Source organism: Sphingomonas caseinilytica (assembly GCF_023516455.1).
Classification (GTDB): domain Bacteria; phylum Pseudomonadota; class Alphaproteobacteria; order Sphingomonadales; family Sphingomonadaceae; genus Sphingomicrobium; species Sphingomicrobium caseinilyticum.
In genome coordinates, this window is record NZ_JAMGBA010000001.1 from 450,649 (window position 1) to 505,854 (window position 55,206).

Consider the following 55,206-nt stretch of genomic DNA (forward strand, 5'->3'; position numbering starts at 1 on the left):
TTCTGGAAAGTGATCGAGGCGAGAGTCTGGTTCTCCGGCTCGATCTGGACGCCTTCCTTGGCTTCCACCGCCTGGTGGAGGCCGTCCGACCAGCGGCGGCCATCCATCATTCGGCCGGTGAACTCATCGATGATGATGACCTTGTCGTCCTTGACGATGTAATCGATGTCCCGCTTGAACATCTTGTTGGCCTTGAGGGCCTGGTTCAGGTGGTGGACCACCTGGGTATTGGCGATGTCGTAGAGGTTCTGCCCTTCGATCAGGCCTGCCGTTTCCAGCATGCGCTCGGCCTTTTCAGTACCCTCTTCGGTAAGGACGATGCTCCGCTGCTTCTCGTCCTTCTCATAGTCGGCTTCGACGAACTGCTTCACGATGGCGTCGACGCCCATGTAGAGCTCCGACTTGTCATCGGTCGGACCCGAGATGATCAGCGGAGTCCGCGCCTCGTCGATCAGGATCGAGTCCACTTCGTCGACGATCGCGAAATTGAACGGCCGCTGCACCATCTGGGCGCGGGTGTATTTCATATTGTCGCGAAGATAGTCGAAGCCGAGCTCGTTGTTCGTCGCGTAGGTAATGTCGCTGTTATAAGCGTCGCGCCGCTCATGATCCGAAAGATTGGGGACGATGACGCCGACCGTCATTCCAAGGAAGGTGTAGACCTGCCCCATCCATTCCGCGTCGCGCTTGGCGAGGTAATCGTTGACGGTGACGACGTGCACGCCCTTGCCGGGCAAGGCATTGAGATAGGTTGCGAGCGTCGCGACCAGCGTCTTTCCTTCGCCGGTCCGCATTTCGGCGATTTCACCGCGATGAAGGGCAATGCCGCCGATCATCTGCACATCGTAGTGCCGCTGCCCGAGCGTCCGCTTGGCGGCCTCACGGACCGTAGCGAAGGCTTCGGGGATCAGGTCGTCGAGCTTGGTCCCGTCGCCCAGGCGTTGCCGAAATCGCTCGGTCTGCCCGCGCAGCTCATCATCGCTCATCGCGGAAATGGTCGGTTCGTGGCTGTTGATCGTTTCGACGATCTTGCCGAGCTTGGCGACGTAACGGTCGTTGGCCGATCCGAAGATACTCTTGGCCAGGGAGGCAAGCATGAGGCGGTCTATTCCTTAAAGACGACTGCGCGGAGCAGGAAAATTGGGCCGCCCGCGCGCGCGAAGCGACAATCGCGCGCGATGTAGGAGCCGCCCCGCATTCCGTCAAATCGAAACGGGGGCGGCTAGTCAGAGGTCAGAGCTGGCCTTCCAGCCACTGCTGTATCTGGCTGCGCGGTGCGGCGCCGACTTTCTGCGCCACTGCTTCGCCATTCTTGAACAGCAGCATCGTCGGGATGCCGCGAACGCCATACTTGCCGGGCGTATCGGGATTCTCGTCGATGTTGATCTTGGCGATCGTCACCTTGTCACCGAGGTCGGCGGCAATTTCCTCCAGTGCCGGAGCGATCATTCGACAAGGGCCGCACCATTCCGCCCAGAAATCGACGAGGACGGGCTTGTCGGAGCCCAGCACGTCGGCCTGGAAGCTCTGGTCGGTTACGCTCTTGGTATTCTGGCCCATGTAGGACTCCTTCGTATCTGCTTTGGCCGTCATATGGTGTTTCGTTTCAAATGCTCAACCGGTCAGGTCGATCAGCATCGGACCGGCGGTATAGAGAAGCGAGGCTTCGATCCTCCGTCCCGGGAAGATCACCTTCAAGGCCTCCGTATAAGCTTCCATTTGAACGCGATGAGCGCGCGGTACGTCGGCGATGCCGGACGGTACATGTCGGCCGGTCTTGAAATCGATCACCCGGACGCGCTCTTCGCCAACGCAGAGGCGATCGACCGTTCCGGCGATCACGCGTCCGTCAGGCAGGGCCGCTGCGATTGGAGCTTCCGCCAACGCTTCAGGAGAAAAGAGCTCGGCATAAGCCGGATCGGCGATCACCGAGCAGGCCGATGTCGCAATCTCTTCGGCCGTCGAACCTTCGACGCCTGACCGTTGCAGCCATTTGAGGGCCAGCGACATGCGCTCAGACGGATCAACCCCCGGCAATCGTTCGAACAGGGCATGGAGAAGCGATCCGCGCCGGGCGGCCTCGCGCATTTCCGGCGATGGCGGCGGTGCCGTGTCGCTGTCCTCGACGATTTGTGAAGGCGCCAACGGTCGTGGCGGCCGCGCCTCGATTGGCGCTGGCTGTCGGAGAAAATCGGGAATGGCGATCGGCTGCAATTCGGCCTTTCGCTTACCGGCGGATGGCCGCGACGTGCCGCTGCCCTCCCAAACCAGGCCCGGTCCCCAACCGTCGATTTCTACGGATGCGGCACCGATAGCCTGCATCGCCTGGCCCGCGGCGGCGTGCCAGCTTAGCTGCGGCACGTCCCGCTTGGGCTTCTTCACCCCGGCGATGACCAGCCGCTCTGCCGCACGGGTCAGGCCGACATAGGCCAGGCGCCAATGCTCCTCCTGACCGGAAGCGCGGCCAAGGTCGATCAGGGCGCGGAAGATGGGGGCGCACTCGTCCTTGCGAGGACGGATGAAGGGGATTTTGCCGATCCCGGGCAGTGGCACTTCCAGAACCGACGACGTACCGCCGACCTTGTCCGGGTCGTGGGCCGCATCGGCAAGGATCACCAGCGGGGCTTCGAGCCCTTTAGCCCCATGGACGGTCATCACCCGAACCGCGTTGGTGGGCGCGCCCGGATCGCGTTTGACCTCGACTTCTCCCTGACCGAACCAGGCAAGGAAGCGATCGAGCGATGCAATTTCTTCCCGTTCGAAGGCCAATGCCGTCGCAACCAGTTCCTCGATCGGATCCCGCGCCGCTTCGCCCAGTCTGCTTAGAAGCTTCTGCCTGCCGCCCAAGGGCCCGGAGAGGATCGTTTCGAGGAAGCGGGCCGGCGTGACATAGTCGGCCATGGCCAGCCATCCGGAGAGGATGTCATGGGCCTCGGCCCAGTGTGGGTAACTCTCTCGCCGCGTTGCCAGTTCGGTCCACAATCGGCCGCCGCGATCGAATGCCAGTTCGTAAAGCTGTTCCTGGGTCCAGCCGATCAGCGGCGACACCAGCAATGCGGCGAGGTTCAGGTCGTCGAGCGGCTGTACGGCGAAAGTGATGGCCGACAGCAGGTCCTTGACCGCCAAAGGCTTGTGCAAATGTAGGCGGTCGATCCCGGCTACCGGTACTCCCTGCGCATAGAGGCGGGCGACGATCAGCGAGGCAAGCTCGGTCCGGCTTCGGACCAGGATCAATATGTCGCCCGGCGACAGCGGTCGGCCGGTGCTTGCCATGACGGGTGCCTGTGCCAACCAGCGCCTAACCTGCCGGGCAAGCGCATCCGCATAGAGTCGAGCTGGCTCGTCAATCCACGCTTCCTCGCCTTCGTCAGCGTCGGTGTCGGCCGCAGCCTCAAAGGCGGGCCAAAGTTCGACGCGCCCTGGCCGGCTGGAATGATGCGGCCGGTGAGGATTAGGAGGCTCGCCCAGGCCCATCTTGTCAAAGCCGACAACGTCGATCACCGCGTCGACCACTTCCAATACCGGCGGCGAGGAACGAAAGCTGGCATCGATCGAAAGCTGCCGGAATTCCCGAGCATCGCCATCCGCTTCGGCGGCGGATTTCACCAGGGCTTCAGCGCGAGCCGATATGCTGGCACGAAACGCCTCGAACTCCTTGGGATCGGTGCCCTGGAAGCTGTAAATCGCCTGCTTGTAATCGCCGACCATGAACAGGGTGCGCCACCTATTCTCTGCCTCGGGATTTCCGGTGAAAAATTCGCCGGCTAGTGCGTCTACGATGGCCCATTGATCGGCGTTGGTATCCTGTGCCTCGTCGACAAGTATATGGTCGGTCCGCTGGTCGAGCTTGTACCGCACCCACTCGCCCATCCCCGGCTGATCGAACAGACGGCGAGTCCAGGCGATAAGGTCGTTGAAGTCGGCAACTCCCTGCGTGCGCTTGGCCCGGGCATAGGCCTTCGCGAACGCCTGTCCGGCCCGAAGTCCGGCTGTTTGAGTTTTCGCCAAGGTGGAGGCGGCTACCAAGGTCCGGATTTCCCCTAACCAGCCCGCGAAATCCGCGACTAATGCCTCATAGTCGGGCTCAAGCGCGATCTGCTTTGCTGTCACCTTGCATGGAATGCCGTCCTTGGTGACTAGTCCCCCGCCAACGCTGGCAAGCAGGTTGCGACGGGCTTTCGGATCGGCGGCCAGAAAAGCCGTCAAGTTGGCGACGATCTTGTCGCCGGTGGACGTGCTCCATGCGAGGTTCGCCGCGGCCAGTTGCTCGATGAGCAAGATATCTAGGCCGGCATCGCTAAGGCGGTGCTGCAGCTCCACGTCCGGATCGCCGCCGGCGATGCCGATGAGCTCCATCAACCTGGACTCTATGGACCCCGCCTCTCCGAGCGCCTCCATCGCGTCATGCGCGCGTGCGCAGTCCATCAAATAACGTTCGGCGCCGAACTCACCGAGACGCAGGCTGATCGCCGAAACATCGTCGATCAGCTGCCTGTTCTCGCCCTCCTCCGCTGCCTCAAGCAATGCCGCCAATGTCCGCCGCGCAAGCTCCTCTTCGGCCCTACCTTCGACCGGCTTCAAGCCCGGCGAAATTTCCGCTTCTGCGGGGAAGGAAGCGAGCAAAGTTTGCGCGAAGCTGTGAATGGTCTGGATGCGAAGGCCTCCGCCCGGCGCATCCAGCACCTGCGCGAAGAGCCGGCGGGCGCGGTCGCGCATCGGCGGGCTGAAGTCTTCGCACAGATGCTTGAGCTCCAAGCTCAACTCCGCGTCGGGCAGCCTCACCCAATGGGCCAGGCGCTCGCCAAGCCGATTGGCCATTTCCGCGGCCCCGGCCTTTGTGAACGTCAGGCATAGAATGGATGAAGGCGGCGTGCCCCGGAGCAATAGGCGAAGGACCCGCGACGTCAGGACATGGGTCTTGCCGGTGCCTGCCGACGCCGAGAGCGACGCGTGGACGAGCGGATCCGAAGCAGATGCCTGGGCGCCCTCAAGCTGGTAGAATGGCTTCAGGCGGCGGCGCATCGAACCGCCCTTTCCAATTTGCCTCGTTCTGCATAGGGACGGATCGAACAGCCAGAAAAGAGGAATGAATGAGCAATTCCGACAAGAGCGACGAAGAGCGGCGGGCCAAGCTGGTGAAGGCAGGCGTCGCAGTCGGGATCGGCTCGGCGGCGATCGTTGCCGCGCTCCTTTACGCCTCGACGGTCAGGAAGAAGGCCAAGCGAACTCCGCCGAGCGGCGACGCGACCGATTGACGGAAGCGGCCTACTCACGGCCGTACCACTCCTCCAGCCGCATGAGCTGGTCATAATCCTCATAGGGCGCATAGGCCGGGTTGAGCTTGGCTTCGAACTCCCTGGTGCCGAGCAGATAGTCCGCGGCCGCGACAGCAAATTGGGCATAGGCTCGCTCGACAAATGCGTCCGGGCCATCATCCTTGTCGGGTGATTGGCGATAGCCCAACTGACCATTCTTCTTCGCGAGAGACCAATATTCGTGGCAAGCGACGTCGCCCTGAGCGCCGCCGAAACCACCGGCTCGGGCGATCAGTGACAGCAGGCCCAGCTGCAGGGCGAACCCTTCCGCCACAGCCTTCTTCGCCGGTGCTTGCCCCGTCTTATAGTCGATAATGGCAAGCTTTCCGTCCTGCAGCCGGTCAATGCGGTCGACCCGGCCATGAAGCAGGACGCCGGCAACCTTTGCTTCGCCCTTAGATTCCGCGACGACCGGCAGGCGGCCGGCGGCTCGATCCGCGGCTACCTGCTTCGCGATCCAATCGATTGCCTCCATGAGCCGAGGTGCCCACAGAGTTCGAAGCATCGGATGTATGGTTTCACTGGCGATCATGGCCTCGGCGCGAGACCTAAGTTTGGCCGGATCGCAATCATCCTCCTTGAACCACGCTTCCAGCACCTCGTGGACGGCGGTGCCCTTCCAGGCGGCGTGATGTTCCTCATCCACACTTTCGAGTGGACGGAGACCGAGGACCGCTTTGGCGTAGAAAGCAAAGGGGTCTGCCTTCAGGCGGTCGAGATCGGTAACTGCGATCCGCTTGGGCCTTGCTTCGAACGGCGGTCGTGGAGCGGGCCGGCCTACGGGCTTGACCACGGAACTGGCATCGAGCGCCAGCGCCAAACGCTCAAGCCGTTGGTCGCGGGTCATGCCTCCGGTCATTGCCTGCAGCCTCAGCCATAGGCGCGACGCGATCGTTGGCGAGCGGCCGTCGTTTCTTGCGCGGGTTAGCAGCACGCGCGGCGCGCCAAGCGCACTCATGAAATCATGAGCAGCAAGGCCTGTACGAAACTCGATGCCTGGCAGTCCCAGTGCCTTGCGAATTTGGGGCGGAAGCCACGGATCCGGATCGGGAGAGGTCGGCCAACTGCCCTCGTTCATCCCGCCCAGGATCATCAGGTCCGCCTTTTGCAGCCTGGCTTCCAGCAAACCCCAGATGAAAACGCGCGGATGGCCGCCAAACGGCCGACGGACAGGCAGGCCGTCCATCAAGCCCCGGAAAATAGGGATGATGTCCTCGGGAGCGAGGCTGATGAGCGACGCTTCCGATGACTGCTCCAGTTGCCCGAGCAGCTCGGCTGCAAGCCTGCCATCCGTTCCCCGCCAAGCCATATCGCCGGCCAGTTGCTGGGCGAGCTCACGCAAGGTGGCTGCTGCATCGGCCATACTTGCTGAAAAGGTCGCACTGGACAGCGGGGCGACTAGTGGCCGAACTGCCGTCCAGGCGCGATCAACCTTCTTCTCCGCGAAGCGTTCGTCCAGGCCCTCGATCCCCGCAGGTGGCCGGGGTCCTCTGAGGGCAAGGTCGAGTACCCGCACCGTTTCGAGCCATTCCCGCCTGGAACCCAAGTCAGTAGGCTCACCCCGCTCGCCAGATGTGCCGACAAGCGGATGCTTGAGCAGCGACAATAGCGCGACCGGCGCCAGTTTCTCGATGGCGGCGGCCGCAACAGCCAACAGCAATGTGCCGGCCGGGCTGTGCGAGAGCGGCTGGCCGGCGCTGTCATCGGCCTCGATGCCCCAACGCTGCAGGTGAGCCGAAACGCGCGCCGCCAATGCGCGGTCCGGCGTAACCAGTGCCGCGGTCTTGCCGGGCGTTTCGATGGATTCGCGAAGAGCGATTGCAATCGCCTGGGCTTCACTCGCGGGATCGGGAAGCTCGGCCACCTTGATACCGGTCAGGCGTCGTTCGGGCGCCGTCAACCTGGTCCATTTTTCGCTGAAAGCAGGCGAAACGAGCGCGTTCGCTACCGCCAGTCCACGGGCCCGTGTCGAAGATGCCCGGCCGCCGCCGGGCCAAGGCAAGACCTCTTCCCGCGCGACTTCGATGCGGGACAATAGCCTTTTCAGATGATGTTGCGGATGCGTCTGCTCGCTCTTGCCGTCTTCATCCGGCCCGAGTGCGTCCCACTCCTCAGAAGATACAGTGTCGATGGTGGCCAGCCCCGGAAGAACCACAGCGCCCTGATCCAGCCGGGCGATCCTTCCTAGCAAGGCAGCAATCGCCGGTGCGGAAGTCGTGATGCCGGCGGCCAGCGTGAAACCGCCGGGCGGATGCGTCGCCCATCGCCGCGTTAAAGCATGGAGCAGCTTGCTGCGCCGATCCGCCAGGTCGATCAGGCCGCGATCGGCAAGGAGCGCAGGCCAGCGGTCCATGATGGCCCGGAACCGGTCGATCGAGTGGAGCCAGTGGCCGGCCAGTTCGGGCGAGCCCGCGACGGCGTCATTGAGCTTCGAAGCCGCGACTTCCTCGATAGCCAGCTGGTCCATCGTCCGCGCGAGCTCCACGGCGAGGCGCATCGCCTCGGCAGCGCCTTCGTCGGGAGAGCGCAGCATTTGCGCGAGCAATAGCTGGCGTTCGAGCGGTTCTATCGCGACCGGGATTTCGTCAGCGAGCTCAAGCGGATCGAGCGCTCCGCCGATACGCTCTCCGATATCCTGGTCGCCGACGACGATGAGCCTCGGCAGCACAAGCCCGCCCTTGCTGGCGCGAACGAAGGCCTCGGTTACCGACCGGACCGCGCGACTGTTCGGGAGGAGAATGCGGCCATGCGCGAGTGCGAGGGGGTTGCGGCCGAGCGCTGCCAGCAGTCCGTGGACCAGGGCGTCGGCAAAGCTTCGGTAAGCTGGGATCGAGTAGACAAGCGGGCTGCCGCGAACGCGGCGTTCGAACAGGCCGATGTCAGCCATGCACTAAAGCGCGTTCGGTCGCCTTGATCGCAGCAGGATTTCCGACGTCGAACCAAAGCCCCTGATGGACGGCACCAAAGCAACGGCCCTCCGCAATTGCCCGATCCCATAATATGTTGGTCGAGAACGGGCCTTCCGGAGCATCCCGCAACAGCCGCTTCGATACCATCTGGATGCCGGTGTAGACGAACGGTGCCACCTTCGCCTTCTCCCGCCGCGCCAGTCGCCCGTCCGACTTCATGTGGAAGTCGCCCTGTCCACCATGATTGCCGGCATTCGCCAACGGAACAAGGAGAAGAAGAGCGTCCATTTCCTCCTCTCGCCACAGGGACGCCAGCAGCTGAAGCGTATCGGCGGGTCCGTCGACCCAATAATTGTCGCTGTTCACCACCAGGAACGGATCGGCGTCCAGAAGCGGCAAGGCGTGGATCATGCCGCCGCCGGTTTCCAGCAGCTGCTTGCGTTCGTCGCTGATCCTGACTTCGAAATCGGTCGCGCGCGATTTCAGATGTGCTTCAAGCGCCTCGGGCAGATAATGCACGTTGACCACGATCTTGCCGACGCCCGCTGCCCGAAGCCTGTCTAGGACATGATCGATCAAGGCCTTTCCCGCCACCTCGACCAGCGGCTTGGGCCGGGTAGCAGTCAACGGACGCATTCTCTTGCCCAGGCCCGCCGCCATCACCATTGCGGTCTCAGGCACCTTTGCTTCGATCTCCGGGCGAAGCGCGAATGCACGGCCCTTTCGGTTCATTCGGCACCATCCTGCCAGGCGGCAGTTCGGGCCGACTGCGGGATATTGGCGTCGAACCAGTCGCGGACCGGTTCCAGGCCTGGTTGCGCAAGGTCGCGTTCGAGCAGGCCCCACATGCGCGGCTGGAACGCCTTATAGCGATCCTTGCCGTCGCGCTTCCAAAGCCTGCAGAAAACGCCAAGGATGCGCGTATTGCGCTGAGCAGCGAGCGCCCAATAGGCAGGCTCGAACCGCTGGTCGGCGCCGGCCTTGGCAACATAGCGGTCGATCATGTCGCGCTCGAGTTGAGGCGGGACATCCCGGCGGGCATCCTCAAGCACCGAGACGAGATCATAGGCCGGATGACCGGCAAGAGCGTCCTGGAAGTCCAGAAGGCCGAACCGCTCGATGCCGCCGCGACCGTCGATCAACATGACGTTCTCGGCATGATAGTCGCGCAGCACGGTGACCGGCGCGAGCCCGTCGTTTGCGACTGGCGCCAATACTTGCCGCCAGGCTTCCTCCCAGGAATGGACATCGATCGGGTCGAGGCCGACCGCCGGCACATACCAGTCGGGAAACAGGCGCAGCTCGGTCAGCCACTCTTGCAGGCCGTGCGGCGGCAATCCGGGCATCGGCGGCTGACGATGGAGATGGACGAGAACGTCCACCGCGGTCTCATATAGATCGCGTTCGACTTCCGGCTCGGCATCCGCCGTTTCGCGCATCCGGGCGTCGCCGAAGTCGTCGAGCAGCAGCAGTCCCTGTTCGAGATCCGCCGCAAGAATCCGCGGAGCGGCCAGTCCGATTTGCTGCAACCAGCCCGCAATCTCCATGAACGGGCGGGGATCTTCGTGCGGCGGTGGCGCATCCATCAGCACGGCCCGGCGCACTCCGGAATGAATTCGAAAATAGCGACGGAAACTCGCGTCCCCGGCAAGCGGAAGGATCTGTGCATCGTTCCACCCGTGGCGGGCGAGAAAATCGGGGGCGGATTTGGGTGGAATCATCGCAACGGCCATCGACCTTCCCATGACGAGGGCACATTCGCTGTCAAGGCGCGTGAGCCGTCTTCCTCGACATTAAGCGACAAGCCGAGCGCCTCGGGCCATGCTGCCGCGCCGCCGTGTTCCGGCCATTCGATGATCAGCACTCCATCTTCCCGAATGTCTTCCAGGCCCAGTTCGGCGAGATCGGACGGATCGTCGATGCGGTACAGATCAACATGCCAGACTGGCAGCTTTAGACTTTCATAGGGTTGCACGATCGCAAAGCTTGGACTGGGAACCTCTCCGTCATGGCCGAGCGCGCCCAGCAGACCCCTGACCATCGTTGTCTTTCCGGCGGAAAGTGGCCCGGACAGCGTGATCACATCACCGACCCGAAGCGCCTTGGCGAGCTTGCGTCCAAACGCAATGGTCGCCGCTTCGTCCTTCAGCTTCACTGCGGCGCCCTGGGGATCGAGATAGTGATGCTGGTCCCCTTTCCTACCGCGGATTCAAGCTCGACCGAACCGCCATGGGCCTCGACGAACTGACGCGTCAACGGAAGGCCCAGACCGAGCGCTGCTTCGCCACGAGCGGCGCCCGACCGGTGGAAGCGAGCGAACACCTGCTCTTGCTGCTCGGGCGGAATGCCGGGGCCATCGTCAACCACGATGATCGTCGCATTTTCGTCGTCGCCACTGGCCTTCAGCCAGATGTGGCCGCCTTCGTCCGTATAGGCGACGGCATTGCGCAGGATATGTTCGACCGACTCCCGCAATCGCCGGGCATCGCCGATCACGCTGCCGGCGCTTGGCTCAAGGTCCAATTCAAGCTTCTGCCTTTTGTCGGTCGCCCGGCTTCGCAGTGATTCCGCGGCTGCCCGGCACATGCCTGCGATGTCGACACGCTCCCGTTCCAGCACGACGCCGCGCGTGTCGGCTTGTGTCAGATCGAGGACGTCGTCGATCAGCTTCGATAGCCGGTCCACGGATTCCAAGATCGCACCGACATAATCAGAAGCGGCGGGCGGTAGCTCCCCCGCATATCCCGCCTGGAGCATTTCGGCGAAGCCTCCGACTGAGGTCAGCGGCGTGCGCAGCTCATAGCTCATATTCGCGACGAAGTCGGTCTTGACCCGATCCGCTTCCTCCAGCGCCGTCGCGCGCTCGCGGAGCGCTGCCTCGATCCGGCTGGAATCCGTCACGTCGATCATCGTGAAAAGTGCATTGCCGTCGGGCAACGGAACCGCGGCAAAGTCAAAGTGCCGTCCGTCGGTCAGCGATACTCGACCCGTACCCGACTGCCGCCCGCTTGTCGTGGAGCGGACCAATTCCCGGACCTGCGCGGCCGCGGTCGGATTAACCAGACGCTTAGCCATCGCCGGAACAAGCTCGTCGACACGAGGATGCTCGGCCAGCCAGCCCTCATCGAGGTCCCAAAGTTCGCTGAAGCGCCGGTTCCAAAGGTAAAGCCGTCCGTCGGATGCAAATACGCTGATCACTTCGAATAGATTGTCGAACGTAGCCGCCCGGACCCGGAGCAGCGTGTCGCGCGCTGTCGCCAACCGGACTTGCTCGGTCCGGTCCTCGAAGATGAAACGGAGCCCGCCATCCGGAAGCGGCTGTCCAAGGACCCGCAAATGGTCGCCGTTGGACAGGATCCAATCTTCCTCGATCGCTTCTTCCGGCGAGGTGAACCAGGCGCGACGTTCGGTCTTCCATGCCGGAAAGTCACGAACCTCCGGGATACGCCCATTCTCACGCATCCGCTCAAGCACGCGGTCGAATTCAGGCCGTTCGGCGAGCCAGTCCGGCTCCAGTTGAGCCATGATGGCGAATGGCTGATTGAAGAAGGCAAGCTGACGATCATCGTCGAACTGAACCACGCCCGCGCTCATCCGATCGGCAAGCTCGCGTTGCGATTCCTGGTGACTAGCGAGCTCGATGCGGGCGTCTTCGAGATCCTGGATATCGATGGCGAACCCGGCGACGGCGCCGGTGGGCAGCGGCACGTCGACGATGCGAAGCATGCGGCGCTCCTGGCCAATCGTGGCCGGCTGGGTCCGCGAATAGGGGCGGCCACTCTCCAGCGCCGCTTCCGCTCCCGCGCGTGCCCCTTCCGGACCGGTCGCGTCGATCAATTCGGCACCGCGCTGGATGACCTCCTCCGCATCCCGCCCCTCAACGGCCGCGACAAAGGCCGCGTTGACCAGCCCAAGGCCGAGATCGGGGCCTCGATACCACATGGGGAATGGCGCATTCTGTATGAGATGGGTGAGCGCGTCGAGCGCACCTTCCGTCTGCTGAAGGCGTCTCGTAAGTGCGCCCCGCTCCACATCCGCATCGCTGATATCGAACAGCCAGGCCAGCACTGAACCGGGCTTGGCCGGCTGAGGCGCAAGCGCGGCGCGAAGCTCCAGAACACGATCTCCACCGGCAAGTCGCAACTGCCGGCGGAGCGGCGCAGCACCAAGCCGAACGTCCGCCAGGGATTCGATGAACGAAGAAAGGTCGTCCGGCTCGAAGCCTCCGCCGTCACCGGTCAACTCATCAATCCGCTGCGGGACTTTCGATAGTCCGAGTTCCTGGACCAGCCTGGCGTCAGCATCGACAGTCCCGTCCCCATGGATGATCATGGCCCGGGCTGGCGCTGCGTCCAGCAAGGAGCGCATCGTGCGGGCGGCCCCGAGAACGGACTGCGCGCGGCGTATCCGCCCCGCCGCCAGGATCGCGAGAGCCGCGGCGAAAACGACCCATAGTGCCGCGAGGACAATGATCGCGGCAGAGGCGTTTGCGCTACTCAGCATATCCCCCGACCGACCGGTATCGATTTATTTACCGCGGACCCCATAGGACGCTTCATAGAAAACCCATTGAAGCAGGCAAGCGACAGCCGCGACGGCTGTCGCACAAATGCAACACAAAAAAAGAACCGTTCGCAGTTAACCACCGCGCCGTTGAACTTCGCTCAGGTGAATGGGTACGGGAGCTATCGGGATATTTAATGTCTGCCAGTTTTTTTACGCGGACGCGTCAAAGGGGAAAAAAATGCGATTTAGCGATAACGCCAAGGCCGGGCGTTCCGGTCTGCTGCTGAGTGCGTCCATGGCCGCTCTCGTCATGGGGAGCCCAGCGTTCGCTCAAGAGGTTCAGAGCAACCAGGACGATCCTTCGACGCTCCAGAGCGAGGTCGAAGCCGAGTCAGGCGAAGACGCCCAGGGCCCGGATTGCGTCGCCAACCCCAACGCAGCGGGATGCCAGACGATCGTCGTCACCGGTTCGCGTATCGCTCGTCCGAACCTGGAATCGCCGGTTCCCGTCACCGCCATCAGCGGCGACGAGTTCTTCGAAACCGGCCAGGTTTCTGTCGGTGACGTGCTGAACGAACTGCCCTCGCTGCGTTCGACCTTCAGCCAAGCCAACTCCACCCGCTTCCTCGGAACCGCGGGCCTCAACCTGCTCGACCTTCGCGGCCTCGGCACCGTCCGCACCCTGGTGCTGCAGAACGGCCGCCGTCACGTCGGCGGCGACGTGCTGTCGAGCGGCGTCACTCCGGACGTCAACACCATTCCGACCGATCTCATCGAGCGCGTCGACATCGTCACCGGCGGTAACTCGGCCGTGTACGGTTCGGACGCCATCGCCGGCGTCGTCAACTTCATCCTGAAGGACGACTATGAAGGCATTCAGCTGCGCGCCCAGGGCGGCGTCAGCAAGTATGGCGATGCCGGCTCCTACTTCATCAGCGGCCTGTGGGGCACCAACTTCGCCGATGACCGCGGCAACGTCGCGATCAACGCCGAATATGCTCGCCAGCAGGAATATTTCGGAGCGGGACGTCCGTACATCGCCAGCCAGGACGCCTTCCTGGTCGTCGACTCCGATCCCGCCGGCGCCCCGAACGGTTCGGACGGCGTTCCCGACCGCCTGTTCTTCCGCGACATTCACTCGGGCAGCCTGACCAACCAGGGCGCTATGCGCTTTGGTGGCACTACGGCGGGCAATAGCTGCGGCGTCGACCCGCTTGGATCGTTCTATCCCTGCTTCTTCGTCTTCAATCCGGATGGAACGCTCGTACCTGCGACCGGCGAGCGTGCCGGCGTGACGACCGGCAGCTTCCTGGGCGGCAACAGCGAAAACTTCCGCGGCGGCAAGCAGATCCAGCTGTCTCCGCAGCTCGATCGCTACAACATCAACCTGATATCGCATTTCGAGATCACGCCGGCCTTCGTGCCGTTCGTCGAAGCGAAATATTCGCGTACCGACACCAAGGGCACCGGTGGATCGGGTCCGGCCTTCTCGCAGGGTGCGACCATGACCGATCCGCTGCAGTTCTTCGGCGGCCCGAACCGTGAACAGGTCCGATTGGACAATCCGTTCCTGACTCCCCAGGCTCGCACTGTCATCTGCGCGCAGCGTGCGCTCAGCGGACAGGGCTGCTTGGACGGCAGCCGCGTTACGATCCGTGAGAATCTTCTCGGCCTCGGCGCCCGTACCGAAGAAGCCAAGCGCGAAACCTACCGCATTGTCGGCGGCGTCCGCGGCGACTTCAACGACGACTGGAACTACGAAGTTGCGGTCAACTACGGTCAGCTGAAGGAAAAGACCAAGATTCTCGGCAACCTCGACATCCAGCGCTTCCTGCTAGCCATGGATGCGGTTGACCAAGGCAAGTATAACGGCGGACTCAACAACGGCGTGCCAAACGGTAACATCGTCTGCGCCTCGCAGATCGATCAGAACCGTGCGTTCGGCTACTGGCCGTGGGTATACGGCACGGACCCGAACGCCGATGCCCGGCTGGCGGCAGACGTCGCGGCTTGTACTCCGATCAATCTTGCCGGTGGTCAATTCACGCAGGAGCAGCGGGACTATCTCCTGCTCGATTCAGTCGCCAAGGGTAAGACCAAGCAGTTCAACGCTGTCGGCTTTATCGCTGGCGACACGAGCGGCTTCTTCAACATGTGGGGCGGCCCGATCAGCTTCGTGCTCGGTGCTGAATACCGTTCGGATGACCTTTTCTACCATCAGGACGATCAGGTCTCGCTGGGTTACACCTTCTACAACGCGATCCCGACGTTCGAGGCGGAGAAGAGCAAGGTTAAGGAAGCCTTCGGCGAAATTCGCATTCCGATCGTCAACGACAAGCCGTTCCTGGAAGAGCTGGAAATCAGCGGCGCTGCGCGCGTCTCCGATTACAGCATCGGCAACACCGGCACCGTCTGGGCCTACAACGCCAGCGGCGTCTGGTCCCCGGTCAAGGGTCTGCGCTTCCGCGGCAACTACGGCCGTTCGGTTCGCGCGCCGAACCAGGTCGAACTGTTCTCGCCGTTCGGCCAGAACTTCGCCCCTGGCTTTGGTGACCCCTGCTCGTCGATCAACATCGGTTCCGGTTCGGAAAACCGTGCAGCAAACTGCGCGTCAGCAGGTCGTCCCGGCGGCACCGATGCAACGATCAACCCGAGCAACGACACCACCCCGGCGCCGAACCCGGCGGGCCCGTACGACTTCCGGTACAGCTCCTCGCTGGAAATCCGGAGCGGCGGCAACCCGAACCTGGAAGCCGAAAAGTCGGATAGCTGGACGCTTGGCTTCGTAGCCCAGCCGACCTTCCTGCCGGGCTTCTCGGCATCCGTCGACTACTACAACATCAAGGTGAAGGACGTGATCACGGGCGTTACTGCCCAGACCATCGTCAATCAGTGCTACGACCTTGCTCCGGGTAACCCGTTCTGCGACCTCTTCGAGCGTGCACCAGCCGGTGGCGCAAACTCAGGTGAGCAGGAATTCCGGATCCTCGAAGGCAGCCTGATCCAGGGCCCGGTCAACTTCGCAAAGCTGCGCGCGGAAGGTATCGACGTCGAAGTCGCCTATCGCGGTCAGCTGTTCGATATCGGCCGGCTCGAAACGCGGTTCACCTACACCCACGTGCTCGATCTGTCCCAGTATCTGGATCCGACCGATCCGGACCGGAAGGACGTGATCGTCGGCAAGAAGGGCGGCGAACTGGGCGATCCAGAGGACGCGTTCAACTGGAACACCTCGCTTCAGCGTGGTCCGATGACCTTCGGTTATCAGATGCGCTACCTGGCGCCGATGTACCTCAACACCTATGAGGACTTTAACAGCGTCCAGGGCCGTGATCCGCAGAACGCAGACTATGCGGACCAGAAGAAGTACCCGTCGGTGTTCTACCATGACGTCCGCTTCGCCATCGATGCGACGAAGGACTTCAATTTCTACATGGGCATCGACAACCTGACCAATAAGGAACCGCCGCTCGGCGCGACCGGTATCGGCGGGTTCAGCTCGGTCTATGACAACCGTGGCCGCTTCTTCTACGCGGGTGCGATTGCCAAGTTCTAAGCTTCAATTCCAAATCAAACTTGAGGGGTCGGGTAATTCCGGCCCCTCTCTTTTTGCCCACGCCAGCTCCCGCGCGCGGTGGACAGCGCTTGCGCTGAGTTCCATTCATCACGCATGTCAGTGATCATGAGCGAACGTCTGGAGGCAGCGGAATGGGAGCGCAGGGCACTCGCCTTTGAAGCCGAACAACGGCTCGACGAGGCGCGCGAGGCGTTCGAAACCGCGCTTCGGCTGGACCCTTCCTCAAAATCCCTGGCAGAAGGCCGTGCCCGCATCGCCATCCGATTGGATGAAGACGGTGCGGCAGAGCATTGCGCCCGCGCCCTAGCGTTCCATCTTTCCGATCCCGATCTCCAAATCCAGATGATCGCGACGGCCACCGCATCATTGGGAGGCGCTGCGAGGCCCCTTCTCGAATCATTTCTCGATCGTCAGCCCGACAACGTCACCGCGCACGAATTGCTTGCGTCCTTGAGATTCCAGGCTGGTGAAGGCGATCGGTCGGTCGACCGATACGTCAGCGCGCTGACATCCACTCCGGACAACAAACGCCTGTACCTGTCTTACTTGGACACATTGACCCGTGCCCAGCGACTTACCGAAGCGCTGTACTTGATGGATCAGCAGCGGGACCTTTTCCGCGGTCACAGGGAATTCGACCTGGTCGAGGCCAATACAGCCAATCACGCCGGCCTTACCGACCGTGCCGAAAAGGCCCTGGATCGGCTTGATAACCAGCCCGACGCGCAGATGGCGCGCGGACAGCATCGGCTTCAAACCAACCGGCCAGACGAAGCATCGGCATTGCTGGAAGAAGTTGTCCGGATCGAACCCGACAACCTATCCGCTTGGGCTTTGCTGGAGGTGGCGTGGCGCCTGACCGAGGACAGCCGCCACGAATGGCTTGCTGGCCAGCCGGGGCTTTTCGGGAGTGTTGATTTGGAACTCGGCGGTGTCGAGCTTGATGCTATTGCGGGCATGCTCCGGACTGTCCATCGCTCACGAGCACAGCCAATCGGGCAATCAGTTCGGGGCGGCACTCAGACTCCCGGACAGTTGTTCGTCCGAAACGAGCCGGAAATCGGATTGCTGACAAATGCATTGGCAGAAGGCATCCGCCAATTCCACGGCAAGCTTCCGCCATACGATCCCAATCACCCCCTGCTGAAATACCGTAACGAAGGTCTCGCCTTCGGTCCCAGCTGGTCGGTGCGACTTACCGGAGGCGGGTTCCACGCGGCCCATTTTCACCCTGGCGGCGTCTTGAGTTCCGCCTGCTACATCAGCCTACCGGAGAGCGTAGCCGGCAGCGCCGACAGGGAGGGGTGGCTGGAGATCGGTCGTCCTCCGGCGGAAATGGGCCTAGATCTGCCGCCATTGTCCACCTTTGAACCCAAGCCGGGGCGACTGGTGCTCTTTCCAAGTTACCTCTTCCACGGCACTCGCCCATTTTCCAACGGCGAACGCCTGACAGTGGCGTTTGACCTCGTCCCGGTCCCGCTGAACGGTTGATCCCCAATGAACCGCATCGAACAAGCCTATGAACTCGTCCAGCGCGGACAAGCTGAAGCCGCGGCTGGATTGCTGGAAGAAGGCGGACGGACCGGCAACGGAGACTGCTGGGTCGAATTGGCCACATGGTATCTTGGCGGACAAATTATCCCCCGCGAACTGGCGAAATCGCGCGAATGCTTCCGCCTCGCTGGTATGGCGGGCCACAATCGTGCCCAATCCATCTACATCGCACTTCTTGCCAATGGGACTGGCGGACCGCCCGATTGGCGGAGAGCGCGCTCCCTGCTGGCTGACCTGGCAGAGACGAATGAGGATGCGGCCAAGCAACTGGCTCTACTCGCTAGGATGGAAATCGACGACGCCGGAAATCCGAGCGCCCTTCGCGCCCCCGAACTGCTTAGCGATGCTCCGGAAGTCAGCCTGTTTCCCCAGTTGCTCACGAGCGAGGAATGTCGGCACCTGGTCGACGAGGCAGAACCCCGTTTCCAGCCATCGGTCATCGTGGATCCTGCCAGCGGGCAGTTGCGCCCGCACCCGGTGCGAACGTCGGACAATGCCTTCTTTCCCTGGATCGACGAAACGCCGACTATTCACGCCATCAACAGGCGGATCGCCGCAGCAAGCCGGACCGAGGTCCATTCCGGAGAACCGCTACAAGTTCTGCGATATCGGCCGGGCCAGGAATATCGTCCGCACCACGATGCCCTGCCCCACACCGACAATCAGCGCATTCTCACCATGCTCGTCTATCTCAACGACGGGTATGAGGGCGGCGAGACTTTATTCCTCAGCACCGGGCTGAAAGTGAAAGGACAGATCGGCGACGCGCTTCTGTTCCGCAATGCGGACGCACAAGGACGGCCCGACCCGATGGCTCAGCACGCCGGACTTCCAGTCACGGCCGGCGAGAAACTACTCGCCAGCCGCTGGATTCACGAAAAGCGCTTCGGACCGCTTTAGTAGCGGTAGTGGTCCGGCTTGAACGGACCCTTGGCCTCGACGCCGATGTAGGCAGCCTGCTTGTCCGTGAGCTTGGTGAGCTTCACGCCCAGCTTGTCGAGATGCAGCGCCGCGACCTTCTCGTCGAGGTGCTTGGGCAGGACGTAGACGTCGTTCTGATACTGGTCCGACTTCGCCCACAATTCGATCTGGGCGAGCACCTGGTTGGTGAAGCTCGACGACATGACGAAGCTCGGGTGGCCAGTGGCGTTGCCGAGGTTCACGAGGCGGCCCTTGGAGAGCACGATGATGCGCTTGCCATCAGGGAAGGTAACTTCGTCGACCTGCGGCTTGATCTCGGTCCACTTCATATTGGCCAGCGAACCAATCTGGATCTCGCTGTCGAAGTGGCCGATGTTCGAAACGATCGCCATATCCTTCATGTCACGCATGTGGTCGAGCGTGATGACGTCCATGTTGCCGGTCGCGGTGACGAAGATGTCGGCGCGCTTCGCGGCCTCTTCCATCGTCACGACCTCATAGCCTTCCATCGCCGCCTGCAGCGCGCAGATCGGGTCGATCTCGGTCACGAGGACGCGTGCGCCGCCGTTGCGGAGCGATGCGGCCGAACCCTTGCCGACGTCGCCGAAGCCGGCGACGCAAGCGACCTTGCCGGCCAGCATCACGTCGGTGGCGCGGCGGATCGCATCGACCAGGCTTTCCTTGCAGCCATAGAGATTGTCGAACTTCGACTTGGTGACGCTATCGTTGACGTTGATCGCCGGGAACGGAAGCTTGCCCTGCTTGGCAAGGTCGTAGAGGCGGTGGACACCGGTGGTCGTTTCTTCAGAAACGCCCTTGATCGTCTCGACCGTCTTGGTGAGGTAGCCCGGACGCTCGGCAAGGAAGCGCTTCAGCGTCGCGACGAAGATTTCTTCTTCCTCATTCTGCGGCGTGAACAGGCTTTCCCCGGCCTCAACGCGCGCTCCCCAAAGCGCGAACATGGTTGCGTCTCCGCCGTCATCGAGGATCATGTTGCAGGTCTGGTCTTCGCCCCATTCGAAAATGCGTGCGGCATAGTCCCAATATTCCTCAAGCGTTTCGCCCTTCACGGCGAAAACCGGAACGCCAGAGGCGGCAATTGCCGCGGCAGCATGGTCTTGGGTCGAGAAAATGTTGCACGAGGCCCAGCGCACGTCGGCGCCGAGCGCGGTCAGCGTTTCGATCAGCACGGCGGTCTGGATCGTCATGTGCAGCGATCCGGTGATGCGCGCACCCTTTAGCGGCTTCGACGCGCCATATTCGTGCCGGAGGGCCATCAGGCCGGGCATTTCGGTTTCCGCGATCTCGATTTCCTTGCGGCCGAAATCGGCAAGCGAAATGTCCTTAACGATGTAATCGCGGGTCAGGGTTTCGACGGCAGCCACGCTTGGGTCTCCAGAAATTTGAGAATGGGGTGATCCGCGCTGCCCCTAGCCGCCACCAGCCCACATGGCAATTGTCCTGCTTCAAGCTGCTGGGACTATTCCTTGAGAGCCGTCGCTGGCGCCCCTATGACGCTTGGGCGCGTTGCGCTTACGTCCAGGAGCTCCCGGGAATGTCCTTCGTAAAGATCAATGTGAAACCGGACACTCTCGACGACGAGAACCGCGGGTTTGCGCAGCGGCCGCTGGAACAGCCGCTATTCCTCAACAGCGTTCCGAAAAGCGGAAGTCACCTGTTGCGCAACATCGTCCGGATGTTCGTGCCGGTCGAGGACCAGTATCAGGCAGAATTCATCCAGCACCACTTTCTGCAGCGCCACATCGCTGCGTTCGAGCCTTCCCGAAACCGCCTCAGTTGGGGTCATCTCTTTTTCATGGAGCCCTCTCGAGCGGCGCTGGCTGGAGTGCGTCACATCCTTCTCGTTCGGGACCCATATGATTGGGTTCTCGCACGGGCCCGTTTCGTCCTTAGCAACGAATTCAACGCTCCAGGGCTGGAGCATCTGAAAGAGCCGGGCGCTTCTGTTGAAGCCATCCTCAATCTGATGATTGAGGGAACCCGCCCAATGTTGGCGCCGCTCGACATCACCTATCACTTCAATGCGATTGCCTGGCTCGGCAATGGGGCCCATCTAATGCGGTACGAAGAGCTGATCGGGGCGCTTCGAGATCTCCAAGGCGAAAGGGCCGATGCCTATTTCGGGGCGCTGTTCCAGGCCTGCGGAATCGTACGTCCCGATGACTGGCTGGACCGCGTGCGCATCGGCTCCGACCCCAGGCAAAGCGGTACGGCGCGAGAAAATCTCACCGGGGTTGCCGCCAAAATTCCATCGGAGCTTCCCGAAAGGCAGAAACGGATGGTCGACAGCGCTGCGCCGGGACTGCGCTCCGCGCTTGGATACGCCTGAGCGCCGTCAGGCGGCGCCAGCCCCGCTGTCGAGCAGCCGCGGATCGATCCCTTCGGCCTTGAACGTCGCTTCCCAGCGCTCGGCAGTAGGGGTCTCGAACAAGATTTCCTGCCGGCCATCGGCCGCGAACCAGCCCGGCCTGGTCATTTCCTCGTCGAGTTGCCCTTCGCCCCATCCGGCATAGCCCAGCGCGATCAGGTAGCGGCTCGGCCCTGTTCCTTCCGCGATCGCCTTCAGTACATCGATCGTTCCCGTCAGCGCTCCGAGCCCGACGACCTGGATCGTGTCCTGCCCACCCCAGTCATCGCTATGGAGGACGAACCCCCTGCCCGGCTCTACCGGTCCGCCATGCAGCACCGGTCCGTCAGGCGCCTGGCCCGGGTCCAGCCCCAGCTGTTCGAGCAAGCCGCGCACACCGATCCCGGCACGCTGATGGCCGATGCCGATGCCGACAGCGCCATTTTCATCGTGCACGCACATCACGATGACGGCGTGTTCGAAGCGCGGGTCACCGATGCCGGGCATTGCCAGCAGTAACTTTCCGGAAAGGAAGCGCGGGCTTTCCATGGCTGCAACAATGCGCCTCGGCCCAAATGGCTGCAAGTTAGATGCAGCCCCTTCGATATACTCAGGACAGCCTTGTGGCTGTCATTTCCACTGCCTATCTCGACGGTCGACCATTTCCACAGGAGACAATTCATGGCCATTCAAATCGGCGATCGACTTCCAGACGTTTCCCTCACGCTCGCGACGCCGGAAGGGCCGATCCCGGTCAAGAGCGGCGATTATTTCTCGGGCAAGCGCGTGGCGCTTTTCGCAGTACCGGGCGCCTACACACCGACCTGCTCAGCACGGCACCTGCCGTCCTATGTCGAAAAGGCTTCCGACCTGAAGGGCAAGGGCATCGACGAGATTGTCGCTACCAGCGTCAACGATGCCTTCGTCCTCGGCGCCTGGAACCGCGACCAGGGATCTTCGGACATCACCATGCTGGCCGACGGCAACGGCGAATTCGCCGAGGCACTTGGCCTGACGATGGACGCGTCGAAATTCGGGATGGGCAAGCGCAGCCAACGCTACTCGATGATCGTCAACGACGGCGTCGTCGAGCAGGTCAATGTCGAAGCGCCGGGAGAATATTCTGCTTCCAGCGCCGAGACGATGCTCGGCCAACTTTAAATTCTCTCCATTCGCCTTTCAGTAGAAACGCCGGCTGCCTCCGCGCGTTGTCTGCCGGGAGGCGAGTAAAGGAGAGCAGTTATGCCCAATCAGAAGAGAGATTCACGCGGCCGCTTTGACAGCAGCTATTGGACCAGCGCCCGGGATAATCCCGGTACCACAGCTGCAGTCGCGGCCGGTGTCGCCGGAGTAGCCGCCGCTGGAGCCTTCTTGTGGACCCGCCGGGCCCAGATCGGCGAAGCGCTGAAAAGCGGAATGGACCAGCTGAGCGAGATGAAGGCCCAGCGGATGGCTTCGTCCCGAACGCAGGAAGAGATTGCCGAAGAGGCCCTGACCCTCAAGGAAACCGGCAAGAAGTCCCGGGGACCGCGAGGCCCGATCGCCCAGCAAGATATCAAGGCTGGGATGGCAACGGCCGAATAAGAAAAAAGGGGAGCGGCGAACCCGCTCCCCTTTTCATTAGATCACCAGCCGCACTGCTTCCCAGCGTTTTGCTGTTCCAGCCAGCGCTGCAGCGGCGCGAAATACTCCAGCATCGGCTTGGCCGACATTTCACGGCTGCCCGTAAAGGCCTGGAGCGCTTCCGGCCAAGGCTTTGACGCACCCATCGCGAGCATCGCGTTCAGGCGCTGTCCAACTTCCTTGTTGCCGTAGAAGCTGCAGCGGTGAAGCGGCCCCTTCCAGCCCGACATGTCGCAGGCTGCCTTGTAGAACTGGAACTGCAGGATGCGCGCAATGAAATAGCGCTCATAGCTGGTGTTGCCAGGAATATGGAATTTGGCGCCCGGGTCAAAGTCCGTTTCGCTACGCGCCACCGGCGGCGTGATGCCCTGATACTGCTGCTTCAGGTCGACCCAAGCCTTGTTGTAATTGGCCGGCGTGATCGAACCGTCGAACACGCCCCAGCGCCATTTGTCGACCAGCAAGCCGAACGGAAGAAAGGCGACCTTGTCCATTGCCTGGCGGAGCAGGAGGCCGGTGTCCTTGTCCGCCGCGGGCACCTTGGAACGGTCGAGCAGGCCAATCTGCACCAGATATTCCGGCGTGATCGACAGGGCAATGAAATCGCCGATTGCTTCATGGAAGCCGCCATTCGCGCCGTTCAAATAAAGGTAGGGCTGCTGGTTATAGGCACGCTGATAATAGTTGTGGCCAAGCTCGTGGTGGATGGTGACGAAGTCGTCGCCGTTGACCTTGGTGCACATCTTGATCCGCAAATCATCCTTGTTGTCGAGATCCCAGGCCGAGGCATGGCAGACGACTTCGCGATCGCGCGGACGAGTGATCTGGCTGCGCTGCCAGAAGGTTTCCGGCAAGGGCGCGAAGCCGAGCGAGGAATAGAAGCCCTCACCGATCTTCACCATCGCGACCGGATCTTTCTTCTTGGCCTCGAGCAGTTCGCCAACGTCATACCCGATATCGCCCGAGCCCTTCGGCGCTACGACGTCGTAGATATTGCCCCATTCCTGGGCCCACATATTGCCGAGCAGGTCGGCGCGGATCGGGCCGCTGGCCGGCTGAATTGCGTTGCCATATTTCTGGTTGAGCTTGGTGCGGGTGTAGCAATGGAGCTGGTCGTAAAGCGGCTTCGTTTCCGCCCACAGACGATCCGCCATTGCCACAAATTCTTCCGGCGTCATGTCATATTGCGAGCGCCACATGGCGCCCGTGTCGGCATAGCCGAGTTCCTTGGCGCCGGCGTTGGCGATTTCCACCAGCCGCTGATAATCCTGGCGCATCGGGCGCCCTGTCGTCTCATGCCAGCTTTGCCAGATTTCTGCCGTCTGCTTCGGATCGCGCAGCGTACCCATGAGCGCTTCGGCGTCGTCGCCGGTAATTACCTTGCCGTTGTGCGTTGCGCGACCCTTTGCGTAAGCCGACTGAAGGCGCGTCGCGAGTTCGTTGAGCTGGGCCGCCGCTCCCGGCGTCTGCGGCGCCGCCAGGACCAGCGCGCCGCGCAATGTATTGAGCTTGCGCGCCGTATCGAAATCGAGGCCCGGCACCTGCGCGAATTTGGCCGCTTCGGTGGCGTATTTGACGCCCTTTTCGGTGCCGATCGTCCCGAAGTAAGCGGCAAGCGCGTCCGTATCGTCGTTGATGTAGGTCGCATTGACCCAACCGGCGCGGCTACCGATCACGCTGAGGTCGAAGAGATCCTTTTCGACCGCGGCAATGAACGCGCGGGCGCCCTCTGCAGTCATCGGATATTCGCCGGCCGCAGTGGCAGCGGCGGGAGGAGCTTCGGTGGGAGCCGTCGCAGCCATCTGGGCCAGCGGAGTGGATGCGCAGCCTGCAAGAGCAAGCGCGGTAAGCGATACGGAAGCGGCAAATTTCATCATCAGGCGTCCTCGTCCCAAGGCGTTGTCATTATGTTGTCGCGTGGCGTTAGGACTGGAACCTGCCAGCCCCTTTCGTCAAGCGCGCATTAGGGTTCGTCAGGCGGCAACCAGAAAGCTGGCGATCGCTTCGCCGAATTCGGGCTTGGTCACCGAACTCATGTGCGTGCCCGGAACCTCCACATATTCGGCGTCGGAAAGGATCGATGCCAATTCCGGCGCGGACCCATTGTCCTGATCCTCGCTGCCGCACAGCACCAGCGTTCGCATGCTGAAGGCGTCGATCAGTCCATGCTTGTCTTCGCGATCGCGCATGGTGCCCAGAAGGAGGCGCGCCGCGTCGCGATCGACCTTCATGGTCTTCATGAACTGGACGGCGAACCAGTGCGGATCGCCCCGGACGGCGGTTTCGAAGCGGTCGATTGCTTCGACGTAGAAATTGCTGCGGCGATCCCAGTTTGTGAGGACGTCGAGCCCAGTGCCAGAAAGAATGGCGCGGCGAGGCCGCACACCGCCGATCACCGCTTCGATGACGGTCCGGGCCCCGAGCGAAAATCCGCCCAGGTCGAACTCGGCCAAATCCAGATGCTCGATCAGCTCGACCAGATCGCGCACCAGCACCAGTTGGGGATAGTGAACATGCTCATGAGGCTTGCCGCTGAGGCCATGGGCGCGGTGATCGGGCATGATCACTCGAAACCCTTCCGCTGCGATCCGCTCCGCATGCCCGAACTTGATCCAGTTCATCTGCGCATCGGAGAACAGACCATGCAGCAAGATTACTGGCCGCCCCTCACCTACCTCCCGCCAGGCGAGCTGGATGCCGTCGGAAGTCGTCCAATAATGGGTGCTGACGTCAGTCATTGCGGCGAATGTTCACCAATGTTCGCACTCGTGCGCATCAAAAGAAGTGCACACTTGGATGCAGACAGGTTTGGTGGGCATTGCAGGTTCATATCGCGTGCCGGTTCCATTAGCGCGCCGATGGCAAAGCAGTTCCTACTCCGCAAGCCCCGTCTTGCGAATGTGAAGGTTTCGGCGCAAATCCCCGGCGAACAGGGGGCGGCGGCCGATGGCGACCGTGTTCTTGAGCTACGACCATGACGACGTCGAACGGGCGGCGCCCATTGCGTCTGCGCTCGAAAAGGGCGGCCATTCCGTATGGTGGGACCGTCACATCCACGGCGGCGCAGCATTTAATGACGAGATCGAAGCGGCGGTCGAGGCCGCCAATGCCGTCGTTGTGCTCTGATCGGAGCGGTCGATCCGCTCCACATGGGTTCGAGACGAGGCTGCGGAAGGGCGGGATCAGAACAAGCTGGTCCCAGTGTTGCTCGATGCCGTGAAGCCGCCAATGGGTTTTCGCCAGTTCCAGACAATCGACCTGTCGCGGTCCGGGCGAATACCAAGCGCAAGCTCGTTTCAGCAAATATTGGACTCGATCAACAAGGTCGGGGGCACTTCCCAAACTCGCGCGCCGGCACCGATGCCAGCAGCCAAAGCCAAGTCATCGACCCCCTTCCCTGGCAGGATCAGCCGCCGAGCTGGCATTGCGATTGCCGCACTTCTGATCGCTGCTGTCGTCGCCGTGGTCGCGTGGAACGGGCGCTGGCAGCAGACGCTTCCGGTGGTCGCCGTCGCCGCATCAGACGCCACACCGCGTTCCGAAGCGCTTGCTCGCGACCTGTTTGTAAAGCTCGGAACGCTTGAGCATGTCGGTGCGGGCAAATGGGTGCTCGCCGATCCCCAATCTACGAAATCTTCTCCGGACCTGGTCTTCAAAGTGGCCCAAACCGGTTCTGCCGCGCAGTTGCAAGCCGGCCTGACGCTGGTCGATGGCGAAGGGAACAGCCTCCTCTGGTCACGTGAGTTTGCTCAATCGGACGGGTCCGAAGCGGATGTACGGCAGCAGGTGGCCCTGGCTGCCGGTCTCGCACTTCTCTGCTCGCTGGAGGCAAGGGAAGATCATGGCCTGCCTCCTGAACTGTTCAAGCGGTACATCGGAAGCTGTGCGGAAGCGGCCTTGGGCAGCGAAATGGATTCCGACAAGGCCGTCACAGCCCTGCGATCGATCATCGCCGAGCGACCGCGCTTCAAGGCGGCCTGGGCGTTACTATTATCGGCGCAAGCCAGCGTGGCCGCCATTGCCGAACTTGGAAGCCCAAGCGAAGCTGCCAGCCATCGCCGAACGCTGCTGCAGGACCTTGAGAAGGCACGCAAAATTGCACCCAACCTGCCGGAAATTGAAATGGCGGAAATCCAATTGCTGTCGCCGATGGACTTTGCCGGAAGGCTGGAGCGGATCGGCCGGGCCAAGGCGGAGGCACCCGAAAAGTCCGTCATCTGGGGTTACGAATGTACAACCTTGAAAAGCGTGGGCCGTGTGATCGAAGCAATTGCGGCGGCGCGGCGTGCAGCAGAACTTGAGCCCTTATCTCCGGCGGCAGCGAACGAAGTCATTATGACGCTGGCATATGCAGGAGAGTTTGAGGCGGCGAGAAAAGAGCTTGCCCGTGCTGAGCGAAATTGGGCCGGGACCAAGGCACTTCGCGATGGGCAATGGGCCTTTCACCTGCGCTTTGGCGACCCGAAGTTCGCAATGGCCCTGGCGGAGCAATCCACCAACCTTTACCTTCAGGCGCGACTTGCGCCGACGCCTGAAAAGGTCAACGCAATGATGGCCGAACTAGAGCTCGCATCGCCATCGGTCGACGCCGAGTTCGGTTATGCGATACAAGCGCTCGCGGAATTTGATAGAACCGACGATGTGTATCGCTGGTTTGACCGCGCCCCGGTTTCGACCCTGGCAAGGCAGTCCTATCTCTTCTTCCGCCCGGCGTTTGCCGACGTATGGCGCGATCCCCGGTTCATGAGCGTGGCCAAGCGAAACGGCTTGCTCAACTATTGGCAGAAGAGCGGCAAATGGCCGGACTTCTGCTACGATCCGAAGCTTCCCTACGACTGCAGGAAAGAGGCAGCAAAACTAGGCGCCTGAATAGCTCGCGCTCCGCCTAGTCAGGCAGTTTCCCGGTCGTTGCGACCCATTTGTCGACGAGTTTTTGATATTGGTCTGTCCGATATTCGGGCAGGCCTTCGGTGTTCAGCCAGGCGCGGTGCAAGCTCTCGACCCCGAAATGATGCTTCGGTTTGAACGGGGACGGGTCGTCGAACGCGGCGACGGTCAAATCCATCTTGTCGGCGTCGTCCTTGAACATGAAGCCGAGCGACGTTCCGCAACGTTTGCAGAATGGCCGCCTCGCGATCGGAGAGCTGTCGTACCAGTCCGGCTCCCCGTCCCAGCTCACTTCGTCGATCATCGCGTTGATCATGGCGATGGAAACCGAGCCCGTAGCCTTCTGGCACATACGGCAGTGGCACAGATAGGCGTCGTCCGGCTCGACAGCTGCCTCGAACCTGACCTTCCCGCAGGCGCAGCCGCCGCTCATCCTTACTTTGGCTGTCATTTCCCTTCCTTGCCTCCGCACGACTGTTTTCGCAACGCAGGACGGTTGCAGCGCCTGAGTAGCCGCCGCTATGCCCAGCCAATGGCCGAGCCGCTCGATCCTGCTGAAATCTTTGCCGATGCGCACTGGCTGGCCCAGGCATATGACCCAGCGTCCGACATGGTCCGCTTCGTGGCAATGGAACCGTCGGATTATCGGGAGGCTTCGTTCCTCGACGATCGAATGTTCGACCGGTGGCGAGATGTGCGCGTCATGCCACTGCCCGAGGTTCGGGATGCCGCCGCCTCAATTACACGGCAGGACGCCAGCTGGATCTTCCACATCGGCCATGTGGGCTCGACACTGCTCGCACGGATGCTTGGGGAGGTGGAGAGCGCCCTATCGATCCGTGAACCCCGCATCTTGCGAGACCTTGCATTCCTCGAACCGGACCGCCGCGATGCCATGGTCCCGGTCGTCCGCAAGCTATGCTCGCGTTCATTTGCCGACAGCCAGCAAATCCTGGTGAAGGCAACGAGCTTCGTCAGCGAAATCGCACCACTGCTCATTGCTTCGGAAGGCCGCGCGCTGTTCATGTCTGCTGGCGCGCGTTCTTACATCGAGACCATCCTGGCCGGCGAGAATTCGGTGCGGGAACTTCATGCCCTTCACGAGTATCGGTCGCGCCGAATGGAGGGGCGGCTGGAATCGCTGGAAGGTGCGACTTCGAGCGACGCCCACCGCGCGGCAATGGCCTGGGCTTGCGAGATGACGGCGTTGGAGGCGGCAGTGGACGCCATGCCCGATCGTACGGTCCTTTGGCTCGATTTCGACCGGTTCCTGGCGGCCCCGGTCGAGGGTCTGACGAAAGCAACTGCTCATCTTGGAATTTCGCTTTCGGCCGATGAAGCCGGTCGCATTGTAGAAGGGCCGCTCATGCGCCGATATTCCAAGGGGTTGGAACATGACTACAGCCCGGAGTTGAGACTGGAATTGCAGATCGAAGCGCGGCAAAGACATGGCGCGGCGATCGAAGCCGCATTGCGCATGTTGAACGAGGCAAGCAGTACGGCACCATTGCTTGCTCGTGCGCTTGGACGGGACGCCGGGAGGCATTGAATGTATCGGGTATTGCCGCTTCTGACGGATCAGGAAATCGAGGAATGCCGGCGGATCGCCGCATCGGCACCGTTCGCCGAAGGACGGCTCACCAACCCGCACAATCTGGCGAAGCAGAACGAGCAGCTGCATGACACGGACGCCTATAACCGCAGCTCGCAAATCCTACTCCAGGCCTTTGCCCGGAGCGAGGAATTCCGGGAATTCGCATTTCCCGAGATGATCGCGCCGCCGATGATCACCCGCTATCGCCCGGGAATGAAATATGGGGCGCACGCCGACGCCGCTTACATCCAGATGCCGGGAGGCTCGCTTCGCAGCGACCTAAGTTGCACCGTCTTCCTCAATGACCCCGAAAGTTATGAAGGAGGCGCCCTTAATGTCCGCTTGGGCGACAGTAACCTCACCTTCAAGCTGAAGGCGGGCGAAGCGATCATCTATTCATCGGACTCGCTGCACCAGGTCGAGCCTGTGACGAAGGGCGAACGGCTGGTTGCGATCACGTTCATCCAGAGCCGGGTTCCCGACCCCTTCAAGCGCTACATGCTGTTCGAGCTCAATGAGATCGCCGCCCTTGAAGGCCGGCAGATGGATAATGAGAATTTCCAGCGACTGCAGCTGGTTCAGCAGAACCTGCTCAGGATGTGGAGCAGTTAGGCCGCCTTCTGCAGGTGACGGCGGCCGAGCAACTCGGCGATCTGCACCGCATTCAGCGCCGCGCCCTTGCGCAGATTGTCGCTGACGACCCAGATGCTGAGGCCATTGTCGACCGTTGAGTCCTCGCGGATGCGGCTGACGTAAGTCGCATATTCGCCGACGCATTCGACCGGCGTCACGTAACCACCGTCCTCGCGCTTATCGACCAGCATGATGCCCGGCGCTTCGCGGAGGATCTCTCGAGCCTCGTCAGCCGAAATCTCATTCTCGAACTCGATGTTCACGGCTTCGGAGTGGCCTACGAAGACGGGGACGCGGACGCAGGTCGCGGTGACCTTTATCGACGGATCGAGGATCTTCTTGGTTTCCACCACCATCTTCCATTCTTCCTTGGTCGAGCCGTCGTCGAGGAAGCTGTCGATGTGCGGGATGACGTTGAAGGCAATCTGCTTGGTGAACTTCACCGGCTCGTTGGCGTCGCCGACGAAGATGTTGCGGCTCTGTTCGAATAGCTCGTCCATGCCGGCCTTTCCGGCGCCGGAAACCGACTGGTAGGTGGCGACCACCACCCGCTTGATCTTCGCCGCGTCGTGAAGCGGCTTCAGCGCGACAACCATCTGCGCGGTCGAGCAGTTGGGGTTGGCGATGATGTTCTTGGCGCGATAACCATCGATCGCCTCCGCATTCACTTCCGGCACGATCAGCGGAACGTCCGGGTCCATGCGATAGAGCGAGCTGTTGTCGATGACGGTGCAGCCGGCGGCCGCGGCCTTCGGAACATAGATCTTCGACACCTCGGAACCCGCCGCGAACAAGGCGATGTCCCAGCCCTCGAAGTCGAAATGCTCCAGGTTCTTGACCTTGAGTTCCTGCCCGCTGTCGCCGAAATCGATGATATCGCCGGTCGAGCGCGGGCTGGCCACAGCGGCCACTTCCGCCAGCGGGAATTGGCGCTCCGCCAGGATGTTGAGGATTTCGCGTCCAACATTGCCGGTCGCACCGACGACGGCGACCCGATAGCCTGACATCAAACCAATTCCTTATATTTCAAAAAGCGACGGCCGGACCCTCCATGTCGGAAGGCCCGGCCGCGATTCAAGCGAAGAAGAGCTTGAAGGCGCTTAGCCCTCGCTGCTCTCCGTGCCCTTGGCCGGCCGGGTATCGCGGCGCTCGGCGATACGAGCCGATTTGCCGCGGCGGCCGCGGAGGTAATAGAGCTTCGCGCGGCGGACTGCACCGCGGCGCACGACCTCGATCGAATCGACGATCGGCGAATAGAGCGGGAAGACTCGCTCGACGCCCTCACCGAACGAAATCTTGCGGACCGTGAAGTTTGAGTTCACGCCCTTGTTCGAGCGAGCAATGCAGACGCCCTCGTACATCTGTACGCGGCTGCGCTCGCCCTCGACGACCTTCACGCCGACGCGGAGCGTGTCGCCCGGACGGAATTCAGGGATCTTCTTGCCTTCGCTGAGCGCGGCAACGGTTTCCGCCTCAAGCATCTGGATCAGGTTCATTTTTCTTCTCGTATCCTAATCTTTTCGCCGCGCGCCAGAGGGCGGTGCCTGCGAAGCGCCCCCATGGCGCTCGATCAGGTCCGGCCGCCTTAGCCGTGTGTCGTTGACCGCCTGTGCATGTCGCCATGCAGCGATCTTCGCATGATCCCCCGACCGCAGCACTTCAGGGATCGTGCGCCCTTCCCATTCGACAGGTCGGGTATAGTGCGGATATTCGAGAAGCCCCGTTTCGAAGCTCTCCTCCTCACCGCTGGAAGCCGCGCCCATTATCCCGGGAAGCAGGCGAACGCAAGCGTCTAGAAGGACCATCGCGCCTAGCTCGCCGCCCGACAAGACATAATCGCCGATCGAGATGGGTTCGACAGGGCGAGCTTCGAAGATCCGTTCGTCAAATCCCTCGAACCGGCCGCAGAGGATGATCGCGCCTTCGCCTGCCGCCAATTCGCGAACGCGAACCTGGGTAAGCGGCGCGCCGCGTGGCGTCATCGCCAACATTGGGCGGCCGTCGGCGACAGCGTCGAGTGCAGCGGCCAGCACATCGCAGCGAAGCACCATCCCGGCGCCGCCGCCAGCCGGCGTGTCGTCGACCGTGCGATGCTTGTCGATCGCATGATCGCGGATGTTGCACGCGTCCAGGCTCCAGATGCCGTCGGAAAGGCCCCGACCGGCAAGGCTTGTACCTAGCGGGCCCGGGAACATCTCCGGGTAAAGAGTGAGGATGGTTGCGCGGAAGGTCATTGGCCGCGCGTCCTAGCCTAGCGGGAACTCATTCGGAAGGCTCCGCATTGGGCCTTACCATGGACGACAAGCCACTCGACTGCCTGGTGATCGGTGCCGGCCCCGCTGGCCTCACCGCTGCCATCTATCTCGCCCGCTTCCATCTCGACATTTTGGTGGTGGACAGCGGCAAGGGCCGCGCCGCGATGATCCCGTGTACCCACAATCATGCTGGATATCCCGATGGCATCTCGGGAAAGGAATTGATCGGCCTGATGAGGGAGCAGGCCCAACGCCATGGGGCGAAGATCGTCGATGGCTGCGTTAGCCGACTTCATCGCGACGAGCAGAGCGGCCTGTTCGAAGCCGAGTGGGGATCCGGGCCAATGCGCGCGCGCTCCGTCCTCCTTGCGACCGGGGTCACCAACCGCCGCCCGCCAATGGATGAGGCTCTGCATGACGATGCCTTGGCACGCGGCCTGATCCGCTATTGCCCGATCTGCGACGGATATGAGGTTACGGACAAGAAAGTCGGAGTTCTCGGCAGCGGAAGGAACGGCGTGGCCGAAGCGGTGTTCCTGCGCGGATATACCGCCGACGTCACGCTGATTGCCCCGGACAAGGCCTTGAACGTTTCCAGCGTCGACCGGCTGGCGCTGGACGGTGCCGGCATCGAAACCGTCGACGGCCCCGCCGAAGCGGTAGCGATCGCAGAGGACAGCATCACCGTGGATACAGCCGAGGGACATTTCACCTTCGACACCGTCTATCCGGCGCTGGGATCGGACGTTCACGCTCAACTGGCCGAGATGGTCGGCGCGCGATTGGGCGATGACGGCTGCGTCGGGGTCGATGCGCATATGCGGACCAGCGTCGACGGTGTCTATGCCGCTGGGGACCTGGTCATTGGCCTCGACCAGATCAGCAACGCAATGGGACAAGGCGGGGTCGCTGCGACGACGATCCGCAATGATCTGGCGAAGGAAAGGCCGCTGCTGCGTTAGTCGTCATTGCGAGGAGCCGAAGGCGACGCGGCAATCCACTCTGGATTGCTTCGCTGCGCTCGCAACGACGGAATAACTTAAGCCAGAAATTCAGGGTCGAGGATGACCCGATCACCCACCAGCCGCGCAATGGGTTCGCGAAATGGGATCAGCGAGCGCTTGCCGTTCGGCCGCTCGACATCGAGCAGGTCTCCGGCACCGAAATTCTCGACGGAGACTACCGTGCCATGCGCCTGGCCCGCCTCATCAACGCAAGACAGGCCCACTAGGTCTGCATGGTAATATTCGCCCTCTTCCAGCGGAGGCAGGGCGTCGCGATCGATTTCGATCAGCTGACCGCGCAGCGCCTCGGCAGCGGTTCGGTCGGAAATGCCCTCGAAACGGGCAATGGCGGTCTTGCCGCCGTCCTTGATGTCCTTAAGCGCAAGTTCGCGCCCGCCGACATGGAGGCACGAATGGCGAGCCAGGCTCTCGACGCTGTCCGTGAACAGCTTGAGCCTTAGCTCGCCCTTCACCCCATGAGCCCCGGCGACCGCGGCGAGCGCCACGCGCTTCCCGGTCGCCGGTGAACTCATGAGTTACTCAGCCTTCGCTTCAGCGTCGCCCTCGGCTGCCGGAGCTTCCTCAGCGGCAGCTTCTTCAGCAGCCGGAGCTTCTTCAGCAGCAGCTTCCTCAGCCGGGGCCTCTTCAGCAACCGGAGCTTCATCAGCGGCAGCCTCTTCAGCCGGGGCTTCTTCAGCAACCGGAGCTTCCTCGGCGGCGGCTTCTTCAGCCGGAGCCTCTTCAGCGACGGCTTCGGCCGGTGCTTCCTCAGCCGGAGCTTCCTCGGTCACGGCTTCTTCCGCTGGAGCGGCAGCGGCAGCGGCGGCAGCCTCTTCAGCCTCGGCCAGCTTCGCAGCGCGCTCTTCGAGACGCTCCTTGGCCTTTTCGCCCGGCTCGCCCTTCTTCGGGTTGTTGCGGGCTGCGCGCTCCTTGATGCCGGCGGCATCGAGGAAGCGGGCAACGCGGTCCGACGGCTGGGCGCCGACCGACAGCCAGTGCGAAACGCGCTCGGCGTCGATCTTCACGCGCTCCGGCGAATCCTTCGCCAGCAGCGGGTTGTAGGTGCCGATCTTCTCGATGAAGCGGCCGTCACGCGAATTGCGGCTGTCGGCCACGACGATGCGGTAATAGGGCCGCTTCTTGGAGCCACCACGGGCCAGACGGATTGCAACTGCCATTTCTTAAGTCCTTCTTCTAAAATACTATAATTTAATCAAAACTGGATCCCAGCCCTCGCTGGGATGACGATCTGTCGGGATCGTCATTTCTTACCAAATTTATCGAAACCGGGAGGCAGGTTGAACGGCGAGGAACCGCCAAGACCGGGAAGGCCCGGCATTCCGCCCGGAAGCTGGCCGCCGGGAGCAAGACCCCCCAACGCCTCTTCCATTCCACCCTTGTTGAACATGGACGCGAGCTTGCCGAAGCCGCCGAGCTTCTTCAGCCGCTTCATCGCGTTGGACATTTCCAAATGCATCTTCAGCAGCTTGTTGACCTCCTGGACGGTGGTCCCGCTGCCCTTGGCGATGCGGATCTTGCGCTTGGCATTGATGATGTCGGGCCGCTGCCGCTCCTTGGCGGTCATGGAGCTCATCATCGCTTCCAATCGGGTCAATGCCTTCTCGTCGACATTGGCCGCGCCCTTCATCCCCTTCATGCCCGGAAGCATGTTGGCGAGCGCTCCGAGGCCGCCCATGCGCTGCATCTGGCTGATCTGGAGGCGCAAGTCATCGAGGTCGAACTTGCCCTTCTCCATCTTCCTGGCGAGCTTTTCGGCGTCCTCGATCTTGACCGTTTCCGCGGCCCGCTCGACGAGGCTGACAACGTCGCCCATGCCGAGGATGCGGCCGGCAACACGGCTCGGATGGAAAGCCTCGAGCGCGTCAATCGCTTCGCCCGTACCGGCGAACTTGATCGGCTTGCCGGTGACCGCGCGCATGGAGAGCGCCGCACCGCCGCGCGCATCGCCGTCCATGCGGGTCAGGATGACGCCGCTGAGATCGACTTCGCCGGCAAAGCCCTTGGCGACGTTGACGGCGTCCTGGCCGGTCAGGCTGTCGACCACCAGCAGGGTCTCGACCGGGTTCGACGCGGCTGCGACCGCCTTCATCTCGGCCATCAACTGGTCGTCGACGTGGAGGCGGCCGGCGGTGTCGAGCAGGAGGATGTCGTAAGCCTGCAGCTTTGCCGACTGCAGCGCGCGCTGGGCGATCTGGACCGGCGTCTGGCCAGGAACAATCGGTAACGTGTCGACATTGGTCTGGCGGCCGAGCACTGCAAGCTGCTCTTGCGCCGCCGGGCGGGCGACGTCGAGCGAGGCCATCAAGACCTTCTTGCGCTCGCGCTCCGACAGCCGCTTGGCGAGCTTGGCCGTGGTGGTGGTCTTACCGGAGCCCTGAAGACCAACCATCATGATGACCGCCGGCGGATTGACGTCGAGGTGAAGTTCGGCCGTTTCCGCACCGAGCATCTCGACCAGCGCGTCGTTGACGATCTTCACGACCATCTGGCCCGGCGTGACCGAACGGATCACCTCGGCACCGACCGCGCGTTCCGTCACCTGGTCGACGAAATCACGGGCCACCGGAAGTGCGACGTCGGCCTCGAGCAGCGCAACGCGAACCTCGCGCATCGCCCCACGTACGTCGTCCTCCGACAGCGCACCGCGACCGCGGAGCTTGTCGAAGACGCCGGACAGGCGATCGCTCAGTGACTCGAACATCCAAAACTCCTCAAACGGCAGCGCGAAATGCACAAAACGCCGGCGGGCGAAACCTCGCCGGCCAGCGTGCACCCTTGGGCGCTGCCATCAATGTATGTCCGTTAAGACGGGGCGGCCCCTACGGTAGAGGGGCGCAAAGGTCAAGTTTCACAAGGCTCGAAACGTTGCTCGACCCGATCCCAAAATAGAGAGGCGGAAGAAAAGCGCCCCCGCGCCCTCCTCCCGCCTCTTGGGAAGAAGCGGAAGGGCAGCATGCTCTCTGCCCTTTCCGCCTCTGGGGAGATCAATCAAATGCCGCCGTCCCTGCTCGGGTTGAGGGACGGCGGCAACGCGGTACTGGCGGTGAAGCATCGACCGCGAAAAGAAACTGCTGCGGGTGGCTCGGGAGAGCGATGGCCTGGTCCGACAAGGGTGTGGCTGAATTCCCCCGACATTCACCAAGCTGAACAGCATCCATGGGGATGCTGCCCATGAGTGAGCCAAATGGCAGAACCAACCTGGCTGAAGACGATGAATGCGGCATTGCGAACCCCCCGAGCAATTCCTCTCCATCGGCATCACTCCAGCGGGCTTCCGGAGCCATGGAGAAAAGATGATTTTTTTCTGATTTCTCTCTGCTAAGGCTCGTTTCAGGGGGGAATAGATGGCGATTGATCTGGGGAAGGAGCCACCGCTCCACGTTGGCGGTGCATCCATCGACCCCGTATCCCGCGAAGCAAAATATGCTGGCGGCCTGGAAAGGCTTCAGCCGCAGACCCTCAAGGTATTGATCGCGTTGACCCGGCGTCGGAACGAGGTCGTGACCCGGACGGAGCTTGTCGAGTCCTGCTGGGATGCCAAATTCGTTGGCGACGACGTCATCAACCGGTCCATCCTGATGCTTCGCCAGTTCGCCGAGCGCGCTGGCGGTTTCACCATCGAGACGGTGCCCAAGACAGGCTACCGGCTGGTCGAGGACGAGGTAGGTCACGGACCCATCTCACGCCGATGGGTCGCCGCCGCTGTCGCGATACTGCTGCTGGCCGCCGCTGCTATCGCGATTTGGCGGCCATGGGCCGGCACGGATGTCACAACAGTAGCAGTGACTGCGGCGGACGGGTCAAAGCTATCTACCGAGCTATCGCAAAGCCTGCTCACCAGGCTTGGCAGCCTTCAGGCGGCGAAGACCAACCGGATGAGGCTATTCGAACTGGACCGGCAATCGGGCGGCAAGGCGGACCTGATCTTCGAGGTAGGCGGCACCACAAACGAGCATGTGACCGAAGCCAATATCGTCCTGCTTTCCGGCAAGGATCGATCGGTGCTGTGGTCGAAGGATTTCAATCAGCCGCCGGCCAAGCTAGCTGACCTGGAACAGACCGTTGCGTTTACGACCGGACGGGTCCTTGATTGCGCGCTGGAAGGACGCTCGGCCGAAGGCAGGCAGTTGCCGGGGGACAGCTTCAAACTCTACCTGAATGGCTGCGCGATCCTGGCCGATGCCTACCGCGTCGATCCCAAGCGGGTCATCCCGATCTTCACGCAGGTCGTCCAGCAGGCGCCGAAATTTGCCAGCGGATGGGGCAAGCTGGTCCTTGCCGAAGCCCAGTTCGTGAATGTCGAGATCATCTTCTTCGACCGCAGGCCGGCAATCCCGGTCGAGCAGCACATCGCCCAGGCGCGCAAGCTCGATCCCCACATTCCGGAGGCCTATGTCGCCGAATTCCTGATGCTGCCGATCAGTTCATTCGATGAGCGGCTCAAGCTCATCGATAAGGCTTCGGGCGTTCATCCCAATAATCCGGATCTTCTCACGATCCGTTCCGAATTCTTCCTGACGGTCGGGCGATTGAACGAAGCCGTAGAGGCTGCCCGCCGGGCGTTCGAGTATGACCCGCTGACACCTGGGCTCGGCAACAACCTAATCCAGACGCTTGCCTACTCCGGGCAGACCGAGGTTGCCGCCGGGGAACTGAAACGTGCCGAGCAACGGTGGCCGGGAACACTGACCTTGCGCGATGCGCGCTTCCGCTTTCACCTTCGCTACGGCGATCCGCGCATTGCACTTCAGATCGTGCGGTCGGAGGGCATTAGCCAGGAATTTGAAGAATTCCTCGTCGCGCGGATCGACCCGACGCCGCAAAACATTGAGAACGCTGTCAACGCCGTTCGGCAACGGGGAACGACCACCGCCAAATCCATCAACGACCTCACGCAGCTGCTTGCCCAGTTCGGCCGAGAGGATGAGGCCTATGACCTCATCATGGGATGGAAGCGCACGGACCAGGCGGGCGCAATGAGCGGCATGCTGTTCCGGCCCACCACCAAGAAATTCAGGAGCAATCCTCGCTTCATGCGGGTTGCCCAGCATCTTGGTTTGCTGGCGCATTGGCAGAAGAGTGGGAAATGGCCCGATTTCTGCGCCGACCCCGACCTTCCTTATGACTGCAAGGCCGAGGCGGCAAAGCTCGCCAAGGAACGAACCAGCTAGAAGGTTTCGCCGCGCTCGATCACTTCCCGCTCTTCGGGCGTGCTGACCCGTCCCAGGGCCTGGTTGCGCCCAGGAAAGCGGCCGAAGCGCCTGATCTGCTCGTGGTGAAGGATAGCGAATTTGTAGTTGAACGGATCGCGCTTCCGGAATTCGGCCAGCGACCGCTCCTGATCCTCTTCCTTCTCGCTGTGCATCAAGGGCATCAATATGAAGCTGGGAAGCGGCTGCTGAACCTTGTCGACCCAGTCCCTATCCAACGCTTCCCTGCATAGCTCCAGCGCGAGTCCGTCCGCCTCGAACGCCCTGGCCGAACCGCGATATATGTTCCGGCTGAACTGGTCGGTGAGGATGATCGCCGCAGCCAACGTCTCCGGCCTGTCGCGCCAGCCCGCTGCCTTCGTGGCCAGCACCTGCTCCCGCACCTTGCCGAACCGTTCGGCGATGTGTCGGTCGATCGACGTATCTTTTTTCCAATGCTGTTCGGACGAGAGCTCCTCGCACCAGAATTGCAGAACGGCGCGCGCGAGATCAGCAGGAGAGCCGGTCATAGAACTTACTCGTCATTCCCGCGAAAGCGGGAACCTAGCGTTATTATCCTTCTGGGTCCCCGCTCTTGCGGGGATGACGAATTATAGATCACTTCGACGGTTTGCCCCGCGGCGGGCCGCCAGGACGGCCACCGCCCGGCTTTCCACCGCCCGGCCTTCCGCCTCCCGGTCCGCCATTGGGCCCTCTCCGCCCCGGACCCTTACGGAAATCGCGGCGGTCGGCCGGCGCGCGGCGATCGCGTTCCGGCACACGGTCCATCGGGCGTGATTGCTGAATTTCCTGCTTTGGACCGACCGCATAGCCTTCCTTCAGGAACTGGGTGAAGGCAGAACGTACGCTCTGCGCGATCGAATCCTGAACCGGCTTCGGCAGGTCGCCAAATGTCGTGTTGCGATGCACGCTTTGAAGATCGCGCAGCATCAGGTTGGGAACGCCTTTCGACGCGGCCTTCATGGCCTCCAGCGCGTCGATCACTGCTGACAGCAGGATCGATTGCATGACGTCGGACGCTGCTCTTTGCACCTTCACTCTCCTGTTTTCGATGGCCTGCGGTGGACTAACGGCCAAGCGCTCCCTAATTCGGCGCGCGTGACGCGGCAATTCCACAAGATGCATGGACTTGGAAACGACTTTGTCGTGATGGACGGTCGCGAGCAGCCGATCGCCATGACCCCGGCGCTCGCCAAGGCGCTTGCCGACCGCCAATTCGGAATCGGCTGCGACCAGCTGATCCTGCTGGAGCCGTCGACCACTGCCGATGTGAAGATGCGCATCTGGAACCATGACGGCAGCGAAGTGCAGAGCTGCGGCAACGCCTCGCGCTGCGTCGTCGCGCTGACCGGCGCGAAGAGCCTGGAAACTAGTGGTGGCATCGTCGAGGGCGGATCGTTCGGGGCCGAGGTCGAAGTCAGCCTTCCACCGCCGCATTTCGGCTGGGACGAGGTGCCGCTCAACTATCCGATGGACACGGCGCAATTACCGCTGGCCTGGGGCCCACTGGAGCATCCCATGGCGCTCAATGTCGGAAACCCGCACCTGGTCTTCTTCGTGCCAGACGAGAAGGCGATCGACCTCGTCAGCATCGGCCCAAGCATCGAACATGATCCGGCCTTCCCCGAGCGAATCAACGTCAATGTCGCGAGCATCGCCGACGACGGCATTCATCTTCGCACCTGGGAGCGCGGTTCGGGCTTGACCATGGCCTGCGGCACGGGTGCCTGTGCAACCGCAGTCGCTGCGATCGTCCAGAAGAAGGTCACGTCGCCAGTTCGCGTGCACATGCGCGGCGGCGACCTCACCATCAACTGGGCTCCAGGGGAACAGATCCAAATGCGCGGAAGCGCGACCCATGTATTCAAGGGCGAGATCGACCTGGAGCAATTCGCCCGATGAGCGCGCAGACAATCACGCTCGGTTGCCGGCTCAATTTCGCCGAGAGTGAGGCGATGCGCGTGTTGGCCGGCGACGACGCGATCATCGTCAACAGCTGTGCCGTCACCAATGAGGCGGTGCGGCAGACCCGGCAGGCGATCCGCCGCGCTCATCGCGAAGCGCCGGACAAGCGGATCATCGTTACCGGCTGCGCCGCGCAGCTCGATCCGACGAGTTTTGCGGAGATGCCTGAGGTCAGCAGGGTCGTGGGTAATGCGGAGAAGTATTCGGCTTCATCATTTGCCCTTACTCGTCGTGACGACAGTTGGGCGTCGAAGATCCTCGTATCTGACGTCATGGCGGCACCGGTTCCGCCGGTCGCCGCCGGCTTCCTTGCCCGGGTGCGTAGCTTCGTCGCGGTCCAGACGGGCTGCGACCATCGTTGCACCTTCTGCTCCATCTGGCAGGCGCGCGGGGCCAGCCGATCTCTGCCCTACGAAGCCGTTCGCGACGCAGTCACCCGCGAACTGGATGCTGGCGCCAGGGAAATCGTCCTCACGGGCGTCGACATCACCAGTTTCGAGGGCGGCCTTGGCCCCCTCTGCCAGCGGCTGCTGGCCGACCTGCCCAATTTACAGCGCCTGCGCCTGTCCTCACTCGACAGTATCGAGATCGACGATGCGCTGATGGAGCTGGTTGCGGGCGAGCCGCGGCTCCTGCCCCACTTCCACTTGTCGCTGCAGGCCGGCGACGATTTGATCCTCAAGCGGATGAAGCGGCGCCATAGCCGCGCACAGGCCGTTGAGACGGTGCAACGACTAAAGGCTGCCCGGAATGACGTTACGATCGGTGCGGACCTGATTGCGGGCTTCCCCACCGAAAGCGAAGGCGCAGCACTCAATTCCCTAAAGCTGCTCGATGATTGTGACATCGTTACGGCGCACATCTTCCCCTTCTCGCCGCGACCGAACACGCCGGCGGCGCGCATGCCCCAGTTGGAGCGCGAAATCGTCAAGGCGCGGGCCGCACGGCTCCGTCAGGCGGCTGAGGAACGGCGAATGTCCTGGCTCGATAGCCTGATCGGCACCGACCAGACCGTCTTGATCGAAAATAGCGAGAAGGGTCATAGCGATGGCTTCGCGCCTGTCCGTATTGCGGGCACAAAGCGCGGCGACCTTGGAACGGCCAGAATCATCGGCCGCAATGTAGATAAATTAGTCGGGATTTTTGAATGAGTTGGCTCGAACGCCTCACAGGCGGTTTCAAGAAGACAGCGGACCGCCTGGGCGAGAATATCTCGGGCCTCGTCACGGAGCAGGCACTCGATACGGCAACCCTCGACGACATCGAGGAAGCGCTGATCGCGTCGGACCTCGGCCCCGAGGCGTCCAAGCGGATTCGAGAGAGCATCGCAGCCAGGCGCTATGAGCAATTGGACGAGCGGGGCCTTCGTACCATCCTCGCCGAGGAGATCGAGAAGATACTGGCGCCAGTAGCCAAACCGCTCGACGTCTGGGGCTTCCCCCGCCCTCATGTGATACTCGTGATCGGCGTCAACGGATCGGGCAAGACCACCACCATCGGCAAGTTAGGTCACTTGCTTCAGGAACAGGATTATGGAGTGCTGCTCGCCGCGGGAGACACGTTCCGCGCCGCGGCGATCGAGCAGCTCAAGATCTGGGGTGAACGGATCAATGCGCCGGTCATCTCCGGCAAGGAAGGCGGCGATGCCGCCGGCATCGTCTATGACGGCGTCAAGCAGGCGACTGCGACCGGTATCGATGCCCTCATCGTCGACACTGCGGGCCGCCTTCAGAACAAGGCGCATCTGATGGACGAACTGGCCAAGGTCCGCCGCGTCCTCGGCCGCCTCAACCCGGAAGCGCCGCATGACGTCATCCTGGTCCTCGACGCGACGACCGGACAAAATGCCTTGAACCAGATCGAGGTTTTCGCCCGCGATGCCGGTGTGACCGGCCTCGTCATGACCAAGCTGGACGGTACGGCACGCGGCGGCGTGCTGGTCGCTGCGGCCGAGAGGTTCGGCCTTCCGATCCATGCCATCGGGGTTGGAGAAGGAGTAGATGATTTGCGGCCATTCGATCCGCGCGCTGTTGCTCGCGCAATCGCGGGGTTACCGGCATGAAGATCGAATCCAACCGGGAACCGACCGGCCTTGCCCGCGTGCTGATCGACATCGGTCCGCTGATCATCTTCTTCCTCGTCAATTTCGTCGCGCCGGTACCGAGCGCGATCAAGATCTTCGTCGCCACAGGCGCCTTCATGGCCGCAATGGTCGCAGCGATGGTTTTTGCCGCCGTCCGCTATCGCTACGTCTCACCGCTATTGCTCTTTTCGGGCGTGATGGTCGTGGTCCTCGGCGGCCTCACCATCTGGCTGCACAATGAGACTTTCATCAAAGTGAAGCCGACAATCTACTATGGACTGGTGGCGGCTTTGCTGACTTTCGGGCTGGTGACCGGGCGGCCGTTTCTGAAACTGGTCCTTGGAAGCGCCTATCCCGGCCTAGACGAGGAAGGCTGGCGCAAGCTCACCCGCAATTGGGCGATCTTCTTCGCCGTCATGGCGGTCGTCAATGAAGCGGTATGGCGCAATTCCACGACAGATTTCTGGATCGCGTTCAAGCTATGGGGCGCGATCCCCGCGACCTTGCTTTTCGCGGTTGCCAACGTGCCGATGCTGATGCGGCATGGGCTGACCACCGACGATCCGAAACCAGCCGAACCGGGACCTGTTGAATGAGTGACGCAATTGTCCGGATTGAAGGTCTCAGGAAGGCCTATGCCAATGGCGTCGAGGCACTGAAGGGCGTCGACCTCGACATCCGCAAGGGCGAAATTTTGGCACTGCTTGGCCCCAACGGTGCCGGCAAGACCACGTTGATCAACATCGTCTGCGGCATTGTCACCGCGACCGGCGGCCAGGTGCTCGTCGATGGGAAGAACTGGCTGCAGGATTTCCGAAGCGCGCGCACGCGCATCGGCCTTGTCCCGCAGGAACTCACCACCGACGCATTCGAAAGCGTCTGGGCGACCGTCAGCTTTTCGCGTGGTTTGTTTGGAAAGCCCCGGGACGATGCGAAGGTCGAGGAGATCCTGAAGCGCCTGACCCTTTGGGACAAGCGCAAGTCCGAAATGCGGGAGCTTTCGGGCGGAATGAAGCGACGCGTGATGATCGCCAAGGCACTGGCCCACGAACCCGACATCCTGTTTCTCGACGAACCGACCGCCGGTGTGGACGTAGAGCTTCGCCGCGACATGTGGGAACTGGTGAGGAAGCTTCGCGCCGACGGCACGACGATCATCCTTACTACCCACTATATCGAGGAAGCCGAGGAAATGGCCGACCGCGTCGGCGTCATCCGCAAGGGTGAGTTGGTCGCGCTCGGCGACAAGAAGGGCCTGATGGCGCAGCTTGGCCAGAGGACGCTCAAGATTACCCTCGACGATCCGATCAGCGAGGTTCCTTCAGGCCTGTCCGAATGGGGAGTCGCACTGGAAGATGAAGGCCATACTCTCTGCTATCGGTTCGATAGCCACGCCGAACAGACCGGCATCCCGCAGCTGATGCGCCGGCTGGATGAACTGCACCTTGGCTGGAAAGATCTCGCCACCCACCAGTCAAGCCTGGAGGACATTTTCGTCAGCCTCGTACACGAGGAGCGCGCCGCATGAACGTCCAGGGCGTTAAATCCATTTACCGCTTCGAAATGGCGCGCTGGGGCAGGACCTTGTGGCAAAGCCTCGTCACGCCCGTGATCACGACAGCGCTCTACTTCCTGGTATTCGGCTCGGCGATCGGCAGCCGCATGAGCGACATGGCGGGAATTCCATTCGGAAGCTTCATCGTTCCGGGATTGATCCTCCTGTCGGTCCTCACCCAGGCGTTGATGAATGCGAGTTTTGGGATTTTCTTTCCGAAGTTTACCGGAACGATCTACGAAATCCTCTCGGCTCCGCTGTCGCCGATCGAGACGGTCACGGCCTATGTCGGCGCGGCGGCTACCAAGGCGGTGATCCTGGCGCTCGTCACCCTCGCCACTGCTACGTTGTTCGTCGACGTCTGGGTCACTCATCCGCTGCTGATGGTCTTGTTCCTGATCGCCATTTCGATCGGCTTTTGCCTTATGGGATTCGCGATCGGCATTTGGGCCAAGAATTTCGAGCAGCTGCAGGTCATCCCGCTGCTGGTGGTCACGCCCCTCACCTTCCTTGGCGGCGTGTTCTATTCAGTGAACGCGATTGGCGAGCCGTGGCGCACCGTCACGCTTCTCAATCCGATCCTCTACCTGGTCGCGGGCTATCGCTGGACCTTCTTCGGCGTCAGCGACGTGCCCGTCTGGGCCAGCATCGCGGTGATGGCGGCAGCGATATTGCTACCGCTTGCCGCCATCGTCTGGGTATTCAGGACAGGGTATCGGCTGAAATCCTAGCGCCTTCCTGGTCGGCCCGGCTCGCCCCGTTGCCGTCGAGGTTCTGGGCAACGAAGTCCCAGTTGATGATGTTCTCCAGGATCGTCTTCACATAGCGCGGCCGCTCGTTGCGATAGTCGATGTAATAGGCATGCTCCCACACGTCGATGGTCAGCAACGGCTTCATGCCATGTGCGACAGGCGTATCAGCATCGTGGAGTGACGTCACTTCAAGCTTGCCGTTGTTGAGGACCAACCAGCCCCATCCGCTGGCGAAGTGATTGACGCTTTCCGTCGCCAGCTTCTCAAGCAGTTGCTGCTCGCCGCCAAAATCGGAACTGATCATCTCCGCCAGTTTGCCCGACGGGCGCGTTGAGCCCGCCGGCGCCAGGCACTGCCAAAAGAAGCTGTGGTTCCAGATCTGGGCACTGTTGTTGAACAGCCCTTTGTCGCCGCGCTCACTGGCGGCGCGGATCACCTTGACCAGCGAGGCACTTTCCAGATCGGTGCCTGCGACCAGCCCGTTGGCCTTGTCGACATAGGCCTTGTGATGCTTGCCGTGGTGGAAATCCAGGGTTTCCCCGGACATGTGCGGGCCAAGCGCATCGCGGTCGAACGGCAGATCGGGGAGGGTGAAGGCCATGATCGTCTCCAATGGTCAGGGGGTTGGGTGCCGTCCCTCTAACGAAGCTGGCGGCCTCTGGCTCCCCCTAATCTGCCCCTGATTGGGCGCCGATCTTGCCCACCCCAGACGACGGTCGTAACACTTGCGCATTGAAGCGGGAAAACCCGCTAGTTCGAGGGGGGAAGCATGGGAAAGATACTCGAAAACTTGAACCTGACGCTGCTGGTCGGCATCTTCATCGCGATCGCGCTGATGATGGCGCCCTATTATGCGCCGGTGACTATCGCGATCGGCCTGTTGCAATGGCTGCACGTCTTCTTCGGCGTGATGTGGATCGGCCTGCTCTACTATTTCAACTTCGTGCAGATCCCGACGATGCCAGAGATTCCGGCGGAGCTGAAGCCGGGCGTTTCCAAGCATATCGCACCGAAGGCGCTGTTCTACTTTCGCTGGGGCGCTGCCTTCACGGTGCTTACCGGCCTGATCCTTGCCTATCTCTATGGCGAGGAGAAATCGCTGATGCTCAACGACCCGTCGACGCGGCTGATCGGCATCGGCATGTGGCTGGCCCTCATCATGGCGTTCAACGTCTGGTTCATCATCTGGCCGAACCAGAAGAAGGCGCTGGGCCTGGTCGAAGCCGATGACGCCACCAAGGCGAAGTCGGCACGCACCGCGATGCTGACGAGCCGCATCAATGTGCTGCTATCGATTCCGATGCTGCTGGCAATGACCAACGCTCGCTAGGCATTGGCTTTCAAGACGGGCTCGCCGCGCCAATAGGTCGGCGGGCCCTTTTTCTTTGCGCTTATGTCAGCGGTGAGGACAGCCCGGCCAGCAGCAAGGGCGCCGCTTGCCGTCGCTCAGATTTTCGCGGCCCCAATCGATGCGTTTGAGCCTGGTCTCGGCCTTCTTCGCGGAGTCGACCCAGCAAATCCATTCATTGCGGGCGAGCGGCGTGATGTCTTCCCACGTCGCCAGCGCCTTTGGATCAAGCTTCAGCGCGTCCTCAAGATCCTTGGGAAGATCGTGAACCACGCCGCCGGGAAGGTGTCGATTGTCGCTCATGGAGGCGAGCTTATGCTTGGGGAGTCCCCTCGATGGCAACCAGGATTACCGCCAATCCGCGCCGCCAATGCGCCTCGATGGCATCGGCCGCGAGTGCGGGGCTCTCGTCCAACAGGCTGGCAATATGCTCATGTTCTTCGATCGACTGATCGCAAGGGCCGGCGGCGTCCATATAGGCATGCTCGTATCGGGCGATGGAGGCCTTCGCCCCTTCCAGCATGGCGGCTAGTCGTTGATTGCCGCTCACCGAGATCAAACAGCGATGCCAATCGGCATCGATCTGTTTCCGTTCCTGTGGCGTGGTGGCGGATTCGAGGTTTCGGTTGAGTCCCCGAAGCTTCGCAATCAGGTCGGGTGAGACCTCGGTTACGTCGCTTAGAGCCAGTCTCTCCAGGCTCCAGACAATCGGATAGAGCTGGCGCGCTTCCTCCGCGGAAAGCGGCAGGACCACGAAACCCCTGCCCGGGACGGCCTTCACAAAGCCATCGCGCTCCAGGCCCAGCAGCGTTTCGCGCACCGGCGTGCGGCTGACACCAAGCTCCGACGCCAAGGCGTTCTCCCCGATCGATTGGTTCGCGGGCAACCGTTGGCGCACGATCCGGTCCCGGATCGCCTCTCCCAGCTGGTCGCGAAGGTGCCGTCTCTCGATGATCTCCAACATGATTGCATAATGTATACAATCCATGTAATTTGAACAAGTCAGGGCATTAACCGCGTACTTCGAACTTATTGTCGCGAGGTGGCCATGAAGAACCGATCCCCTGCCCGCTCCCTGCCCGTTTACGCTGCAAAATGGTCGCGCCCGTTGATCGCATTGGGGCTTGGGGTAAGCTTGGCTGCCGCCACCAAAGCGCCGCCGCCAACGAGCGGTGAGAAGAACGCGATCATCGTCCAGGGTGAGAGATTGTCAGAGGGTGCGCTGGAGGAGCGAGCTTCCGAATTCGTTCGGGCGACCGGTGTGGCATCCGGAAAAGTTCCTGCCGCTCGCTGGATCGACCCGGTATGCGTGCAGGTTCAAGGCCTTGAAGCAGCCGGAAAGCGCGCAGCCGAGGCAAAGATGCGGAGCATTGCGGCATCGGCCGGCATCGAGGTCGCATCGGAATCGTGCCGCCCGAACATCGTCGTCAACTTCACTGCCGATGGAGCGGGGCTGGCGCAGGAAATCCAACGTCGCGACCCCCGCCGCATCGGCCAGCTTACCCCGCGTGCCCGTGACAGCATCCTGACAAGTTCGGCGCCTATCCGTTGGATTTACTCCACGGAATTGCGCGGACGCGACGGCCAGATAGTGAACGCGGACGGCGGTGCGGGCCAGACTGCGCCCGCCACTCATGACGGCTCCGGTGCCGGATCGGCGCTCGGCGGCGACATGACGATGATGCATTATGAAAACAGCATCGTCAGCACGCTGACGAACCGCATCCTGACGAGCGCGATCGTCATCATCGACACCGACCATGCGATGGGACGGAAGCTGGACTCGCTTGCCGCCTATGCGGCGCTCGTGGCGTTCGCGGAAATTCGCAACCCCGATGCGGCACCAGACGGATCGATCCTCGGCATGTTCGCATCCAGCACCCCGCCGCGCGGCCTAACACCGCAGGACACGGCCTTCTTGCGTGCGCTTTACCGCATCCCGCTCGACCGTGAGGCGATGCGGCACCGCGGCCAGCTAGTCCATGAAATCACCCGCGAACTGGCCGCAAACCACGCCCTTTAACGAGTGGCGCGCAATTCCGAGGGCCTGTCCCGCTAGTTGCTGACCGCCAACTGGTGACGCTTCATGGCGTGGCGTAGCTGATCATAGCTTAGGCCCAAGGCGGTGGCCGTTGTCCGCTGGTTGAAACGATGCTTGGCCAAGGCCTCTTCCAACAGCGCCTTCTCATACGCATTGACCGCGCCGCGCAAATCATTGGTCGAAGATGGCGACGCGATCGGCGCCGCTACAGCTGGGTCCACTTGAGCAGCAGACTGCGAATGGGCGCCGTACGCAGCAACCTCGACCGCACCCGCAGGATCGGGACTCAAAATCCAAGGTGAGGCAAACGGGTCGAACTGGATCTCGTCGATCGCGCGCTCCGGATCCTCCGCGCGATAGACCGCCCGCTCGATGACGTTCCGAAGCTCGCGGACGTTGCCCGGCCAGCTATAGACTTCGAGCTCCGCCACCGCGCGGTCCGAGAATCCTGGCCAGTTGGGCCAGTCTAGCTCCACGGCCATCCGCCGCCCGAAATGCTCGGCAAGTAGTGCGATGTCGCCCTTCCGGGCACGAAGCGGCGGCAAAGTCACAACTTCGAAGGAAAGCCGGTCGAGCAGGTCGGCGCGGAATCGTCCCTCCAGAACCAGCTTCGGCAGATGCTCATTGGTCGCGGCCACAATGCGCACGTCGACCTGGATCGGCTTGGAAGCACCAATGCGCGTCACCTCGCCATATTCCACGGCGCGGAGCAGCCTGTCCTGCGCGGGTGAGGACAAGGTCGCCAGCTCGTCGAGGAAAAGCGTTCCGCCATCCGCCTCTTCGAAACGCCCGTGACGCGTCTTCGCGGCTCCGGTGAAGCTTCCCGCCTCATGGCCGAACAGCTCAGCCTCGATCAGATTCTCCGGCAGTGCCGCGCAGTTCATGGTCACCAGCGGGCCAGCCCAGCGTGACGACAGGTGATGCAGACGTTCGGCAATCAATTCCTTGCCCGTGCCGCGCTCGCCAATAACAAGCACGGGCCGGTTGAGCGGCGCGGCACGGCTCGCGCGCTCGACAGAGTCGAGAAACGCCAGGCTTTGCCCCACGAATTGATTGGCCCGTTCCATCCACTAATATGTGGTGTTAAATCCCACCAAGTAGCAAGATATTTCGCACAGTCGTTGGTCGAAAATTGGCGGTTTTTGCGGATTTACTGGAGAAGTTAATTTCTGGCACAAAGCGTGCAAGAGCATTTGTGATTGGACATTATTATCTGGAGTGCTCGATGGGCATTTTTTCCCGGACCCGGGATATTTTCGCAGCCAATATGACAGAGCTGCTGGATCGCGCCGAAGATCCGGCGCGGATGATCCGCATGATCATCCTCGAAATGGAAGAGACACTGGTCGAGGTTCGCGCTTCGGCCGCGCGTTCGATCGCCGACAGCAAGGAAATGAAGCGGGCGCTCGTTCGGCTCGACGAGCTGCAGTCGAGCTGGACCGAGAAGGCCGAACTTGCCCTGTCCAAGGATCGCGACGATCTCGCCAAGGCGGCCCTCATCGAACGCCAGAAAGCGGCGGACATGGCTGAGGGACTTCGGCTGGAGCTGGGCTCGATCGAGGAAACGCTGAAAGGCTATGAGGCCGATATCGCCAAGCTGCAGGGCAAGCTTCGCGAAGCACGTGCCCGCCAGAACGCCATCGCCAACCGGATCGAGAGCGCAGTCACCCGCGCCCGAACCAGCGAGATGCTGAACGGCAGCCGCACCGAAGATGCCTTCTCGCGCTTCGAACAGCTTGAACGCCGTGCGGACTTCGCCGAAGGCCGCGCGGATGCGTTGGGAATGACCGGGCCGAAGAGCCTGGAAGAGGAAATTGCGGAGCTCAGGGCAACCGACAAGGTCGATGCGGAGCTCGAAGCAATGAAGGCAGCAATGAAGGCCAAGGGGGCGTAAGTGGACGAATTTATTCCGGTAATTGCTATAGTCACGCTGTTCATTGGCCTGCCGTGGCTGGTTTTTCACTACATCACTCGCTGGAAGACGGCGGCCACGCTGTCCGGATCCGACGAGAAGCTGCTCGATGAATTGCACGATGCAGCGCGGCGGCTCGACGATCGGTTGAACACGATCGAGCGGATCATGACCGCCGAGAATCCGAGCTGGCGCCAGCAGAGCCTGCCCGAGCCGGGCCGCCAACGGCTCCTGTCCGACGGAGAGTAACCATGACCCAGCCTCCGAGCAGAACGAGGTTCTATCTCGACAAGCGCAACGGAAAGGTGATGGGCGTTTGCGCCGGCATCGCCGACTACACGGGTCTCGATGTCACGCTGGTCAGGATCATGTTCGTCAGTGCCGTACTGATGAGCGGATTCAGCGTCCTGCCGCTCTACTTCGTCGCCGGGTTCATGGCTGACGATCAGCCGCGCGAACTGGCGCTGGAAGACAAGGAAGAGCAAAGGTTCTGGCAGGGCGTCCGCGCCTCGCCGACGCGGACCGCCCGCGATATCCGCGGTCGGCTGCGCGATATCGACCGGCGCCTTGCTGACATCGAAAGCTATGTCACGACCGAGAACCGCAGCCTGGCGCGGGAAATCGAAGACCTGCGCTAAACCACGATCAAGACCAGGGGATGATGAATGAGCTTTGGGGGTCCAGCTTTCGTTCTTGCGCTTGTCGCCATGAGCATGTTGGCGTGGGTCATCACTACCGCCATCCGCGCCAAACATGGCTATCCGCTAACCGATGACTGGGGGAACACGATGCACCGCCGTGATCCCAATGACGACACCACCAAGGAATTGGCGGCCGAAAACGAGCGACTGAAGGCCACTGTCGGCCGGCTCGAGGAGCGGCTGAAGGTACTCGAGCGGATCGCCACCGATCCATCTCGCCAACTCGCCGATGAAATTGAGAAACTGCGCTAGGGGGTTACTTACATGGATGCTGACAAGGCAATATTGCTGTCCCAATTAACCGACGTGTTTCCGTACATATTGGCCATCACAGCCGTGGCGGTCGGGGGCTGGGTCATCACCACCTGGCTTCGCATCAAGCATGGCTATCCGCTTGAGAACAGCTGGGGCCGCGCGATCCATCCGCACACCGACAAGGAATCGCAGGAGCGCATCAAGCTCCTGACCACCGAGAACGCCCAGCTCCGCGCCGAACTTGGCTCAGTCAAGGACCGGCTGGAAACGATCGAACGCATCGTCACCGACCAGCCGCTTCGCCTCGCCAAGGAGATCGACCAGCTGGCGCTCGATAAAGGAGGGCATGCATGATGGGTCCCGGCGAAGTGATGATCGCACTGATCGTCATCGGCCTGCCGACGATGATGCTTTTTTACGGTTTCCACCGTTTCTTCCGATTTCGCGAGAAGAAGCTCGAAGCCGATACTCTCCTGGCCGCCGAAAAGGCCGCGCAATATGCTGCATCGAACGCAGAGCTTGAAGCGCGGGTCAGAGTGCTGGAAAAGATCGTGACGGACGGCGGACTCGAAACCGCCGCGCAGATCGAGGCGTTGCGCACGCCGCGGCTCGCAAAAGGAGACAAGGTCCAGTGAATCCCTTTGAGATGGTGGCGATCATCGTGGTCGCAGTGATGATCGCTTCGGTATTGCGTGCAAAATACGGCCATCGCCATCGGGGCGACGGCAATGAGGTTTCCGTACAGGAGCGCGCGGAAACCCGCCGGCTGCAGGACGAAGTGAAACAGCTCAAGGAACGGATCCACGTCCTCGAACGCATCGCCGTGGAGAAGGAAGACACGCTGTCGCGGCAGATCGAGGAATTGCGCGACCGCTGAATTCTCCCCTCCCTAGATGGGAGGGGAGTTACGCACTAAGTGGCAGGTATGACCGCCCTCCCCGCCCTTTCCGATATCGCCGATGAATATGAATTCCTCGACAGCGAGGATCGTTACCGCTTGCTGATCGAACTTGGCCGGCAGCTGGAACCTATGCCCGACGCTCTGAAGACCGACGCCACAAAAGTGCGCGGATGTTCTTCGTCGACCTGGGTATATCCCACCCGCCTGCCCGACGGCCGGCTTCATTTCCTTGCCGACAGCAACGCGGCGATCACAAAGGGCGTCGTGGCCTTGATCCTGTCGGCTGTGCAGGATCGGCATCCGTCAGAAGTCGCTGCGTTGGACATCCGGGAGCTTCTCGAACCGTTCAATCTGACCCGGGAGCTTTCGTCCAATCGGACCCAGGGCGTTCCCAACATGATTGCGCTCGTCCAGGAAACCGCGGCACGACTGGCGGCAGCATGAGCGACTCCGAGGCCTTCGATCCACGGGTCGGCGCGTTCGATCCTGAGCGGTTCTTCGCCATGGCCCGCAATTACGGCCATGGCCGCGCGCTTGGACTTGAGTACAGGCAATCGGCCGAGGATTGGATCGAACTGGCCCTCCCCTGGCGCGAGGAACTGGTTGGAATTCCGGATCAAGGCATCCTGGCTTCCGGAGCGATCGTCAGCCTGCTCGATACGTGCGGCGGGGCTTCGGTGTGGATGGCGCTGGGGCACTTCCAGCCGCTCGTCACCATCGACCTCAGGCTCGACTATCTTCGGCCCGCATTGAAAGGTGAAACGGTCATTGCCCGGTGCAAATGCTACAAGCTGACGCGCCAGGTCGCGTTCGTTCGCGGACTGGCCCACGGCGAGGACCCCGATAAGCCAATTGCACAGGCCGCCGGCACCTTCATGCTCAATCCCTAGAGCTTGGCGCCGGTCTTTCGTTCCTCGGCCCGCTTCAACACATCATAAGCGGCCTGGATGGCGTGAAAGCGTTTGGCCGCCTCCTTTTCGCCCTTGTGGCGATCAGGGTGATGTTCTTTTGCGAGGCGGCGATAGGCCGACTTCACCGCCTTGAAATCGGCATCCGACTCCAGCTCCAACGTATCCAGCGCGCGCATCTCATCGCGGCTGCGGGTGCCATCTCCCGGCCCGCCCCAGGCGTAGTGGGCACTGCTTCGGAAGGCTGAAGCTCCGCTCTCCTCTTCCGCTGCACGGCGGGCGGCCTCTTCGGCGGTCAATCCGGCGAAGTAATTCCAGTTCTTGTTGTACTCGGCTGCATGCGTCTCGCAGAACATCCAGCGCTCTGGATTGTTCGGCGCCTTGGGCGCCGGCCGGTCGCCCACTTCGTTACAGCCATCGCGATCGCACAGGCGGACGCGCGCTGCCGCACGGCCCTTCGCGCCGTAGGCCCGCCAGCGGGGAAATCCCCAATCGTCCGATCGCGTCGGTTTCGCCATTTCCGTCCTTCATACGAAATGCCAGGGGACCTGTAAGCCGGGTTCTGTTCACTCCCGAAGGAGATCGGCGACCATTCCTCTAGGACGAAGGTTGCCCTCCGCCTCAAGCGACCAACCCGGGCGACGAGCCGGAACAGGCCCATATGCCGCCCCTATTCGGTCTTGCACCCGGTGGGGTTTACCGTGCCGCGTCCGTTGCCGGACGCGCGGTGCGCTCTTGCCGCACCCTTTCGACCTTACCCGCCCAAAGGCAGGCGGTATGCTTTCTGTGGCACTTTCCCTAATTCCCGCCGAAGCGAAAACCGCCGGGCGTTACCCGGCACCGTTGTTCCGTGGAGCCCGGACTTTCCTCGCCCCGCTTGCGCGAGCCGCGGCCGCCCGGTCCCCTGGCGGGTGCCGATATGGTCTATTGAGGCCGGGGCAGCAAGAGCGCGAGCAGCTTGGCGCGGCATTCGCCGTCGATGATCCCGTCAATAAGGTCGGGTCGAAAACGGCGTTGGAAGGCGATGACCGCCTTTTGTGTATCGGTCACTTCATAGCCGAACCGCTCCAGCGCGAGCAGGAAGCCGGCGTCGGTCCAGTAAGGGTCCATAAGGTCGCGTGACGGGCTTGGCAGCGCCAGCCGCCGCTTCGCCAGTTCCCACCAGGGGAAGAGCTCGCCTGGATCCTCCTTGCGCGCCGGAGCTACGTCGCTATGCCCTACGACATTGCCTCGGCCAATTCCGTGCCGCTCCTTGATGTCGGCGACGAGCGGGATCACCGAAGCCATCTGTTCATCCGGAAACGGTCGGTAGCCGAACTCATGGCCGGGATTGACGATCTCGATGCCGACGCTGGCCGAATTGACGTCTGTGATGCCGCGCCAATAGCTTCGTCCTGAATGCCAGGCGCGTTTTTCTTCGTCGACCAGCTGGAAGACTTCGCCTTGCTCATCCACCAGATAATGGGCGGAAACCTTGGCCTCCGGCGACCTCAGGCGATTGAGCGCGCCTTCGGCATCCGGCATTCCCGTGTAGTGCAGGACGATCATGGAAACGGGCAGCTGTCGCTCGTCGAAATTCGGCGATGGGCAGCGCGTTATGTCCATGACCAGCAATGGCGCACACTAGTGGGCCTCAGGTCAAGCCAGAACGGTTGTGGCTGCCGAACGAAACGGCGCGGTAAAGCGGGACAAATTGCCAGCCTGACTCGATTTTCTTTAATCCTTACCAGAACTATATTGTTGCGTTAAAGAATTTCGTTGATAATTCTGAGACTTGCATACGCGCAGTTTGTGCGCCGGTGCCAGTTTAACTTGGGGGAACTCATTCAGTCGTTGCGACAATGGCGAGGGCAACCCGCTCCCGCAAATCATCGACTGCCTGAAATTCCCTTGATCGATTTGTGCGGAGTCCTGAATGCCGACGATTAACGGAACTTCCGGTAATGACACGCTCGACGGTACGGTAACCGATGACGTCATCAGCGGGCTTGACGGCGATGACATTTTGCGTGGCTTGGGCGGCAATGATCAACTGAACGGCGGTGAGGGCGACGACACGCTTGACGGCGGAGCGGGCAATGATGTCCTCGATGGCGGCGCAGGAATCGATACTGCGGACTATTCCAATGGTGCCGGAGAAACCCGGATCGACCTCAATTGGACCGTACCCCAGAACACCGGCAGTTCCGGCAACGATACACTGATCGGAATCGAAAATGTCATCGGCTCGAACTACGGCGATTTTCTAACAGGTAATGCGAGCGCCAACGCCCTGTACGGCGGAAATGGCATGGATCGCCTGACCGGCGGCGGAGGAGATGACCTCCTTGATGGCGGACCCGGTATGGACACTCTGATCGGCGGCACCGGCAATGACATCTACATATCGAATGGTGATGAAGTCGTCG

The 55,206-nt window shown here is 61.9% G+C and carries 57 protein-coding genes, 1 other RNA gene and 1 pseudogene (2 of these 59 cut by a window edge); 31 read left to right on the forward strand and 28 right to left on the reverse strand.

The genetic code is table 11. From position 1 onward, the window contains the following. The 3 genes from secA to addA all read right to left on the reverse strand — a co-directional run. Window positions 1-1,097: the beginning of a preprotein translocase subunit SecA gene (gene secA / locus LZ496_RS02270; protein ID WP_249902974.1), read on the reverse strand. 1,651 nt of this gene lie to the left of the window's left edge; 1,097 of the gene's 2,748 nt are visible here — the first part of the coding sequence; its start codon is at window positions 1,095-1,097; the stop codon falls past the left edge of the window. Between the two features lie 136 nt (window positions 1,098-1,233). After that, the gene (gene trxA / locus LZ496_RS02275; protein ID WP_249902975.1) at window positions 1,234-1,560 is read right to left on the reverse strand and encodes a thioredoxin TrxA; all 327 of its coding nucleotides are present in this window, start codon (window positions 1,558-1,560) and stop codon (window positions 1,234-1,236) included. A gap of 54 nt (window positions 1,561-1,614) precedes the next feature. After that, window positions 1,615-5,022, reverse strand: a complete 3,408-nt coding sequence (addA, locus tag LZ496_RS02280) for a double-strand break repair helicase AddA (protein ID WP_249902976.1) — start codon at window positions 5,020-5,022, stop codon at window positions 1,615-1,617. A 68-nt stretch (window positions 5,023-5,090) separates the two neighbouring features. On the opposite strand from addA, the gene LZ496_RS02285 reads away from it, so the two are divergent. After that, window positions 5,091-5,255: an isopropylmalate isomerase gene (locus tag LZ496_RS02285; RefSeq protein ID WP_249902977.1), complete on the forward strand. Its 165-nt coding sequence runs from the start codon at window positions 5,091-5,093 to the stop codon at window positions 5,253-5,255. Between the two features lie 10 nt (window positions 5,256-5,265). Here the strand turns inward: LZ496_RS02285 and addB are convergent, their stop codons facing one another. Genes addB through LZ496_RS02310 form a run of 5 tightly spaced genes read right to left on the reverse strand, consistent with a single transcriptional unit; the run spans window position 5,266 to window position 12,727 of the window. Next, on the reverse strand, window positions 5,266-8,202 hold the full coding sequence (gene addB, locus LZ496_RS02290; protein ID WP_249902978.1) for a double-strand break repair protein AddB: 2,937 nt from the start codon (window positions 8,200-8,202) through the stop codon (window positions 5,266-5,268). Further along, on the reverse strand, window positions 8,195-8,956 hold the full coding sequence (locus tag LZ496_RS02295) for a nucleotidyltransferase family protein (RefSeq protein WP_249902979.1): 762 nt from the start codon (window positions 8,954-8,956) through the stop codon (window positions 8,195-8,197). Before LZ496_RS02295 ends, addB begins: the two co-directional genes overlap by 8 nt. Further along, the gene (locus LZ496_RS02300; protein ID WP_249903840.1) at window positions 8,953-9,945 is read right to left on the reverse strand and encodes an aminoglycoside phosphotransferase family protein; all 993 of its coding nucleotides are present in this window, start codon (window positions 9,943-9,945) and stop codon (window positions 8,953-8,955) included. The genes LZ496_RS02295 and LZ496_RS02300 overlap by 4 nt, the downstream gene beginning before the upstream one ends. Continuing rightward, the gene (tsaE, locus tag LZ496_RS02305; RefSeq protein WP_436286447.1) at window positions 9,942-10,379 is read right to left on the reverse strand and encodes a tRNA (adenosine(37)-N6)-threonylcarbamoyltransferase complex ATPase subunit type 1 TsaE; all 438 of its coding nucleotides are present in this window, start codon (window positions 10,377-10,379) and stop codon (window positions 9,942-9,944) included. The genes LZ496_RS02300 and tsaE overlap by 4 nt, the downstream gene beginning before the upstream one ends. Beyond that, entirely contained in the window at window positions 10,376-12,727 is a 2,352-nt protein-coding gene (locus LZ496_RS02310; protein ID WP_249902980.1) for a sensor histidine kinase, read from the reverse strand. Before LZ496_RS02310 ends, tsaE begins: the two co-directional genes overlap by 4 nt. 241 nt (window positions 12,728-12,968) lie before the next feature. Here LZ496_RS02310 and LZ496_RS02315 point away from each other — a divergent pair, with 241 nt between their 5' ends. The 3 genes from LZ496_RS02315 (at window position 12,969) to LZ496_RS02325 (ending at window position 18,761) form a co-directional block, all read left to right on the forward strand. Next, a complete protein-coding gene (locus tag LZ496_RS02315) occupies window positions 12,969-16,286 on the forward strand; it encodes a TonB-dependent receptor domain-containing protein (RefSeq protein WP_249902981.1) in 3,318 nt (1,105 codons plus the stop codon). A 126-nt stretch (window positions 16,287-16,412) separates the two neighbouring features. Further along, window positions 16,413-17,798 carry a 2OG-Fe(II) oxygenase family protein gene (locus LZ496_RS02320; RefSeq protein WP_249902982.1) on the forward strand — a complete coding sequence of 462 codons (1,386 nt, stop codon included), beginning with the start codon at window positions 16,413-16,415 and terminating at the stop codon, window positions 17,796-17,798. Between the two features lie 6 nt (window positions 17,799-17,804). After that, the gene (locus tag LZ496_RS02325; protein WP_249902983.1) at window positions 17,805-18,761 is read left to right on the forward strand and encodes a 2OG-Fe(II) oxygenase; all 957 of its coding nucleotides are present in this window, start codon (window positions 17,805-17,807) and stop codon (window positions 18,759-18,761) included. On the opposite strand, the gene ahcY is transcribed toward LZ496_RS02325, so the two are convergent. Then, window positions 18,758-20,167 (reverse strand): adenosylhomocysteinase, encoded by a 1,410-nt coding sequence (gene ahcY / locus LZ496_RS02330; RefSeq protein ID WP_249902984.1) that lies wholly within the window; start codon window positions 20,165-20,167, stop codon window positions 18,758-18,760. The two genes, LZ496_RS02325 and ahcY, sit on opposite strands and share 4 nt — an antisense overlap. Before the next feature lie 170 nt (window positions 20,168-20,337). On the opposite strand from ahcY, the gene LZ496_RS02335 reads away from it, so the two are divergent. Further along, window positions 20,338-21,132 (forward strand): hypothetical protein, encoded by a 795-nt coding sequence (locus LZ496_RS02335; RefSeq protein ID WP_249902985.1) that lies wholly within the window; start codon window positions 20,338-20,340, stop codon window positions 21,130-21,132. A 6-nt stretch (window positions 21,133-21,138) separates the two neighbouring features. Here the strand turns inward: LZ496_RS02335 and LZ496_RS02340 are convergent, their stop codons facing one another. Continuing rightward, a complete protein-coding gene (locus LZ496_RS02340) occupies window positions 21,139-21,699 on the reverse strand; it encodes a YqgE/AlgH family protein (protein ID WP_249902986.1) in 561 nt (186 codons plus the stop codon). A 132-nt stretch (window positions 21,700-21,831) separates the two neighbouring features. On the opposite strand from LZ496_RS02340, the gene LZ496_RS02345 reads away from it, so the two are divergent. Further along, entirely contained in the window at window positions 21,832-22,311 is a 480-nt protein-coding gene (locus LZ496_RS02345) for a peroxiredoxin (protein ID WP_249902987.1), read from the forward strand. 81 nt (window positions 22,312-22,392) lie between these two features. After that, on the forward strand, window positions 22,393-22,734 hold the full coding sequence (locus LZ496_RS02350; RefSeq protein ID WP_249902988.1) for a hypothetical protein: 342 nt from the start codon (window positions 22,393-22,395) through the stop codon (window positions 22,732-22,734). Window positions 22,735-22,775: 41 nt separating this feature from the next. On the opposite strand, the gene LZ496_RS02355 is transcribed toward LZ496_RS02350, so the two are convergent. Together LZ496_RS02355 and LZ496_RS02360 are read right to left on the reverse strand one after the other, a co-directional pair. Next, a complete protein-coding gene (locus tag LZ496_RS02355) occupies window positions 22,776-24,647 on the reverse strand; it encodes a M2 family metallopeptidase (RefSeq protein WP_249903842.1) in 1,872 nt (623 codons plus the stop codon). 99 nt (window positions 24,648-24,746) lie between these two features. Further along, entirely contained in the window at window positions 24,747-25,511 is a 765-nt protein-coding gene (locus tag LZ496_RS02360; protein ID WP_249902989.1) for an alpha/beta fold hydrolase, read from the reverse strand. Window positions 25,512-25,719: 208 nt separating this feature from the next. On the opposite strand from LZ496_RS02360, the gene LZ496_RS02365 reads away from it, so the two are divergent. Together LZ496_RS02365 and LZ496_RS02370 are read left to right on the forward strand one after the other, a co-directional pair. Next, window positions 25,720-25,899, forward strand: a complete 180-nt coding sequence (locus LZ496_RS02365) for a TIR domain-containing protein (protein WP_249902990.1) — start codon at window positions 25,720-25,722, stop codon at window positions 25,897-25,899. Between the two features lie 234 nt (window positions 25,900-26,133). Continuing rightward, a complete protein-coding gene (locus LZ496_RS02370) occupies window positions 26,134-27,642 on the forward strand; it encodes a hypothetical protein (RefSeq protein ID WP_249902991.1) in 1,509 nt (502 codons plus the stop codon). A 16-nt stretch (window positions 27,643-27,658) separates the two neighbouring features. On the opposite strand, the gene LZ496_RS02375 is transcribed toward LZ496_RS02370, so the two are convergent. Next, window positions 27,659-28,111, reverse strand: a complete 453-nt coding sequence (locus tag LZ496_RS02375; protein ID WP_249902992.1) for a GFA family protein — start codon at window positions 28,109-28,111, stop codon at window positions 27,659-27,661. 81 nt (window positions 28,112-28,192) lie between these two features. On the opposite strand from LZ496_RS02375, the gene LZ496_RS02380 reads away from it, so the two are divergent. Then, window positions 28,193-29,209, forward strand: a complete 1,017-nt coding sequence (locus LZ496_RS02380; protein ID WP_249902993.1) for a hypothetical protein — start codon at window positions 28,193-28,195, stop codon at window positions 29,207-29,209. Continuing rightward, on the forward strand, window positions 29,210-29,866 hold the full coding sequence (locus tag LZ496_RS02385) for a Fe2+-dependent dioxygenase (protein ID WP_249902994.1): 657 nt from the start codon (window positions 29,210-29,212) through the stop codon (window positions 29,864-29,866). Here the strand turns inward: LZ496_RS02385 and LZ496_RS02390 are convergent. The 3 genes from LZ496_RS02390 to trmD form a co-directional block, all read right to left on the reverse strand. Further along, window positions 29,863-30,894: an aspartate-semialdehyde dehydrogenase gene (locus LZ496_RS02390; RefSeq protein ID WP_249902995.1), complete on the reverse strand. Its 1,032-nt coding sequence runs from the start codon at window positions 30,892-30,894 to the stop codon at window positions 29,863-29,865. The two genes, LZ496_RS02385 and LZ496_RS02390, sit on opposite strands and share 4 nt — an antisense overlap. Before the next feature lie 93 nt (window positions 30,895-30,987). Further along, window positions 30,988-31,383 (reverse strand): 50S ribosomal protein L19, encoded by a 396-nt coding sequence (gene rplS, locus LZ496_RS02395; RefSeq protein WP_249902996.1) that lies wholly within the window; start codon window positions 31,381-31,383, stop codon window positions 30,988-30,990. A gap of 15 nt (window positions 31,384-31,398) precedes the next feature. Next, window positions 31,399-32,121 (reverse strand): tRNA (guanosine(37)-N1)-methyltransferase TrmD, encoded by a 723-nt coding sequence (trmD, locus tag LZ496_RS02400; protein WP_249902997.1) that lies wholly within the window; start codon window positions 32,119-32,121, stop codon window positions 31,399-31,401. 59 nt (window positions 32,122-32,180) lie between these two features. Here trmD and LZ496_RS02405 point away from each other — a divergent pair, with 59 nt between their 5' ends. After that, entirely contained in the window at window positions 32,181-33,104 is a 924-nt protein-coding gene (locus LZ496_RS02405; RefSeq protein WP_249902998.1) for an NAD(P)/FAD-dependent oxidoreductase, read from the forward strand. Between the two features lie 77 nt (window positions 33,105-33,181). Here the strand turns inward: LZ496_RS02405 and rimM are convergent, their stop codons facing one another. The 3 genes and pseudogenes from rimM to ffh form a co-directional block, all read right to left on the reverse strand. Beyond that, on the reverse strand, window positions 33,182-33,679 hold the full coding sequence (gene rimM, locus LZ496_RS02410; RefSeq protein WP_249902999.1) for a ribosome maturation factor RimM: 498 nt from the start codon (window positions 33,677-33,679) through the stop codon (window positions 33,182-33,184). A 162-nt stretch (window positions 33,680-33,841) separates the two neighbouring features. Continuing rightward, window positions 33,842-34,324: pseudogene (gene rpsP / locus LZ496_RS02415) on the reverse strand (30S ribosomal protein S16); the annotation flags it as partial. A gap of 83 nt (window positions 34,325-34,407) precedes the next feature. Further along, window positions 34,408-35,868, reverse strand: a complete 1,461-nt coding sequence (ffh, locus tag LZ496_RS02420; RefSeq protein ID WP_249903000.1) for a signal recognition particle protein — start codon at window positions 35,866-35,868, stop codon at window positions 34,408-34,410. Between the two features lie 643 nt (window positions 35,869-36,511). On the opposite strand from ffh, the gene LZ496_RS02425 reads away from it, so the two are divergent. After that, on the forward strand, window positions 36,512-38,338 hold the full coding sequence (locus LZ496_RS02425) for a winged helix-turn-helix domain-containing protein (RefSeq protein ID WP_249903001.1): 1,827 nt from the start codon (window positions 36,512-36,514) through the stop codon (window positions 38,336-38,338). Here the strand turns inward: LZ496_RS02425 and LZ496_RS02430 are convergent. Then, a complete protein-coding gene (locus LZ496_RS02430) occupies window positions 38,335-38,886 on the reverse strand; it encodes a DUF924 family protein (protein WP_249903002.1) in 552 nt (183 codons plus the stop codon). The genes LZ496_RS02425 and LZ496_RS02430 overlap by 4 nt on opposite strands. Before the next feature lie 88 nt (window positions 38,887-38,974). Then, on the reverse strand, window positions 38,975-39,409 hold the full coding sequence (locus tag LZ496_RS02435) for a hypothetical protein (RefSeq protein ID WP_249903003.1): 435 nt from the start codon (window positions 39,407-39,409) through the stop codon (window positions 38,975-38,977). Between the two features lie 66 nt (window positions 39,410-39,475). On the opposite strand from LZ496_RS02435, the gene dapF reads away from it, so the two are divergent. The 6 genes from dapF to LZ496_RS02465 are packed head-to-tail and all read left to right on the forward strand — an operon-like array spanning window position 39,476 to window position 44,711. Further along, on the forward strand, window positions 39,476-40,279 hold the full coding sequence (dapF, locus tag LZ496_RS02440; RefSeq protein ID WP_249903004.1) for a diaminopimelate epimerase: 804 nt from the start codon (window positions 39,476-39,478) through the stop codon (window positions 40,277-40,279). Continuing rightward, window positions 40,276-41,493, forward strand: a complete 1,218-nt coding sequence (mtaB, locus tag LZ496_RS02445) for a tRNA (N(6)-L-threonylcarbamoyladenosine(37)-C(2))-methylthiotransferase MtaB (RefSeq protein WP_249903005.1) — start codon at window positions 40,276-40,278, stop codon at window positions 41,491-41,493. The genes dapF and mtaB overlap by 4 nt, the downstream gene beginning before the upstream one ends. Next, window positions 41,490-42,404, forward strand: coding sequence for a signal recognition particle-docking protein FtsY (gene ftsY, locus LZ496_RS02450; RefSeq protein ID WP_249903006.1), 915 nt, complete (start codon window positions 41,490-41,492; stop codon window positions 42,402-42,404). The genes mtaB and ftsY overlap by 4 nt, the downstream gene beginning before the upstream one ends. After that, on the forward strand, window positions 42,401-43,021 hold the full coding sequence (locus LZ496_RS02455) for a septation protein A (protein WP_249903007.1): 621 nt from the start codon (window positions 42,401-42,403) through the stop codon (window positions 43,019-43,021). Before ftsY ends, LZ496_RS02455 begins: the two co-directional genes overlap by 4 nt. Beyond that, on the forward strand, window positions 43,018-43,953 hold the full coding sequence (locus LZ496_RS02460; RefSeq protein ID WP_249903008.1) for an ABC transporter ATP-binding protein: 936 nt from the start codon (window positions 43,018-43,020) through the stop codon (window positions 43,951-43,953). Before LZ496_RS02455 ends, LZ496_RS02460 begins: the two co-directional genes overlap by 4 nt. Then, entirely contained in the window at window positions 43,950-44,711 is a 762-nt protein-coding gene (locus tag LZ496_RS02465; RefSeq protein ID WP_249903009.1) for an ABC transporter permease, read from the forward strand. Before LZ496_RS02460 ends, LZ496_RS02465 begins: the two co-directional genes overlap by 4 nt. On the opposite strand, the gene LZ496_RS02470 is transcribed toward LZ496_RS02465, so the two are convergent. Further along, window positions 44,683-45,333 (reverse strand): superoxide dismutase, encoded by a 651-nt coding sequence (locus LZ496_RS02470; RefSeq protein WP_249903010.1) that lies wholly within the window; start codon window positions 45,331-45,333, stop codon window positions 44,683-44,685. The two genes, LZ496_RS02465 and LZ496_RS02470, sit on opposite strands and share 29 nt — an antisense overlap. Before the next feature lie 168 nt (window positions 45,334-45,501). On the opposite strand from LZ496_RS02470, the gene LZ496_RS02475 reads away from it, so the two are divergent. Continuing rightward, window positions 45,502-46,062, forward strand: coding sequence for a urate hydroxylase PuuD (locus tag LZ496_RS02475; RefSeq protein ID WP_249903011.1), 561 nt, complete (start codon window positions 45,502-45,504; stop codon window positions 46,060-46,062). Between the two features lie 66 nt (window positions 46,063-46,128). Here the strand turns inward: LZ496_RS02475 and LZ496_RS02480 are convergent, their stop codons facing one another. Together LZ496_RS02480 and LZ496_RS02485 are read right to left on the reverse strand one after the other, a co-directional pair. Then, window positions 46,129-46,383, reverse strand: a complete 255-nt coding sequence (locus tag LZ496_RS02480; protein WP_249903012.1) for a YdeI/OmpD-associated family protein — start codon at window positions 46,381-46,383, stop codon at window positions 46,129-46,131. Window positions 46,384-46,393: 10 nt separating this feature from the next. Further along, window positions 46,394-47,044, reverse strand: coding sequence for a GntR family transcriptional regulator (locus LZ496_RS02485; RefSeq protein ID WP_249903013.1), 651 nt, complete (start codon window positions 47,042-47,044; stop codon window positions 46,394-46,396). 171 nt (window positions 47,045-47,215) lie between these two features. Here LZ496_RS02485 and LZ496_RS02490 point away from each other — a divergent pair, with 171 nt between their 5' ends. Then, window positions 47,216-48,103 carry a hypothetical protein gene (locus LZ496_RS02490; protein WP_249903014.1) on the forward strand — a complete coding sequence of 296 codons (888 nt, stop codon included), beginning with the start codon at window positions 47,216-47,218 and terminating at the stop codon, window positions 48,101-48,103. A gap of 32 nt (window positions 48,104-48,135) precedes the next feature. On the opposite strand, the gene pspF is transcribed toward LZ496_RS02490, so the two are convergent. Beyond that, window positions 48,136-49,188, reverse strand: a complete 1,053-nt coding sequence (gene pspF, locus LZ496_RS02495; RefSeq protein ID WP_249903015.1) for a phage shock protein operon transcriptional activator — start codon at window positions 49,186-49,188, stop codon at window positions 48,136-48,138. A gap of 158 nt (window positions 49,189-49,346) precedes the next feature. Between pspF and pspA the strand changes: the two genes are divergently transcribed. From pspA to LZ496_RS02540, 9 genes are read left to right on the forward strand one after another with little or no spacing between them, the layout of a single operon-like run. Next, window positions 49,347-50,015: a phage shock protein PspA gene (pspA, locus tag LZ496_RS02500; RefSeq protein ID WP_249903016.1), complete on the forward strand. Its 669-nt coding sequence runs from the start codon at window positions 49,347-49,349 to the stop codon at window positions 50,013-50,015. Beyond that, complete coding sequence (pspB, locus tag LZ496_RS02505) at window positions 50,016-50,282, forward strand: envelope stress response membrane protein PspB (RefSeq protein WP_249903017.1); 267 nt, start codon at window positions 50,016-50,018, stop codon at window positions 50,280-50,282. Window positions 50,283-50,284: 2 nt separating this feature from the next. After that, window positions 50,285-50,671, forward strand: coding sequence for an envelope stress response membrane protein PspC (gene pspC, locus LZ496_RS02510; protein ID WP_249903018.1), 387 nt, complete (start codon window positions 50,285-50,287; stop codon window positions 50,669-50,671). 27 nt (window positions 50,672-50,698) lie between these two features. Further along, on the forward strand, window positions 50,699-50,986 hold the full coding sequence (locus LZ496_RS02515; protein ID WP_249903019.1) for a hypothetical protein: 288 nt from the start codon (window positions 50,699-50,701) through the stop codon (window positions 50,984-50,986). 12 nt (window positions 50,987-50,998) lie between these two features. Next, entirely contained in the window at window positions 50,999-51,343 is a 345-nt protein-coding gene (locus tag LZ496_RS02520) for a hypothetical protein (protein ID WP_249903020.1), read from the forward strand. Beyond that, window positions 51,343-51,624, forward strand: a complete 282-nt coding sequence (locus LZ496_RS02525; protein WP_249903843.1) for a hypothetical protein — start codon at window positions 51,343-51,345, stop codon at window positions 51,622-51,624. Before LZ496_RS02520 ends, LZ496_RS02525 begins: the two co-directional genes overlap by 1 nt. Continuing rightward, window positions 51,621-51,866, forward strand: coding sequence for a hypothetical protein (locus tag LZ496_RS02530; protein ID WP_249903021.1), 246 nt, complete (start codon window positions 51,621-51,623; stop codon window positions 51,864-51,866). Before LZ496_RS02525 ends, LZ496_RS02530 begins: the two co-directional genes overlap by 4 nt. A 48-nt stretch (window positions 51,867-51,914) precedes the next feature. Then, window positions 51,915-52,334, forward strand: coding sequence for a SufE family protein (locus LZ496_RS02535; RefSeq protein WP_249903844.1), 420 nt, complete (start codon window positions 51,915-51,917; stop codon window positions 52,332-52,334). After that, window positions 52,331-52,780: a PaaI family thioesterase gene (locus tag LZ496_RS02540; protein WP_249903022.1), complete on the forward strand. Its 450-nt coding sequence runs from the start codon at window positions 52,331-52,333 to the stop codon at window positions 52,778-52,780. Before LZ496_RS02535 ends, LZ496_RS02540 begins: the two co-directional genes overlap by 4 nt. On the opposite strand, the gene LZ496_RS02545 is transcribed toward LZ496_RS02540, so the two are convergent. The 3 genes from LZ496_RS02545 to LZ496_RS02555 form a co-directional block, all read right to left on the reverse strand. Beyond that, window positions 52,777-53,316: a J domain-containing protein gene (locus LZ496_RS02545; RefSeq protein WP_249903023.1), complete on the reverse strand. Its 540-nt coding sequence runs from the start codon at window positions 53,314-53,316 to the stop codon at window positions 52,777-52,779. The genes LZ496_RS02540 and LZ496_RS02545 overlap by 4 nt on opposite strands. A gap of 17 nt (window positions 53,317-53,333) precedes the next feature. Continuing rightward, an RNA gene (gene rnpB, locus LZ496_RS02550) (RNase P RNA component class A) lies at window positions 53,334-53,706 on the reverse strand. Window positions 53,707-53,722: 16 nt separating this feature from the next. Further along, window positions 53,723-54,403, reverse strand: a complete 681-nt coding sequence (locus LZ496_RS02555; RefSeq protein WP_249903024.1) for an N-acetylmuramoyl-L-alanine amidase — start codon at window positions 54,401-54,403, stop codon at window positions 53,723-53,725. Window positions 54,404-54,713: 310 nt separating this feature from the next. Between LZ496_RS02555 and LZ496_RS02570 the strand changes: the two genes are divergently transcribed. After that, window positions 54,714-55,206: the 5' portion of an FG-GAP-like repeat-containing protein gene (locus LZ496_RS02570; protein ID WP_283937866.1), read on the forward strand. It continues 2,810 nt past the right edge of the window; only the first 493 of its 3,303 coding nucleotides appear in the window; its start codon is at window positions 54,714-54,716; its stop codon lies off the right edge, out of view.

Coding starts and splice junctions, on each gene's coding strand:
- LZ496_RS02515 (WP_249903019.1), top strand. CDS start 50,699: ATGAGCTTTGGGGGTCCAGCTTTCGTTCTTGCGCTTGTCGCCATGAGC.
- LZ496_RS02480 (WP_249903012.1), bottom strand. CDS start 46,383: ATGAGCGACAATCGACACCTTCCCGGCGGCGTGGTTCACGATCTTCCC.
- trmD (WP_249902997.1), bottom strand. CDS start 32,121: ATGACCTTCCGCGCAACCATCCTCACTCTTTACCCGGAGATGTTCCCG.
- LZ496_RS02540 (WP_249903022.1), top strand. CDS start 52,331: ATGAGCGACTCCGAGGCCTTCGATCCACGGGTCGGCGCGTTCGATCCT.
- LZ496_RS02520 (WP_249903020.1), top strand. CDS start 50,999: ATGGATGCTGACAAGGCAATATTGCTGTCCCAATTAACCGACGTGTTT.
- ffh (WP_249903000.1), bottom strand. CDS start 35,868: ATGTTCGAGTCACTGAGCGATCGCCTGTCCGGCGTCTTCGACAAGCTC.
- LZ496_RS02425 (WP_249903001.1), top strand. CDS start 36,512: ATGGCGATTGATCTGGGGAAGGAGCCACCGCTCCACGTTGGCGGTGCA.
- LZ496_RS02475 (WP_249903011.1), top strand. CDS start 45,502: ATGGGAAAGATACTCGAAAACTTGAACCTGACGCTGCTGGTCGGCATC.
- addB (WP_249902978.1), bottom strand. CDS start 8,202: ATGGCTGACATCGGCCTGTTCGAACGCCGCGTTCGCGGCAGCCCGCTT.
- LZ496_RS02470 (WP_249903010.1), bottom strand. CDS start 45,333: ATGGCCTTCACCCTCCCCGATCTGCCGTTCGACCGCGATGCGCTTGGC.
- LZ496_RS02485 (WP_249903013.1), bottom strand. CDS start 47,044: ATGTTGGAGATCATCGAGAGACGGCACCTTCGCGACCAGCTGGGAGAG.
- LZ496_RS02375 (WP_249902992.1), bottom strand. CDS start 28,111: ATGACAGCCAAAGTAAGGATGAGCGGCGGCTGCGCCTGCGGGAAGGTC.
- LZ496_RS02430 (WP_249903002.1), bottom strand. CDS start 38,886: ATGACCGGCTCTCCTGCTGATCTCGCGCGCGCCGTTCTGCAATTCTGG.
- LZ496_RS02545 (WP_249903023.1), bottom strand. CDS start 53,316: ATGGCGAAACCGACGCGATCGGACGATTGGGGATTTCCCCGCTGGCGG.
- addA (WP_249902976.1), bottom strand. CDS start 5,022: ATGCGCCGCCGCCTGAAGCCATTCTACCAGCTTGAGGGCGCCCAGGCA.
- LZ496_RS02325 (WP_249902983.1), top strand. CDS start 17,805: ATGAACCGCATCGAACAAGCCTATGAACTCGTCCAGCGCGGACAAGCT.
- rimM (WP_249902999.1), bottom strand. CDS start 33,679: ATGAGTTCACCGGCGACCGGGAAGCGCGTGGCGCTCGCCGCGGTCGCC.
- LZ496_RS02300 (WP_249903840.1), bottom strand. CDS start 9,945: ATGATTCCACCCAAATCCGCCCCCGATTTTCTCGCCCGCCACGGGTGG.
- pspC (WP_249903018.1), top strand. CDS start 50,285: ATGACCCAGCCTCCGAGCAGAACGAGGTTCTATCTCGACAAGCGCAAC.
- LZ496_RS02310 (WP_249902980.1), bottom strand. CDS start 12,727: ATGCTGAGTAGCGCAAACGCCTCTGCCGCGATCATTGTCCTCGCGGCA.
- LZ496_RS02455 (WP_249903007.1), top strand. CDS start 42,401: ATGAAGATCGAATCCAACCGGGAACCGACCGGCCTTGCCCGCGTGCTG.
- LZ496_RS02335 (WP_249902985.1), top strand. CDS start 20,338: ATGTCCTTCGTAAAGATCAATGTGAAACCGGACACTCTCGACGACGAG.
- LZ496_RS02295 (WP_249902979.1), bottom strand. CDS start 8,956: ATGAACCGAAAGGGCCGTGCATTCGCGCTTCGCCCGGAGATCGAAGCA.
- LZ496_RS02390 (WP_249902995.1), bottom strand. CDS start 30,894: ATGTCAGGCTATCGGGTCGCCGTCGTCGGTGCGACCGGCAATGTTGGA.
- LZ496_RS02340 (WP_249902986.1), bottom strand. CDS start 21,699: ATGGAAAGCCCGCGCTTCCTTTCCGGAAAGTTACTGCTGGCAATGCCC.
- LZ496_RS02525 (WP_249903843.1), top strand. CDS start 51,343: ATGGGTCCCGGCGAAGTGATGATCGCACTGATCGTCATCGGCCTGCCG.
- LZ496_RS02380 (WP_249902993.1), top strand. CDS start 28,193: ATGGCCGAGCCGCTCGATCCTGCTGAAATCTTTGCCGATGCGCACTGG.
- mtaB (WP_249903005.1), top strand. CDS start 40,276: ATGAGCGCGCAGACAATCACGCTCGGTTGCCGGCTCAATTTCGCCGAG.
- LZ496_RS02285 (WP_249902977.1), top strand. CDS start 5,091: ATGAGCAATTCCGACAAGAGCGACGAAGAGCGGCGGGCCAAGCTGGTG.
- LZ496_RS02355 (WP_249903842.1), bottom strand. CDS start 24,647: ATGAAATTTGCCGCTTCCGTATCGCTTACCGCGCTTGCTCTTGCAGGC.
- rplS (WP_249902996.1), bottom strand. CDS start 31,383: ATGAACCTGATCCAGATGCTTGAGGCGGAAACCGTTGCCGCGCTCAGC.
- ftsY (WP_249903006.1), top strand. CDS start 41,490: ATGAGTTGGCTCGAACGCCTCACAGGCGGTTTCAAGAAGACAGCGGAC.
- LZ496_RS02320 (WP_249902982.1), top strand. CDS start 16,413: ATGAGCGAACGTCTGGAGGCAGCGGAATGGGAGCGCAGGGCACTCGCC.
- LZ496_RS02370 (WP_249902991.1), top strand. CDS start 26,134: ATGCCAGCAGCCAAAGCCAAGTCATCGACCCCCTTCCCTGGCAGGATC.
- LZ496_RS02315 (WP_249902981.1), top strand. CDS start 12,969: ATGCGATTTAGCGATAACGCCAAGGCCGGGCGTTCCGGTCTGCTGCTG.
- LZ496_RS02345 (WP_249902987.1), top strand. CDS start 21,832: ATGGCCATTCAAATCGGCGATCGACTTCCAGACGTTTCCCTCACGCTC.
- trxA (WP_249902975.1), bottom strand. CDS start 1,560: ATGGGCCAGAATACCAAGAGCGTAACCGACCAGAGCTTCCAGGCCGAC.
- LZ496_RS02365 (WP_249902990.1), top strand. CDS start 25,720: ATGGCGACCGTGTTCTTGAGCTACGACCATGACGACGTCGAACGGGCG.
- LZ496_RS02535 (WP_249903844.1), top strand. CDS start 51,915: ATGACCGCCCTCCCCGCCCTTTCCGATATCGCCGATGAATATGAATTC.
- LZ496_RS02385 (WP_249902994.1), top strand. CDS start 29,210: ATGTATCGGGTATTGCCGCTTCTGACGGATCAGGAAATCGAGGAATGC.
- LZ496_RS02555 (WP_249903024.1), bottom strand. CDS start 54,403: ATGGACATAACGCGCTGCCCATCGCCGAATTTCGACGAGCGACAGCTG.
- LZ496_RS02460 (WP_249903008.1), top strand. CDS start 43,018: ATGAGTGACGCAATTGTCCGGATTGAAGGTCTCAGGAAGGCCTATGCC.
- pspA (WP_249903016.1), top strand. CDS start 49,347: ATGGGCATTTTTTCCCGGACCCGGGATATTTTCGCAGCCAATATGACA.
- LZ496_RS02465 (WP_249903009.1), top strand. CDS start 43,950: ATGAACGTCCAGGGCGTTAAATCCATTTACCGCTTCGAAATGGCGCGC.
- LZ496_RS02350 (WP_249902988.1), top strand. CDS start 22,393: ATGCCCAATCAGAAGAGAGATTCACGCGGCCGCTTTGACAGCAGCTAT.
- LZ496_RS02405 (WP_249902998.1), top strand. CDS start 32,181: ATGGACGACAAGCCACTCGACTGCCTGGTGATCGGTGCCGGCCCCGCT.
- LZ496_RS02360 (WP_249902989.1), bottom strand. CDS start 25,511: ATGACTGACGTCAGCACCCATTATTGGACGACTTCCGACGGCATCCAG.
- pspF (WP_249903015.1), bottom strand. CDS start 49,188: ATGGAACGGGCCAATCAATTCGTGGGGCAAAGCCTGGCGTTTCTCGAC.